Origin of the sequence: Colwellia sp. TT2012, from assembly GCF_001440345.1 — a bacterium.
Taxonomy (GTDB): domain Bacteria; phylum Pseudomonadota; class Gammaproteobacteria; order Enterobacterales; family Alteromonadaceae; genus Colwellia.
On sequence record NZ_LJYX01000006.1, the window covers coordinates 115,344 to 173,014 of the forward strand.

General features: G+C 38.1%; 54 protein-coding genes, 1 tRNA gene and 2 pseudogenes (2 of these 57 cut by a window edge). 34 read left to right on the forward strand and 23 right to left on the reverse strand.

Annotated features, from left to right (window positions below):
* The 5 genes from ASU03_RS02280 to ASU03_RS02300 all read right to left on the reverse strand — a co-directional run.
* Positions 1 to 489, reverse strand: the 5' portion of a protein-coding gene (locus ASU03_RS02280) for an AmpG family muropeptide MFS transporter (protein WP_057830280.1). 783 nt of this gene lie to the left of the window's left edge; the window shows 489 of its 1,272 coding nt (coding positions 1-489); its start codon is at positions 487 to 489; its stop codon lies beyond the left edge, outside the window.
* Between the two features lie 114 nt (positions 490 to 603).
* Positions 604 to 933 (reverse strand): hypothetical protein, encoded by a 330-nt coding sequence (locus ASU03_RS02285; protein WP_057830281.1) that lies wholly within the window; start codon positions 931 to 933, stop codon positions 604 to 606.
* Between the two features lie 241 nt (positions 934 to 1,174).
* Complete coding sequence (locus ASU03_RS02290; protein ID WP_442855126.1) at positions 1,175 to 1,765, reverse strand: peptidylprolyl isomerase; 591 nt, start codon at positions 1,763 to 1,765, stop codon at positions 1,175 to 1,177.
* A gap of 38 nt (positions 1,766 to 1,803) precedes the next feature.
* Positions 1,804 to 2,373, reverse strand: a complete 570-nt coding sequence (locus ASU03_RS02295) for a YajG family lipoprotein (RefSeq protein ID WP_057830283.1) — start codon at positions 2,371 to 2,373, stop codon at positions 1,804 to 1,806.
* A 17-nt stretch (positions 2,374 to 2,390) separates the two neighbouring features.
* Entirely contained in the window at positions 2,391 to 3,581 is a 1,191-nt protein-coding gene (locus ASU03_RS02300; protein ID WP_057830284.1) for a methyltransferase, read from the reverse strand.
* Between the two features lie 137 nt (positions 3,582 to 3,718).
* Here ASU03_RS02300 and ASU03_RS02305 point away from each other — a divergent pair, with 137 nt between their 5' ends.
* Both ASU03_RS02305 and fabV read left to right on the forward strand, forming a co-directional pair.
* Positions 3,719 to 4,033, forward strand: a complete 315-nt coding sequence (locus tag ASU03_RS02305; RefSeq protein WP_057830285.1) for a BolA family protein — start codon at positions 3,719 to 3,721, stop codon at positions 4,031 to 4,033.
* Positions 4,034 to 4,188: 155 nt separating this feature from the next.
* Entirely contained in the window at positions 4,189 to 5,379 is a 1,191-nt protein-coding gene (gene fabV / locus ASU03_RS02310) for an enoyl-ACP reductase FabV (protein WP_057830286.1), read from the forward strand.
* 143 nt (positions 5,380 to 5,522) lie between these two features.
* Here the strand turns inward: fabV and trhA are convergent, their stop codons facing one another.
* On the reverse strand, positions 5,523 to 6,182 hold the full coding sequence (gene trhA / locus ASU03_RS02315; RefSeq protein WP_057830287.1) for a PAQR family membrane homeostasis protein TrhA: 660 nt from the start codon (positions 6,180 to 6,182) through the stop codon (positions 5,523 to 5,525).
* A gap of 134 nt (positions 6,183 to 6,316) precedes the next feature.
* Entirely contained in the window at positions 6,317 to 6,535 is a 219-nt protein-coding gene (locus ASU03_RS02320) for an EF-hand domain-containing protein (RefSeq protein ID WP_057179659.1), read from the reverse strand.
* A gap of 346 nt (positions 6,536 to 6,881) precedes the next feature.
* On the opposite strand from ASU03_RS02320, the gene ASU03_RS02325 reads away from it, so the two are divergent.
* The 10 genes from ASU03_RS02325 to ribB all read left to right on the forward strand — a co-directional run bounded on the left by ASU03_RS02325 (position 6,882) and on the right by ribB (position 17,311).
* Positions 6,882 to 8,396 carry an alpha/beta hydrolase gene (locus tag ASU03_RS02325; RefSeq protein WP_057830288.1) on the forward strand — a complete coding sequence of 505 codons (1,515 nt, stop codon included), beginning with the start codon at positions 6,882 to 6,884 and terminating at the stop codon, positions 8,394 to 8,396.
* A gap of 2 nt (positions 8,397 to 8,398) precedes the next feature.
* Positions 8,399 to 9,145 carry an ABC transporter ATP-binding protein gene (locus ASU03_RS02330; protein ID WP_057830289.1) on the forward strand — a complete coding sequence of 249 codons (747 nt, stop codon included), beginning with the start codon at positions 8,399 to 8,401 and terminating at the stop codon, positions 9,143 to 9,145.
* The gene (locus tag ASU03_RS02335; RefSeq protein WP_057830290.1) at positions 9,145 to 10,320 is read left to right on the forward strand and encodes an ABC transporter permease; all 1,176 of its coding nucleotides are present in this window, start codon (positions 9,145 to 9,147) and stop codon (positions 10,318 to 10,320) included. The genes ASU03_RS02330 and ASU03_RS02335 overlap by 1 nt, the downstream gene beginning before the upstream one ends.
* Positions 10,321 to 10,380: 60 nt before the next feature.
* On the forward strand, positions 10,381 to 11,013 hold the full coding sequence (locus ASU03_RS02340) for an RNA polymerase sigma factor (protein WP_082627105.1): 633 nt from the start codon (positions 10,381 to 10,383) through the stop codon (positions 11,011 to 11,013).
* Positions 11,006 to 11,728 carry a hypothetical protein gene (locus ASU03_RS02345; RefSeq protein WP_057830291.1) on the forward strand — a complete coding sequence of 241 codons (723 nt, stop codon included), beginning with the start codon at positions 11,006 to 11,008 and terminating at the stop codon, positions 11,726 to 11,728. The genes ASU03_RS02340 and ASU03_RS02345 overlap by 8 nt, the downstream gene beginning before the upstream one ends.
* A 478-nt stretch (positions 11,729 to 12,206) precedes the next feature.
* On the forward strand, positions 12,207 to 13,466 hold the full coding sequence (gene glyA, locus ASU03_RS02350) for a serine hydroxymethyltransferase (protein ID WP_057830292.1): 1,260 nt from the start codon (positions 12,207 to 12,209) through the stop codon (positions 13,464 to 13,466).
* Between the two features lie 151 nt (positions 13,467 to 13,617).
* Positions 13,618 to 14,115, forward strand: coding sequence for a transcriptional regulator NrdR (gene nrdR, locus ASU03_RS02355; protein ID WP_057830293.1), 498 nt, complete (start codon positions 13,618 to 13,620; stop codon positions 14,113 to 14,115).
* Position 14,116: 1 nt separating this feature from the next.
* Positions 14,117 to 15,322 carry a bifunctional diaminohydroxyphosphoribosylaminopyrimidine deaminase/5-amino-6-(5-phosphoribosylamino)uracil reductase RibD gene (gene ribD, locus ASU03_RS02360; protein ID WP_057830294.1) on the forward strand — a complete coding sequence of 402 codons (1,206 nt, stop codon included), beginning with the start codon at positions 14,117 to 14,119 and terminating at the stop codon, positions 15,320 to 15,322.
* A gap of 35 nt (positions 15,323 to 15,357) precedes the next feature.
* A complete protein-coding gene (locus ASU03_RS02365; RefSeq protein WP_057830295.1) occupies positions 15,358 to 16,044 on the forward strand; it encodes a riboflavin synthase in 687 nt (228 codons plus the stop codon).
* A gap of 157 nt (positions 16,045 to 16,201) precedes the next feature.
* Positions 16,202 to 17,311, forward strand: coding sequence for a 3,4-dihydroxy-2-butanone-4-phosphate synthase (gene ribB / locus ASU03_RS02370; protein WP_057830296.1), 1,110 nt, complete (start codon positions 16,202 to 16,204; stop codon positions 17,309 to 17,311).
* 188 nt (positions 17,312 to 17,499) lie between these two features.
* On the opposite strand, the gene ASU03_RS02375 is transcribed toward ribB, so the two are convergent.
* Positions 17,500 to 18,000 (reverse strand): hypothetical protein, encoded by a 501-nt coding sequence (locus ASU03_RS02375; RefSeq protein ID WP_057830297.1) that lies wholly within the window; start codon positions 17,998 to 18,000, stop codon positions 17,500 to 17,502.
* On the reverse strand, positions 17,972 to 18,607 hold the full coding sequence (locus ASU03_RS02380) for a hypothetical protein (RefSeq protein WP_057830298.1): 636 nt from the start codon (positions 18,605 to 18,607) through the stop codon (positions 17,972 to 17,974). Before ASU03_RS02380 ends, ASU03_RS02375 begins: the two co-directional genes overlap by 29 nt.
* Positions 18,608 to 19,321: 714 nt before the next feature.
* Here ASU03_RS02380 and ASU03_RS02385 point away from each other — a divergent pair.
* Complete coding sequence (locus ASU03_RS02385) at positions 19,322 to 20,536, forward strand: hypothetical protein (protein WP_057830299.1); 1,215 nt, start codon at positions 19,322 to 19,324, stop codon at positions 20,534 to 20,536.
* A gap of 48 nt (positions 20,537 to 20,584) precedes the next feature.
* Positions 20,585 to 20,839, forward strand: coding sequence for a hypothetical protein (locus ASU03_RS02390; RefSeq protein ID WP_057830300.1), 255 nt, complete (start codon positions 20,585 to 20,587; stop codon positions 20,837 to 20,839).
* A 345-nt stretch (positions 20,840 to 21,184) separates the two neighbouring features.
* Here the strand turns inward: ASU03_RS02390 and ASU03_RS02395 are convergent, their stop codons facing one another.
* The 4 genes from ASU03_RS02395 to pepA all read right to left on the reverse strand — a co-directional run bounded on the left by ASU03_RS02395 (position 21,185) and on the right by pepA (position 27,004).
* On the reverse strand, positions 21,185 to 21,394 hold the full coding sequence (locus ASU03_RS02395; protein ID WP_011041587.1) for a cold-shock protein: 210 nt from the start codon (positions 21,392 to 21,394) through the stop codon (positions 21,185 to 21,187).
* A gap of 474 nt (positions 21,395 to 21,868) precedes the next feature.
* Positions 21,869 to 24,739 (reverse strand): valine--tRNA ligase, encoded by a 2,871-nt coding sequence (locus ASU03_RS02400; protein WP_057830301.1) that lies wholly within the window; start codon positions 24,737 to 24,739, stop codon positions 21,869 to 21,871.
* A gap of 179 nt (positions 24,740 to 24,918) precedes the next feature.
* A complete protein-coding gene (locus ASU03_RS02405; protein ID WP_057830302.1) occupies positions 24,919 to 25,401 on the reverse strand; it encodes a DNA polymerase III subunit chi in 483 nt (160 codons plus the stop codon).
* Positions 25,402 to 25,498: 97 nt separating this feature from the next.
* The gene (gene pepA / locus ASU03_RS02410; protein ID WP_057830303.1) at positions 25,499 to 27,004 is read right to left on the reverse strand and encodes a leucyl aminopeptidase; all 1,506 of its coding nucleotides are present in this window, start codon (positions 27,002 to 27,004) and stop codon (positions 25,499 to 25,501) included.
* Positions 27,005 to 27,232: 228 nt separating this feature from the next.
* Between pepA and lptF the strand changes: the two genes are divergently transcribed.
* Genes lptF through lptG form a run of 4 tightly spaced genes read left to right on the forward strand, consistent with a single transcriptional unit; the run spans position 27,233 to position 29,722 of the window.
* Positions 27,233 to 28,399, forward strand: a complete 1,167-nt coding sequence (gene lptF / locus ASU03_RS02415; RefSeq protein WP_057830304.1) for an LPS export ABC transporter permease LptF — start codon at positions 27,233 to 27,235, stop codon at positions 28,397 to 28,399.
* Positions 28,399 to 28,527 (forward strand): hypothetical protein, encoded by a 129-nt coding sequence (locus ASU03_RS21715; RefSeq protein WP_269432985.1) that lies wholly within the window; start codon positions 28,399 to 28,401, stop codon positions 28,525 to 28,527. Before lptF ends, ASU03_RS21715 begins: the two co-directional genes overlap by 1 nt.
* Positions 28,527 to 28,655, forward strand: coding sequence for a hypothetical protein (locus tag ASU03_RS21720; protein WP_269432986.1), 129 nt, complete (start codon positions 28,527 to 28,529; stop codon positions 28,653 to 28,655). The genes ASU03_RS21715 and ASU03_RS21720 overlap by 1 nt, the downstream gene beginning before the upstream one ends.
* A complete protein-coding gene (lptG, locus tag ASU03_RS02420) occupies positions 28,655 to 29,722 on the forward strand; it encodes an LPS export ABC transporter permease LptG (RefSeq protein WP_057830305.1) in 1,068 nt (355 codons plus the stop codon). The genes ASU03_RS21720 and lptG overlap by 1 nt, the downstream gene beginning before the upstream one ends.
* A gap of 120 nt (positions 29,723 to 29,842) precedes the next feature.
* On the opposite strand, the gene ASU03_RS02425 is transcribed toward lptG, so the two are convergent.
* Entirely contained in the window at positions 29,843 to 30,343 is a 501-nt protein-coding gene (locus ASU03_RS02425; RefSeq protein WP_057830306.1) for an RDD family protein, read from the reverse strand.
* Positions 30,344 to 30,739: 396 nt separating this feature from the next.
* Between ASU03_RS02425 and ASU03_RS02430 the strand changes: the two genes are divergently transcribed.
* Entirely contained in the window at positions 30,740 to 31,177 is a 438-nt protein-coding gene (locus ASU03_RS02430; RefSeq protein ID WP_057830307.1) for a hypothetical protein, read from the forward strand.
* A 123-nt stretch (positions 31,178 to 31,300) separates the two neighbouring features.
* On the opposite strand, the gene ASU03_RS02435 is transcribed toward ASU03_RS02430, so the two are convergent.
* Both ASU03_RS02435 and ASU03_RS02440 read right to left on the reverse strand, forming a co-directional pair.
* Positions 31,301 to 34,384: an efflux RND transporter permease subunit gene (locus ASU03_RS02435; RefSeq protein WP_057830308.1), complete on the reverse strand. Its 3,084-nt coding sequence runs from the start codon at positions 34,382 to 34,384 to the stop codon at positions 31,301 to 31,303.
* 20 nt (positions 34,385 to 34,404) lie between these two features.
* Positions 34,405 to 35,505 carry an efflux RND transporter periplasmic adaptor subunit gene (locus tag ASU03_RS02440; protein WP_057830309.1) on the reverse strand — a complete coding sequence of 367 codons (1,101 nt, stop codon included), beginning with the start codon at positions 35,503 to 35,505 and terminating at the stop codon, positions 34,405 to 34,407.
* A 201-nt stretch (positions 35,506 to 35,706) separates the two neighbouring features.
* Between ASU03_RS02440 and ASU03_RS02445 the strand changes: the two genes are divergently transcribed.
* The 4 genes from ASU03_RS02445 (at position 35,707) to ASU03_RS02460 (ending at position 38,460) form a co-directional block, all read left to right on the forward strand.
* The gene (locus ASU03_RS02445; protein WP_057830310.1) at positions 35,707 to 36,327 is read left to right on the forward strand and encodes a TetR/AcrR family transcriptional regulator; all 621 of its coding nucleotides are present in this window, start codon (positions 35,707 to 35,709) and stop codon (positions 36,325 to 36,327) included.
* Positions 36,328 to 36,344: 17 nt separating this feature from the next.
* Positions 36,345 to 37,469 (forward strand): DNA alkylation repair protein, encoded by a 1,125-nt coding sequence (locus tag ASU03_RS02450; RefSeq protein ID WP_057830311.1) that lies wholly within the window; start codon positions 36,345 to 36,347, stop codon positions 37,467 to 37,469.
* 555 nt (positions 37,470 to 38,024) lie between these two features.
* Positions 38,025 to 38,109: transfer RNA gene (locus tag ASU03_RS02455), tRNA-Leu, on the forward strand.
* Between the two features lie 72 nt (positions 38,110 to 38,181).
* On the forward strand, positions 38,182 to 38,460 hold the full coding sequence (locus tag ASU03_RS02460; protein ID WP_057830312.1) for a peptidylprolyl isomerase: 279 nt from the start codon (positions 38,182 to 38,184) through the stop codon (positions 38,458 to 38,460).
* A gap of 633 nt (positions 38,461 to 39,093) precedes the next feature.
* On the opposite strand, the gene ASU03_RS02465 is transcribed toward ASU03_RS02460, so the two are convergent.
* From ASU03_RS02465 to ASU03_RS02480, 4 genes are all read right to left on the reverse strand, one after another.
* Entirely contained in the window at positions 39,094 to 39,714 is a 621-nt protein-coding gene (locus tag ASU03_RS02465) for a hypothetical protein (protein WP_057830313.1), read from the reverse strand.
* A 28-nt stretch (positions 39,715 to 39,742) separates the two neighbouring features.
* Complete coding sequence (locus ASU03_RS02470; protein WP_057830314.1) at positions 39,743 to 40,963, reverse strand: hypothetical protein; 1,221 nt, start codon at positions 40,961 to 40,963, stop codon at positions 39,743 to 39,745.
* A gap of 2 nt (positions 40,964 to 40,965) precedes the next feature.
* Positions 40,966 to 41,262: a hypothetical protein gene (locus ASU03_RS02475; protein ID WP_157465792.1), complete on the reverse strand. Its 297-nt coding sequence runs from the start codon at positions 41,260 to 41,262 to the stop codon at positions 40,966 to 40,968.
* Positions 41,263 to 42,167: 905 nt separating this feature from the next.
* The gene (locus ASU03_RS02480; RefSeq protein ID WP_057830316.1) at positions 42,168 to 43,187 is read right to left on the reverse strand and encodes a TIGR04552 family protein; all 1,020 of its coding nucleotides are present in this window, start codon (positions 43,185 to 43,187) and stop codon (positions 42,168 to 42,170) included.
* Between the two features lie 881 nt (positions 43,188 to 44,068).
* Between ASU03_RS02480 and ASU03_RS02485 the strand changes: the two genes are divergently transcribed.
* From ASU03_RS02485 to ASU03_RS22035, 5 genes and pseudogenes are all read left to right on the forward strand, one after another.
* On the forward strand, positions 44,069 to 44,281 hold the full coding sequence (locus ASU03_RS02485; protein WP_057830317.1) for a hypothetical protein: 213 nt from the start codon (positions 44,069 to 44,071) through the stop codon (positions 44,279 to 44,281).
* A gap of 165 nt (positions 44,282 to 44,446) precedes the next feature.
* The gene (locus ASU03_RS02490; protein ID WP_057830318.1) at positions 44,447 to 45,271 is read left to right on the forward strand and encodes a hypothetical protein; all 825 of its coding nucleotides are present in this window, start codon (positions 44,447 to 44,449) and stop codon (positions 45,269 to 45,271) included.
* A gap of 2 nt (positions 45,272 to 45,273) precedes the next feature.
* On the forward strand, positions 45,274 to 45,816 hold the full coding sequence (locus ASU03_RS02495) for a hypothetical protein (RefSeq protein WP_057830319.1): 543 nt from the start codon (positions 45,274 to 45,276) through the stop codon (positions 45,814 to 45,816).
* Between the two features lie 594 nt (positions 45,817 to 46,410).
* Complete coding sequence (locus tag ASU03_RS02500) at positions 46,411 to 47,499, forward strand: hypothetical protein (protein WP_197411174.1); 1,089 nt, start codon at positions 46,411 to 46,413, stop codon at positions 47,497 to 47,499.
* A gap of 44 nt (positions 47,500 to 47,543) precedes the next feature.
* Positions 47,544 to 47,633: pseudogene (locus ASU03_RS22035) on the forward strand (DDE-type integrase/transposase/recombinase); the annotation flags it as partial.
* Between the two features lie 76 nt (positions 47,634 to 47,709).
* On the opposite strand, the gene ASU03_RS02505 reads toward ASU03_RS22035, so the two are convergent.
* A complete protein-coding gene (locus ASU03_RS02505; RefSeq protein WP_057830321.1) occupies positions 47,710 to 48,603 on the reverse strand; it encodes a LysR substrate-binding domain-containing protein in 894 nt (297 codons plus the stop codon).
* 147 nt (positions 48,604 to 48,750) lie between these two features.
* On the opposite strand from ASU03_RS02505, the gene ASU03_RS02510 reads away from it, so the two are divergent.
* The 3 genes and pseudogenes from ASU03_RS02510 to ASU03_RS02520 all read left to right on the forward strand — a co-directional run bounded on the left by ASU03_RS02510 (position 48,751) and on the right by ASU03_RS02520 (position 53,893).
* Positions 48,751 to 49,254 (forward strand): GNAT family N-acetyltransferase, encoded by a 504-nt coding sequence (locus tag ASU03_RS02510; protein WP_057830322.1) that lies wholly within the window; start codon positions 48,751 to 48,753, stop codon positions 49,252 to 49,254.
* A gap of 109 nt (positions 49,255 to 49,363) precedes the next feature.
* Positions 49,364 to 50,348 (forward strand): annotated as a pseudogene (locus ASU03_RS21355) (transposase).
* Between the two features lie 317 nt (positions 50,349 to 50,665).
* The gene (locus ASU03_RS02520; RefSeq protein ID WP_057830323.1) at positions 50,666 to 53,893 is read left to right on the forward strand and encodes a lantibiotic dehydratase; all 3,228 of its coding nucleotides are present in this window, start codon (positions 50,666 to 50,668) and stop codon (positions 53,891 to 53,893) included.
* Between the two features lie 5 nt (positions 53,894 to 53,898).
* Here ASU03_RS02520 and ASU03_RS02525 read toward each other — a convergent pair whose 3' ends face one another.
* Together ASU03_RS02525 and ASU03_RS20560 are read right to left on the reverse strand one after the other, a co-directional pair.
* Positions 53,899 to 56,079 (reverse strand): winged helix-turn-helix domain-containing protein, encoded by a 2,181-nt coding sequence (locus ASU03_RS02525; protein WP_057830324.1) that lies wholly within the window; start codon positions 56,077 to 56,079, stop codon positions 53,899 to 53,901.
* Positions 56,080 to 56,474: 395 nt separating this feature from the next.
* Complete coding sequence (locus tag ASU03_RS20560; RefSeq protein WP_157465793.1) at positions 56,475 to 56,627, reverse strand: hypothetical protein; 153 nt, start codon at positions 56,625 to 56,627, stop codon at positions 56,475 to 56,477.
* 52 nt (positions 56,628 to 56,679) lie between these two features.
* Here ASU03_RS20560 and ASU03_RS02530 point away from each other — a divergent pair, with 52 nt between their 5' ends.
* The 3 genes from ASU03_RS02530 to ASU03_RS02540 all read left to right on the forward strand — a co-directional run.
* A complete protein-coding gene (locus ASU03_RS02530) occupies positions 56,680 to 57,228 on the forward strand; it encodes a hypothetical protein (protein ID WP_157465794.1) in 549 nt (182 codons plus the stop codon).
* 66 nt (positions 57,229 to 57,294) lie between these two features.
* The gene (locus ASU03_RS02535; protein ID WP_057830326.1) at positions 57,295 to 57,636 is read left to right on the forward strand and encodes a hypothetical protein; all 342 of its coding nucleotides are present in this window, start codon (positions 57,295 to 57,297) and stop codon (positions 57,634 to 57,636) included.
* An 8-nt stretch (positions 57,637 to 57,644) separates the two neighbouring features.
* Positions 57,645 to 57,671: the 5' end (the start) of an HlyD family secretion protein gene (locus ASU03_RS02540; RefSeq protein WP_057830327.1), read on the forward strand. Its footprint extends 1,218 nt past the window's final position; the window shows 27 of its 1,245 coding nt (coding positions 1-27); its start codon is at positions 57,645 to 57,647; the stop codon falls past the right edge of the window.

Below are 57,671 nucleotides of genomic sequence, written 5' to 3' on the forward strand. Positions count from 1 at the left end.
TCCCGACAGTCGGTAGGCTTGTACATGAATGGAGTTGCCTAAGCCCAGTTCATTGTCGGGTAATAATTCTCGTCGATAGGCATCGAGCACTATATCTTGGCTAGCGCTAAAAAAGGCCACTGCTGCCGCTAAATAGGCAACAGACCATATATCCATTATCGGGTTAACGAAGCCAAAGCCGGCAATAGAGCCTAGCAGTAGTATTTGTGTGGTTAACATCCAGCTTCGGCGTCTACCAAGTATGCCGAGAGAGTAGCGGTCCATGAGTGGCGACCAGAGGAACTTCCACACATAAGGGATGCCAATAAGTGAAAATAGACCGATTTCAGCTAGGCTAACACCTTCATCACGTAGCCAGCCAGGTACCAGCTGATACAAAACAAACAGCGGTAAACCTGAACTAAAACCGGTAAAAATACAAATAAGCATACGCTTATTTAAAATGGCTTCTTTAAAAGAGCTGGTCTTTGCTGGAGAGGTCGTTGGCATTAACACGTAATTCAGGTGACAAAAGGTAATACTTTCAAGTCTATCAGAGGCTTGTCATTTGCAGAAGAGGCTGACGTTATTTGAGTGATTATTTAATGATTAGTTGTGCCTTAGTTAAGCGATGGGACGCCAACCGATACAGTCAATAGGGTAACTACCTGAGCCGTTGAAAAAATCCAAACAGGTATTCATTTCACTTTTGAAAAAAAGATCTTGGTTTAGTGCTTGCGCGCCATGTAAGCTAACTTCATGCATCAAGTGCCAAAATACCCGCTCTTTAGCGCTATACGGGGTTTCATCAACAACACTTAATAAGGTCCACTCTGACATGGTATCTAAAATAAAACGGTCTAACTCGGTATAATGAAGTTTTTGTTCGATGACTGCATCTACATAGGCATGTATTTCTAATATTTTTTGATCGATAAACTGCTCAATTATCATGACGTTCCCTTAAAGTACATACTACTTAGCACTACAAATGGCGATGTTTAGCTAGAATTATGTTTATCACCGACAATAAATTAGCGCCTTATTATTGATTCATTTTTTTTATTTTTATTTGTGATTTTTTATTGGCTATCTTATTTATCAGTGATAATTAGATTTTTGTCAAAAAATAGCGCTGTTTTATTTGTTACATTTTTGTAATAAAAATGCTTAGTTAAGATAAAATAAACCTGATCTAGTTATCCATGGGTAAAAGTGTTGCTTTGATTAACATGACTGGTTTTACCGGTACATCATTCCAAGCCATAGCTTCGTGGTAATCTGTCGGCACCTTAGCAATGGCTTCTAGTACTTCCTCACCTTCAATGATAGCGCCAAAAACAGCGTAGCCCCATTTTCTACCAGGGTCTAATGTGGTGTTATCTGCTAGGTTAAAAAAGAATTGACGATTGGCAGTATGAGGTCGGTTTTCTTTCGCCATGGCAATGGTACCCACTTCATTTTTTAAGCCATTTCCGGACTCATTAATAATGTTTTTACCTAACTTTTTGGCGGTAAACTCAGCGTCATAACCACCACCTTGCACAATAAAGTCATCAATGATACGGTGGAAAATGGTGTTGTTATATTCACCTTTTACGACATATTCTAAAAAATTATCCACGGTAATGGGAGCTTTAACTCTATCAAGTTCAACAATAATGACCCCCATAGAGGTTTGCAACTTTACTTTAGGGTATATGTTAGTTGGATCAACCGCATAGCTAAAAGCACTACTGATTAGCAAGGTGGTGATGATGATATATTGCCATAGTTTTTTCAAAATTACCTACCATTCATTGGTGGAAGCAACGTGGTACGCTGCTATAAAAAAGTTTTAATATCGTTACTGGATAAAATTTGTTTTAACAAGCTGCTTAAATGCTGATTAAACTCACGCTCTAACACCGCGATATCCGCATTAAGGGCACCTTCGCTATGGCCACGGGTTTTAAAGCGGCTGGTCAGGGTTTGTTTGCCATTGTCTATGCTAACCTTGATAATAATTTCACTTTGGGTGTTATAGCTAACCGTTTCCTGCTCAACACTGATAACCGCTTTTTCTATAGTGACCGTCATCTTGTTTTTTGCGCTATCGTTAAAAGCTAAGCCTTGTTGTTGCCACTGTTTAGCTAAAACAGCCTCAATAATATCTTCAAGACGTTGTTTCGATGAAAGAATTATTGCCGCTTCATCTTGCTCGAGTATTTGAATGATATGGGTGCTGGTACGCATATCTATAATCGTGAGTTGTGCTTGTTTATGAGATAGCTGGTTCGATGGCGAAAGATAAACTTTGGGTGAGACAATTAAATGAGTAGGCGCTGCACTACAGCCGACAATACCCATAAGTAATGATGCTAGGGCGATAGACTTTAATTTATTTAGGTTCATTATTTTCTCAAGTCTTTTTATTTTTTAATGGCTGAGTGCGTGACAAACTTATTATTACTGGCGATTAAGGTTTCATTACCAAAAAGACGCTGTAATTTAATATGATAAGCTAATTGTCTGTTACCAATAATTCGTAATTCTCCGCCTTTTTTGAGTACTCTGTGGCTATCTTTAAACATCTGCCAAGCAATATGATCTGTGGTGGCGGTATTTTGATGAAAAGGTGGATTACACAAAATCAAATCAACACTACCACCTTCTATATCGGTTAAAGAGTCGTTAAGGATAAACTCACAATTTTCAATCGATTCAGGTAGGTTAGTTTTTATATTTTGTTCAGCAGAAGCGATGGCCATGGTTGATTCATCAATAAATTGAACGTGCGCTTCAGGTTGGTTAGCCAATACGGTTAGACCAATCACGCCATTACCACAGCCTAAATCAATTACTTTGCTGTTAGCGGCAACTTGGGGTAAATTTTCAATAAAGTAGCGCGCGCCAATATCTAACTTTTCTCTGGCATAAACATTGGCATGATTACTAATGCTAAGTTCACGTGACGGCGAGTCATTGGTCGATTTATGCGTTATGGTCCATATCGTTGGAAAAGGAGAGTGATTGACTTGTTTATTGTTTATATGACAGTCAAACTGGCAAAATACTAAACGCGCTTTTTTTACCGCTAAAGAGGTCTTTGTGGTGCCTAAATATTTTTCAAATACTTTTAAGGTTGCGCTGTGTATTTCTTTAGCGCGATCGGCGGCGATAAAAATACAGTTATCGTTAACCGATTGCTTAATTTGAATAAGCTGTTCAATTAACATTGCTTTGCTTTTAGGGATTTTATATAAAATGACATCAATGTCATTAGGTAAGGCATCAAGCGAGTTTAGCTGGGTAATATTGCTATCGTCTAAGGAATTTTGCTCAATGTTGTAGCTTATTCCTTGGCTACTGATATAAGAGTCATTAATACAAACCACTTCAGCATTATCACTACCAGAATGGCAAAAATTCGTCGTCAATGCGCCAAAGGCATCATTAAAAATAGCAACCTTGGTATTAGCGTTAATTAAACCTTGTTCTTCAATATGGTTTATCAGGTATTCATCGGCTGAGTCCCATGCTTGTAAGCTACGGTTTACTTGCGCAGCAGGGAAACGGCTGAGGAATAAGTTTCTATCATTAACAATAAAGGGGCTGATCATAAAAATGGCTAAAATGGCAGGGAAAATTTGCCCGCTATTGTGGCATAATTGACAAGATATTGTTGGTCTATCCACTTAAATCGGCTAAAATATTTGCCACATTAGTACTTGATAAATTTACCTTCAGCGAGAGAATAATGACTGTAGCCGCTATTATTGAACAAAAACTACTTGATGCCTTTCAGCCATCACACCTAGATGTGATTAATGAAAGCAATAACCATAATGTACCACCGGGCAGTGAGTCACACTTTAAAGTAGTGATAGTTGCTAAAGCTTTTGAAAATGAACGTTTAATAAAACGCCACCGCTTAGTAAATGCTGTGCTCTCAGAGGAGTTAGCAGAAAAAATTCATGCGCTGGCATTACATACCTATACAGAAAAAGAATGGCAAGAGCAGTACGCTAACAATACGCCAAGCTCACCCAACTGCTTAGGTGGCGGAAAATAAACGAGAAAAACCGACTTCTGGTCGTACCTCTTTATGCTTAAGGCAGGGTACAATAACAACAATTTTTTGAAAGTCTCTTTCAAACCTTAGCTAGGATTTATGCAAAATGGCATCACTGTAGCTGAGTCAATAATATAAATAAAAAAGGTTTACTTATGGTTATCAAACCAAAAATTCGTGGTTTTATCTGTACTAATGCTCATCCAGTAGGCTGTGAAGCCCATGTAAATGAGCAAATTGCTTATGTTAAAGCGCAAACATCAGCGACTTCTGGTCCTAAAAATGTTTTAGTTATTGGTGCTTCTACTGGTTATGGTTTAGCTTCACGTATCACCGCTACTTTTGCTCATGATGCACAAACCTTAGGTATTTTCTTTGAAAAACCGCCGTCAGAAAGAAAAACGGCATCTGCTGGTTGGTATAACACAGTAGCCTTTCAAAAAGCAGCTGATGCAGCAGGCATTTACGCTAAAAATATTAATGGTGATGCTTTTTCTCATGAAATAAAAGCCAAAGCGATTGCAGCCATTAAAGCTGATATGGGTAAAGTTGATTTAGTGGTTTATTCATTAGCATCGCCACGGAGAACTGATCCAGATACAGGTGAAGTCTATATATCAACGTTAAAGCCAATAGGTCAAAGTGTTACCACTAAGAACCTAAATACCTCAAAGCGTACTATTGATGAAATCTCTGTTGAAGCAGCAAATGAGGCTGAAATTCAAGGTACTATCGATGTAATGGGCGGTGCTGATTGGGAATTATGGATGAACGCGCTTAACGATGCCGGTGTATTGGCACAAGGTGTTAAAACCGTCGCTTACACCTACATTGGTAAAGAGTTAACGTGGCCAATTTACGGTAAAGCGACTATTGGTAAAGCGAAAGAAGATTTAGACCGAGCCGCAACGGCAATTAATGCCGCAACCGCTGATTTAAACGGTAAAGCCCGCGTTACTTCATTAAACGCTGTGGTGACTCAAGCAAGCTCAGCTATTCCCATTATGCCGCTATATATTTCAGCTATGTTCAAAGTGATGAAAGCTGATGGTACATATGAAGGTTGTATCGAACAAATTTCAAACTTATTCAAAGAGAATATTTATAGTGACTCGCCTCGTTTGGATGAGCAAGGTCGTTTCCGTCAAAACTATAAAGAATTAGAAGACAGTGTTCAGCAACGTGTTACCGATATTTGGAACCGTGTTGAAACCGACACTCTTGATGAATTAACCGATTATGTTGCTTATCATCAAGAGTTCTTAAAGCTGTTTGGTTTTGGTATTTCCGGTGTTGATTATGACGCTGACGTGAATCAAGAAATAGCCATTAATAACTTAGTCTAGTTAAGTCTAGGTCAAAGTTAAGCGTCATTGTTATTGCCTCTGAGCATTAACCGCTAAACATTAAAAAGCCGCACTATTTATTACTAGTAATAAATAGTGCGGCTTTGTTGTTCTTTAAATTAGACTTTTAATTTTTTCTGGTATTAAACATACCAATAAATCATTAAAAAGTGACAAGTAGCGCCACCTAGAACAAATAGGTGCCAAATAGCATGAGTATAAGCCACTGTTTTTTTGACATAGAAAAATACGCCCAGACAATAAATCAGCCCACCTAATGCTAACAAACTTATAGCCTCTTCAGGCAGTGCTTTAACTAACTCCCCGAGAACACCTAACGAAATAAAGCCCATGGCTAAATAAGTGCACAAAGATACTTTCTTGTACTTATTGCCAAACTTTATTTTAAAAATAATCCCTGCAAGCGCAAATAGCCAAATCAATGCTAATAAGGTATAGCCAAGTGGTCCGGCTAAGGTGAGTGCAAACAGTGGCGTATAGGTACCAGCAATGAGTAAATAAATTGCGCAGTGATCCAGTAGTTTGAAGATACTTTTAGCGCGTTCATTGGTTAAACTATGGTAAAGGGTTGATGCTAAAAAGAGTAAAATACCACTGCTAGCAAAGACACTGAAGCTGATGATGCGGTTAATATCCCCTTGGCTATTTTTTAATAATAAAAACAGTGCTAAGCAACTGAGTATTAGGCCAAAGGCATGGCTGATGGCATTCAGAGCTTCTTCGCGACGGCTATAGGACGTTGGCTGGCAATTGTCTGTAGGACTGTTTTTCTGGAAAGACATAGTTAATCGCTGGAGTTAATTGAGTGTACGAGGGTACGCTCAATTACAAAGCAAAGGAAGGGCTTTGTTTAAAGAGTAAGTTTAAGGCTAAAGCTCGTTTAGCCATGCAGTGCAATCGCTATTTATAAATTTAGTTAAAGGGCTAACTCAATAACCATGTCTCTTAATTCATCTTTAGAGATAGAGTTACTGTGGTTTTTATCAAAGCGATTAAAGATGGTTTCACACATGCGAATACCTTTGTCTTGCAGTAATACATCAATGAGTTCAACAAACTCAGTTCGATTAATTACGCCATCTTTATCTTCATCAAACACTTCAAATAATTCATCTACCCACTGATTTAAGTCCATATGTAATCCTTAGCACCAATTTAAATAAGATATGACTAAACCATATCCCTTATTTAGGTGTTTGGGAATGGCTATTTAATATTTTTTACCCTTATGATGGATAAAGACGCAATTTATTTGCTTGTTGTCAACTTTAGGGGGGATTAGATCTGAAGTGGTCGGATTTGTTTACTGTCGCCTTTATTGATATAGCTAGCGATAAATACCCAATAGTGGTGTTTCGTATTAGTTATTCTTTATATTTTATCCTGATGTTATCTTTATTTTTGTGATTTTATTATATTTCTTGTAATAAAGTTGAAAAGGTAAAGACTAACTGTCCAATGCTTATTTAAGGAAAGATAAAATGAAAACGATGTGGAAAGTAACGTGGAGCAAAATTCTTGCCCTAGGTTTGTTGTCAATAACCTCTTCAACGTGGGCGAATGATTATAAATTAACATTAGAGAATTGCCATTTAGGCGAAATACGCTCACAAGTTAAATGTGGAAAATTACAAGTACCTGAAAATTACCAAAAACCGCAAGGCAGACAAATCTCAGTAAACTTTTCAATACTGCCAGCCATTAATAATAGTGAAGATAAAATACCGTTAATGTTTTTGGCGGGTGGTCCTGGACAAGGCGCGGTAGAATTATCAGCCAATGTCTTTAGAGATTTTAATGAAATTCGTAAATCACGCGATATTATTTTAGTTGACCAACGCGGTACGGGGGAGTCTAGCCCCTTACAGTGTCAAGATAATGTTGGCATTAACCCTTACACTAGCTTGGTTGAAGACTTTACTAACGAAGAAGTAAAAGATTGTTTAGCGCAGTTAACCGCAGACGACAAGCTTGACTTAGCACAATTTACCTCTGAAAACGCTGTTCGAGATTTTGATGCTGTGCGCGCGGCTTTGGGTCATGAAAAAATTAATATTTACGGCGGCTCTTACGGTACTCGTACAGCACTAGTGTATATGCGTTTGTTCCCTCAGTCGCTCAATAGTGTGGTACTAGACAGCGTTGCACCGGTAGAAGTGCCTATTGGTCTTTTTGGTCAAAGCACAGCGAGATCGTTCAAACTGTTATTAGACAATTGCCAAAAAGATAAAGCGTGCCAGCAAGCTTACCCAAACTTAGCGCAAGAATTTAAAAGTGTGGTTGCCAAGTTAGCGCAAAGCCCTGCTAACGTGACTATTAGCCATCCAAGGCTTGGTACGGCAACTGAATTTATTATTAACGACAGTAAGTTTATTTCAACTTTGCGACTGCAGCTGTACTCATTAATGGGTCGCTCACTGGTGCCCTTAATCATTCACCAAGCCAGTTTGGGCGATTTTAAACCGCTAGCAGGATTAATTGCGCAAACCGATACCGAAAAAGGTATGGGTATTTATATTGGTTTGCATCTAAATATAATTTGTAATGAAGACATGCCAAGAATGTCGGTGCAGATGCTTAAAGATGATGCTAATAATGATTTTTCTAAAGATCTTAGCAGTAAAATTATGCAAAATGCTTGTGCCGTGTGGCCAAGGTACCCGGTAAATGATGATTTTTATATGCCAGTAACGGCTAATATTCCCACGCTTATTTTATCAGGTGAATTAGACCCAGTTACCCCGCCAAGCAATGGTGAGAAATCAGCGGCAACCTTGCCCAATAGCCATCATATTGTCGCTAAAAATACTGCGCACATTGTGGCATCAACAAAATGTGCGGTTGGCATAGTTAATGAATTTTTAACCAGTTTAACGCCGAAGGCATTAGATGAAAGCTGTTTAAGTGAATTGCCCGACGAGTCATTTATGACCGGTTTAAATGGTAGCGTGATCAGTACGGTTGAAAAAAACATTGCTCAAGCAGTAAAGGAATAATCATGATTGAAGTAAAGAATTTACATAAAAGTTTTGTCTCAAAAAAGACTACCGTAAAAGCCTTAGACGGTTTATCTTTTACCGCTAAAGATGGTGAAATCACCGGCATACTCGGACCTAATGGCGCAGGTAAAACCACCTGTTTACGTACCTTGTATGGTTTGTTAAAACCTGATAAAGGCTCGGTATTAGTTGATGGTATTAATGTATTAGACGATCCGTTAACCGTGCGAAAAAGTTTGGGCATATTCCCAGATAAATTTGGTTTGTATGAGCGTTTAACTGCGTATGAGCAAGTAGATTATTTTGCCAGTATTCATGGTATGCACGGCGCAGCTAAACATCAGGCTATCGAGACTGTTTTTAAAGAATTAGAAATGACCGAACTAGCGCATCGAAAAACCACCGGTTTCTCACAAGGTCAACGTATGAAAGTTACTCTGGCACAAGCCTTGGTACATCAACCAAAAAACTTTGTCTTGGATGAGCCAACTAGAGGTTTGGATGTAATGAGTACCCGTATTTTACGTAATTACTTAGCCGCGCATAAAGAAAAAGGCCACTGTATTTTATTCTCATCACATGTGATGCAAGAAGTTGCCGCACTGTGTGATCGGGTGATTATCGTCGCTAACGGTAAGTTAGCCGCAGAAGGTACACCACAAGAGCTGTGTGATTTAGCCGGTGAAAAATTATTAGAAGATGCCTTTGTTAAACTTATAGGCTCAGATGAAGGAGTAGCAGCATAATGAATGCGAGCATAAGACAATTTAACGCCTTGTTAATTAAAGAATTAAAAGAAGCATATCGTGATAAACGTGCCTTGATGGTCGCATTAAGCATGGCCTTTTTTCTACCCGTGCTGATGGTAATAGTGGTTAACATTGTGATCACAAAGAGTGTTGACAATCCCGCGGTTTATGTTCAATTTACCGGTGCTGAATATGCCCCTAAGTTAATAAAGGCACTGCAAGACAAAAATATATTAGCGTTTGCGGACGTGCCGAGCGAGGATAAACGTCAATGGCAGCAGCAAAGCATTGAGCTGAAAATTCCTGAGTCTTATGCGCAAGATATGGCTGAGGGCAGACCGATTGATATTATATTACGTGCCGACTTTACCGAGCAATCGTTAGGTGTGCCGCTAAGACGTATTGATAACATCATTCAAAAACACTCCATGGCGATAGGTTATAAACGTTTATTAGTGCGCGGTATTGATACTAAATTATTACAGCCGATTGCGCTGCAAAAACAAGATACCGCTTTGCCTAGCTCTAATGCTATGATGATTTCTATGATGTTAGGTATTTCCCTTTTACTGCTCGCTTTTATGTCAGGTTTATCTATTGCTATTGACTCAAGTGCTGGTGAACGTGAGCGTAATATTTTAGAAATGTTACTTTGCCAACCGGTTAGTACCTTAAAAATAGTGTTAGCTAAAATGACCTGTGTTAGCTCGGTTAGTATTTTGTCTATCGCTATCATGCTCAGTTTGACTTCGTTTGCCATGAATTTTATTGATTTAAGTAAATTAGGTATGTCTTTTAATATTGATTTAACAACATTCTCTGTATTGATGTTATTGCTTATCCCAATATGTTTTTTAGCGGCAATTTTACAGCTGTTTTTTGCTTTTCAAGCAAAAAGTTTTAAAGAAGCGCAAGCAACGGTGAGCATGTTAATTGCGGTGCCAACCACTATTCCTTACGCAATGATGTTTATGGACAGTAAACCTGCTTGGTTGAGCTACGCACCGATCGCGGGGCATTCTTTATTAATGGAAGATATCTTTAAAGGTCTGCCCATTGACTGGTTCGCCTTTGCTGCCACGACGGCGCTTACACTAGCGCTTATCGCAGCACTGGTTGTGACTTTATCGATACGATTAAAATCTGAAAAAGTTGTTATGGCGCTAAGTTAGTATTGGTTTTGATGATTAAATGCAAGTAACTGAATAAGAGCTGAGCTAAAAGCAATTAATATGTTAAATTCTAGTAAATTAATATTATCTAAAGCTCAATTCTCTTCCGTTACAGTTGAGGGGATTGAATACAAGGAAAGTAGTTTGGAATGCTCTTATGCAGAGGTTAAATATGTAGATAATCAAGCTGTATTTACCGAGTGGATGACGGAGCATGAAAAGCTGCTTCGTCATATTATTACCGGTTTTGAAGCAAAACCGGCTATACAAGATGAACTTTTTCAAGAGATCGCCTTAAACATTTGGCGCGCCTTGCCTAAGTTTCGTCAAGACGCTGCGGTTAAAACCTTTGTCGCGCGTATCGCTCATAATGTTTTAGCTACCCATGTTGCTAAAGCGGTGAAAACAGTTAAAACCTCGGATATAGAACGTTGTGCTGAAGTTGAAAATATAGCAACAACACAGAAAACGCCTTATCAATCACTTAACCAGAGTCAGCGACAACAAAAATTAGCTAATGCAATTCGTCAGTTAAAACTTGAGCAACAACAAGTGATAACCCTGGCTTTAGAAGGTATGAGTTATCAAGAAATAGCGGATATTTTAGTGATAACTACCAATTTAGTGGGTGTGAGGTTACAACGTGCTAAAACATTATTAGCACAGCTGTTGGAGGGATCAGAACGTGGATAAATCAATATTGGATAATGAAGATACATCATCGGTAGAGCCCAACAAGCTAGAAACTCATGGAGTTATTGTTAAAACAAACCAGATTGATGTACTTTCATTACCTAGCCAAAAAAATGTACCTCGTTCAGAAAAAGATAAAAAATCTCCACCAGAAGATGAGCCAGCATTAGATGAAAACTGGCTGTTACTTGCTCGAGACTGGCAAAGTCAGCCTTATGAAAAAGCAGATATTAAAGCGCTGTTAAAACAAACTAAAAATCGCACCTGGCTAGCAAAGTCTTTGTTGGTAATTGACATTATCGCTACTGTCGGGCTTATTATTACGCTATTGGTTGGTTGCTATCAAGGTGATTGGGGTACGGCGACTATGGCCTACCTAGCGTTTGGCAGTATTACCTCAGTGGTCTTTGTTTATTATGAGATAAAAATACGCTTGCGTATGTGGCAGCACTGTTGTGACAGCCCCGATAAAGCGGTAGCTAATGCTATTGCTGGGGTCGAGTCTTCCATTAAATATATAAAACTAATCAAACTGTCGTGTTGGTTGTTCCTACCTGCAGTCAATTGGTATATTTATGTCATGGTTAAAGAATCAGAGAAGTCACCTTGGCCACCTTTTATCTTTATCAATATTTTTGTAGCTATTATGTGGTTGATTAGCCACTGGTTTGATAAAAAACGCCATAAAGAATTAAGCCAGCTTGGTTTGGTGTAGCTATAATAACTCGATTTTTAAGCTAGCTAGCACGCATTAACAAGTGCGAACTAGTATATAAATCTTATCAATAAAACGGCCCTATCGTGCAATATAACGTCGGGCCGTTTTTAATTAAGCCGGGTAATATTCTTCGTGCTAGTGATTTAATATTTGCACTTTGCTTGTATTTTCCGTTTATTGTTCGGGATTGATGTTCGATTGTTGTTTTATATTCGTTGTAACTTGGTTTTTTATTGGTTATAGTTTATTTGCTTGCCTTGGTGAAAACTTTTATTGCGCTTTTAAGTGCTATAACTTAACATTTCACGCTATAAAACAGCGTAAAATGGACTAAAGTAAGGGCGTTTTGCCGTGTACATAGAGGCAAAAATCAGGCAAAATACTGCCACTAATTTTTGTGTGTTCTAATCAACTTATTAAAAAGTTATTAGGGCATAGTTTGCAGCCTTGGGCTGAAATACTTAAGGAATAAAACATGTTTACTCGTGATATGAATATTGCTGATTTTGATCCAGAGCTTTATCAAGCTATGGATAACGAAGTTACTCGTCAAGAAGATCACATTGAATTAATCGCTTCTGAAAACTACTGTAGCCCACGTGTACTAGAAGCTCAGGGTTCGCAACTTACTAATAAATACGCTGAAGGCTACCCGGGTAAACGTTATTACGGTGGTTGTGAGTATGTTGATGTTGTTGAGCAATTAGCCATTGACCGCGCAAAAGAATTATTTGGCGCTACTTATGCTAACGTGCAACCTCACGCGGGTTCACAAGCCAACGCGGCTGTTTTTCAAGCTTTAGTTACCCCAGGCGGAAAAATATTAGGTATGAGCTTGGCTCATGGTGGTCACTTAACTCATGGTTCACACGTAAACTTCTCGGGTAAGTCATATGAAGCTTTCCAATATGGTCTTCACCCAGAAACGGGTGATATCGATTACGAAGAATTAGAGCGTTTAGCTGAAAAACATAAACCAGAAATGATCATTGGTGGTTTCTCTGCTTTCTCTGGCATTGTTGATTGGGCGCGTATGCGTAAAATCGCTGATAAAGTGGATGCTATCTTCTTCGTTGATATGGCTCATGTTGCCGGCCTAGTGGCGGCAGGTCTTTACCCTAACCCTGTTCCACATGCCCATGTTGTTACGACTACTACCCATAAAACCTTAGCGGGCCCACGTGGCGGTTTAATTGTTTCTGCTTGTGATGATGAAGCTATTTATAAAAAATTAAACAGTGCGGTATTCCCTGGTGGCCAAGGTGGCCCATTAATGCACATCATTGCTGCGAAAGCCGTAGCGTTTAAAGAAGCATTATTACCAGAGTTTAAAGTGTATCAACAAGCTGTTTTAGATAATGCTAAAGCTATGGTAGCGGTATTACAAGAACGTGGTTACAAAGTGGTTTCTAACAGTACTGAAAATCACTTATTGTTACTTGATTTAATCGAAAAAGATATTACCGGTAAAGATGCTGATGCTGCTTTAGGTAAAGCACACATCACAGTAAACAAAAACTCGGTACCAAACGATACTCGTTCTCCGTTTGTTACTTCGGGTTTACGTTTAGGTACGCCAGCGATTACACGTCGTGGTTTTGGTCTCACTGAAACTAAAGCGTTAACGACTTGGATTTGTGACATTCTTGATGATATCAATAATGAAGACGTTATCACCCGTGTTCAGGGTCAAGTTAAAGAGTTATGTGGTCGTTTCCCTGTTTACCAAAAATAGCTACTCGGGATAACTAAGTTAATAACAAACTACCGTCATTGCCGAAGTATTTTATCGGCTAGGCAGTTTATTTAGCTTAATAGTTTTTTTTATATTAAAATGGTCGCCTTGAGCGGCCATTTTTTTGTCCGTAAACTTCTGTAGGTAACCTATGTATTGTCCATTTTGTTCAGCTGTTGACACTAAAGTTATTGATTCACGCTTAGTTTCTGGCGGCCATCAAGTACGCCGTCGCCGAGAATGCTTAGCCTGTCATGAACGGTATACCACTTTTGAAAATGCAGAGTTAGTTATGCCACGCATAATTAAACGTGATGGCAGCAGAGAGCCTTTTAATGAAGATAAGATGCGCAGTGGTTTAAGTCGCGCGTTAGAAAAACGTCCGGTAAGCACGGAGAAAATAGAGCTGGCGATTAATAAGTTAAAATCGCAAATGCGTGCTACCGGTGAACGAGAAATTAGCAGTGAAATGTTGGGTGATTTAATCATGGCACAGCTTAAAGAATTAGATAAAGTTGCTTATTTACGTTTTGCCTCGGTGTATTTATCTTTTGAGGATATCAGTGAATTTGCCGATGAAATAACACGCTTAGGTAAAGAAAAAAACGGCAAGACACAAAAAACTAAACAAGTTAAAGTGGTTAAATAATATGAATGCTAGTGTGGCTGATAGTCCTTTTACTGTGCAAGATCACCTTTACATGTCTCAGGCACTAGCGTTAGCTAAAAAAGGTCACTTTACTACCTCGCCCAACCCTAGAGTTGGCTGTGTATTAGTGAGTTATCAAGCAGGCAAAGGCACAGTTATTGGCGCAGGTTATCATCAAAAAGCAGGGCAGGGCCATGCCGAAGTTCACGCTTTAGCTGAGGCTAAAATAAATAATGCCGACTTAATTAAGGGTGCTACAGCTTATGTAACCTTGGAGCCATGCAGTCACTTTGGTCGCACGCCGCCATGCGCACAAGCCTTAATTGATGCCGGTGTCGGGCGAGTTATTGCTGCCATGGTTGATCCTGACCCACGGGTCTCGGGCAATGGTTTAGCCATGTTAGAAAAAGCCGGTATCAAGACACAATCAGGTTTGTTAGCACAAAGTGCAAGAGCGCTGAATGTTGGCTTTATTTATCTGATGGAAAATAAGCGTCCTTATGTACGCTGTAAATTAGCGGCAAGTCTTGATGGCAAAACCGCCATGGCCAGTGGCGAAAGTCAATGGATAACGTCAAGTGCCGCTCGCCAAGATGTGCAACGTTTAAGGGCGCAGAGTTGCGCTATTATTAGCGGTGCCGATTCCATCATTTTTGATAACGCTAAAATGACGGTACGTTGGTCTGAGTTAGGTGAATTAAAAAATAGCTATGCAAAAGAAATGCTGAGACAACCATTACGTGTTGTTATCGACAGTCAAAATAGGCTAACGCCGGATCTTGCTTTATTCGAACATGACTCGCCAATTTTAATTATTCATGCAGAAATTGAAAATAAATTGGCAACAAATCTTGAAAACTTACCAAAATGGCCTCATTTCGTAGAACAAGTGCAATTACCTGTGGTGAAAAACGCACAGGGAAAATTTAAAATAGATTTACCCGCTTTGTTAACACTACTAGCAAAGCGAGGACTCAATGATATTTTAATTGAGTCAGGCGCACAGTTAAGTGGTGCCTTTATTGAGCAAGATTTAGTTAATGAACTTATTCTTTATCAAGCGCCTAAATTAATGGGCGGTGATGGTAAAAACTTAGTGGTTATGCCTGGCATAACCAGACTAAGCCAAGCTAAAGCATTAACCATTAGTGATATTCGACTGGTCGGTGGCGATATTCGCATCACTAGCCAACTAACTAACACCTAATAAATAAACAAACAAAAAATTAAATAGAGAAGTCTATGTTTACAGGAATTATCGAAGCGATTGGTGTTATAAAAACCATCAATGTTAATGCCCAAGGTGCTCGTTTAGTTATCGCTACCCATGATTTGGATATGAGTGATGTTAAACTGGGTGACTCCATCGCAACTAATGGTATTTGTCTTACTGTGGTTGAGGTTAATAACAGCAAAGGAAAGGGGAGTTATAGCGCCGATGTTTCTAATGAAACCCTACAGCGCACTGGTTTTGTCAACTATCAAGTGGGTAGTAAAGTAAACTTAGAAAAAGCTATGTTAGCAAGCACACGTTTTGGCGGCCATATGGTTTCGGGACATGTGGATGGTGTTAGTGAAATATTAGCGATTAATAACAATGGCAACAGTATTGAATATTGGTTAAGCATGCCAGATGATTTAGCACATTATATTGCTGAAAAAGGTTCAGTAACTATTGATGGTACTAGCTTAACGGTAAATGCGTTGGCTGAGGATTGCTCACCAGGGAAGTTTCGACTGACCATAGTGCCGCACACAGTAAAAGAAACCATCTTTGGGGACTATCAAGTGGGTACTAAGGTGAACATTGAAGTGGATTTAATTGCCCGTTACCTAGAACGCTTACTCACTAAAAGTGAGCAAAATGAACAAGCGCCACGGTCAAATGTTAGTGAAGCTATGTTATTAAAAGCGGGCTTTATTAAATAGCCACGATTTAAAATAAAGCTAAGCAACTAATTAAAGTGAACAACTTAAGCTAAACAAAGAAATGATGAGTGCATATAATTGATGAACTCACTAAAATATAACAAATACGCACAGTAAAATGGCGCTAACAATATAGCTAGCCATCAAAGAGGCCGAAATGAAATTAAATACCCCACAAGAAATCATCGCAGACATCGCCCTAGGTAAAATGGTTATATTAATGGATGATGAAGATAGGGAAAATGAAGGTGACTTCATTATGGCCGCGGAACAAGTGACCTCTGCAGCGATTAACTTTATGGCAACCCATGGGCGTGGTTTAATTTGTATGCCAATGAGCCGTGAAAAATGTGAAGCATTAAAAATACCCTTGATGGTAGATAAAAATGATGCACAATTTAGCACCAACTTTACCGTGTCAATTGAAGCCGCAACGGGGGTAACTACGGGTATCTCAGCCGCTGATCGCGCCACGACGGTACTTGCTGCGGCCATTAAAGGCTCGACACATCTTGATATCGTACAACCAGGTCATATTTTTCCCTTAATTGCAAAAGATGGCGGCGTATTAAATCGTGCCGGTCATACTGAAGCGGGTGTTGATCTAGCTCGCATGGCGGGTTTTGAACCTGCTGCTGTTATTGTCGAAATTTTAAATGAAGATGGCACCATGGCACGTCGTCCTGATTTGGAAATTATCGCACAAAAACATGATATTAAAATGGGCACTATAGCTGATTTAATTGAATTTAGAAATGCCACTGAAACGACTATCGAGCGTATCTCGCAGTGTAAATTACCGACGGCTTTTGGTGAATTTGATTTAACCGTATTTAAAGACACCATCGACGGTCAAGCACATTTTGCTTTAACCAAGGGTGAAATTAAGGCAGATGAGCCGACACTTGTACGTGTGCATTTAGAAAATACTTTCCGTGACTTACTCTTTAGCCAGCGTGAAAGTGTGGCTACTTGGCCAATGGCAAGCGCTTTGGAAAAAATCGCTAAAGAAGGTGGTGTACTGGTCTTACTAGGTAAACATGAATCACCAACTGAGTTAATTAACTTAGTTGAAAAATATGCCCAAATTGATGCTGGTGAAGTGGTAAAAGAAATTAACCGTCATGTTGGCTCACGTAACGTTGGTGTTGGTTCACAAATACTGGCTAACTTAGGTGTAAGTAAAATGCGCTTATTAAGTTCACAAACCAAGTACCACTCACTGTCAGGCTTTGGCTTAGAAGTCGTTGAGTATATTGCAGAGTAAATGTTTTCGGTGTTTTATTCGTTGCTGTAGTTATTCACAAGGCTGAATTCAGCTATGATGAACAAGATTCGGTATCAAAAAAACACGGAATGACGGCTTCTTCAGTTACCTAGACTATTGATAAATCAAACGCTACTTCGGTAGCGTTTTTTTGTTTTACTATAAACAGCTACTCGAAAAAAATCACGCTAAAAGGTGTAATTAACACCAAGGCCTAAGGTAAACTGCATAGCTTTATCTAAGTCAAGTTCATCTGTTGCAAGTACAATATCAAGCCAGTTGTTACTGTATCGTAGCTCGGGTGATAAATGTTCTAAATCTAGCATTAACATCAGTGAACTCGCTGCAAATTCGAGTTCAACACCAGCATAATAAAAGTTAACCTCTCCTTGGCGTTTATAACGAACAATATAGCGGCTAGCAATAGATTCAGTCGATATATGCTCTGCTTGATAATGGGCAAATAAGTTAGTATTTTCTGGCAGATCGAATTGATAATCTTTAGAGCCTGCGACTCCTCTATATAAAGGTAAGTAAGACTTGCCGCCTAAACTATTAATAAAAGTGCCATCGGTATCCACCGTGCCTTCACGATAGCCTAATTTTTTCATGTTAAATTGTGAATATAAATCTTTTATATCAAGGGTAAATGCTAGGTCATTATTGACTTGCCAATGGAAAAAAATCAACTGTTACGCCATAACCATCGATGTCCCAGCTATCATTATTTCCACGTTTTAAAAATTTTTTATCACTGTAAAGCTCTCTTAGCTGAGCTGTGCTGGTAAGCACTTCCGACAAGGCTAATTCAAAACTATCATCTTCGTCTTGGATAACTAAGAAAGCACCATTATGTGCGATTAGATCAGCAGCAACTTCAGCAAGCTTACTTGATAACACGCCTGAGTCATCAGTTTCTCCAGCGAATAATGCTGACATGATGCCAGCATCGATTAAACCATACCTTAACTCTGTCGCATTGTCTTTTGCAGCTACTTCGTTAGCATCATTGGTGATTGTTGGTTCTAATTGAGTTATATCTCCGTCAATACCAAAGGTGCTGGCAATTAGTGCTGATTTCTCGGTTACTGTATCAGCAGTAACACCGTCATCGCTTGCTTCGATTAATACTGAGACTAGATGGGTTAAAGCGGAAATATTAACTTTAACTTCGCCATCACTGTTACTATCAACTATAGAAATAGCAGCTAATTTGAAGTCAGCATCAACAGCCGTTAAAGTAATTTCCTTGCCTAAAGCTGTATCACCACAGCCTGCAGGAGCATCACAAGTCATCGTGGTTGGGTTGTCAGGATCAGTACTTGGAGATAATTCGATTTTAATTGGACCATCATAATCTAATACGGTAAAGGTATAGTTACCTTCCCGTTAGTGCTTATATTAGCCTCTTTAATTTCTGTCTCTGATAAGGCTATGGGGCTACCATCAACAAATTTGTACACTGTTACAATAGCATTGGTTAAGACACCCTTAATGGCTCTACCATTAAGGGTGGTTTCAATTATTACAGGTTCAGGTATAACAACCGTTTCAGTTATTGGACCAGAGCTATCTGAGCAAGCGCCAAGAGCAGAAGCAAGTGTAGGCGTTTATTAAAGTTCACAGGATATCCTTATGAGGTAAATAGCTCTAGCTCCAAGATCGTTAATAATAGAGAAAAACTATGTTTGTTGTGTAGATAATTTACACAGACTGCAAATTAATTACATTCGTTAATAAAATGTAATTAATTTGTTGGTTGGTGTGTTTTTAGTTCAGATTTGGTGGTTAAATATACATATCTACTGGTTAGCTGTAATTAAAATTAAAGTTCAAACTTAATATAAAATCAAATAAAATTTTATATTTTTAATTTCATATAGGTCGTTTATATAGCTACAATCGAGAAAGTTTTATCCGCTAGCCTTTGTAGCACTTACAATATAGGCTTAATATTTTTTTACCATCATGGCTTTACCATCATAGCTTTGCCATAAAAAGAGGAGTCTTATGAGACTTTTGACCGTGTTTTTATTTTCACTATCGACCGCTAGTCTAAGTGCAGTAGCGCTAGCATCTGTTGATGATCATTCAGATAGTAGCAATAAAATTGCCTTAACCATTGAAGAGCAGCGTGTAGAACAAGCGCAGCAAGCAATGCCTATGTTAAAAGGTTTTTTTGACTGGACTGATTTTAAGGGCAACTGGTCACAGGTTACCCTTTTTACTGTTGGTCAACGCTTGATGAACCAACTTGGTGATGAGCTTTGGCAATACAGCAAGGTTCAAGCTCAACGTGGCAAGCTAGTAGATGACAGGCCTTTATACTGGACCAGGTTATCAATTATTTCTTTTATTAAATCTACGGAAAATAATTTTACTCAAGCCGAGCTGAAGAGCTTATTAGCCGTATTTGAAAAGGCTTCTCGTGGCCGTAGTGATTTAGCTTATAGCAAGGCTACGGATAAGCGCATTTTATTAACCGGCTTCGATCCTTTTTTTCTTGATAGAAATATTCAACAGTCTAATCCATCGGGTTTAGCCGCTTTGTTACTTGATGGCACCGTTATCGAATATCAGGGCATAATAGCTGGGGTTAAACAAACAATCACCGCAGAAATTAATACCGCCATGGTATCGGTGCGTTATGGTGATTTTGATCAAGGAGAAATTGAAAGTCTACTCGCGCCTTTTTATGCTCTTAACAGTGTTGACCTGATTACTACCATCTCAATGGGGCGTAGTGATTTTGATTTAGAGCACTTTCCAGGGCTAAGACGCAGCGCAACCGCACCTGATAATGTCAATGTTTATACGGGCGCTAATAAAACTAATCCCTTAGTACCAAGCTTGCTTAAAATGCCACTAAGGGGTGATGAATTTGTCTTGTTTAGTCTGCCTTATCAAGCCATGATGAAAGCTAAAGGCGAGTATAAAATTAATGATAATCGTGGTGTAACAATACTTGAATCAGGTAAAGCGAAAGATATTAACGCCAATAGCTTAAGCGAACTTAGCGATAAAGTGTCAGTGCAAGGCGGCGGTGGTGGCTACCTTTCTAATGAAATTTCTTATCGTAGTATTGTGCTGCGTAATAAGCTGGACTCAACTATTCCCACCGGCCATATCCATACCCCGCGTATAAGTGATTTTGATGGTAAAACAAATCAAGCTATTATTGAACAAATTAATGCTATGTTAGTGCAAGCTTTAAGCGAAATTTAGGCGCTGCTTTTAGGTGTAATTACATAGAAATAGTCGAAAATACCATAAATGGTTAATGTTATTTATTGGTCTGCTTCTGGGACTTATATGGTGTTAATGGATATTGATTATATTCATAGTGATTCATTCGTTGCAGTAAAAAAACAAAGCTTAAAGCCAGAGCAAGTTCAATATAGCTTTCAGCAGTTATTGGCAGAGCATGCTCAGGCCAAAAATATCGAACTTGGTTTGATGTTAAAGCAAGCGGTGTACCGTTTTAGCCTTAATAAAGAAAAAGTGACCATCTCTGCTAAAGATGGTTAGCAACTTTCACCGATCAATGAGAGCCTAGCCACTGAAATTGCCAAGCAAAGCTATGCTAATAAAAACGCAGTGATCAGTTTGCTAACGAGTTCCAGAAGGGCGAGTTTAAAAGGATTACATGCGACGTTATTGATTTTGGACAAGGACGCTACACGGATGTAGCGTCTAAGAGAATGCCGGAGCTATTCTCTGCCTCTATGCCTTTTAATTCTCGCTAAGCGATCAGCTAATTAGTCCGATTGGTATAAGTAGAGAGGGAAGGCAGAAATAAAGTGACAGACACAAAAAAACGAAGGATGAGTTAAACTCATGCTTCGTTTTTTTAGATTAGCTTATAAGTTAAACTTATACAGCTAGTACGTTTTCTGCTTCAGGGCCTTTTTGACCTTGTTTAACAGTAAAAGTAACTGCTTGACCGTCAGCTAGAGTACGGAAACCGTCTCCAGAGATAGCGCTGAAGTGAACAAACACGTCAGGACCATTTTCTTGCTCTATAAAACCGAAACCTTTAGTTTCGTTGAAAAATTTAACTTTACCAGTAACTGTATCAGACATACTAACATTTTCCCGTAGTCATAAAATAATAATGTGGCTCTACGCCAAAATGGCTAGAAACCGTTTTTACCCGAGTAAATGCCCTCTACCAAAAAGTACAGGAAGAGGAAGGAAACAAACCAATATTCGACACAATCATTGTTTCAAACAATAGTTTGCATTGTTTAAATCCGTCTGTGTAGAATATTCAAGTATATCAGTACACTTAAGTGCATCAGATAGAAAACCTACAACAAAAGTCAGTATAAACCTTCATCTGCAACGCAAGAACTCAACGCAAAAGTAGTCTAGCATAGTTATTTTTAATATGCTTTATAAAAAATTGGATTAGTTCAACATTTCTTAGTTTTAAATGAGTGTCGCTATCAAAGCTAGCGGAAATACAGTGATAAAAGACATTAGCAGGGGGGAAATAAAAAAGTGACAACTCGTTAGACCAGTTGTCACTTTTTTAAACTTGAGCACTGTTATAAATTAGAGTGCGGCTATTTTCTCTTTTTGTTCAAGCATTTTGGCAAGAGCCGATTCAGCTTCGGCCAATTTCGTTTTTTCTTTTTCAATAACGGCTGCGGGTGCTTTACCAACAAAGTTCTCATTACTAAGCTTACCACGGGTTCTTGCCGCATCTTTTTCAAGCTTATCCATGGCTTTATCTAAACGAGCTAGCTCAGCTTCTTTATCGATTAAACCTGCCATTGGTATAAGTACCGTTAGCTCACCGACAACCGCGGATGCTGACGCAGGACCTTGTTCGTTGTCAGCTAATAGAGTAATACTGTCAAGTTTGGCGAGTGTTAATAAAAATTGCTCGTTGCTGCTTAAACGACGTTGATCCTCTTCGCTAACGTTTTTAAGTAATACCGGTAATGCTTTACTGGGTGATATATCCATTTCGCCACGGATATTTCGAATGGCAACAATAAATTGTTTTACCCACTCTAAGTCATCAATAGCTTGTTGATCGCACTTACTCTCATCAAACTGAGGGAATGCTTGAATCATAATAGAATCACCAACCTTGGCAAAGTCGCTTAATGGCTGCACACGCTGCCAAATAGTTTCCGTGATAAAGGGCATAATGGGGTGCATTAAGCGTAATAAGCTTTCCAATATATTGACTAAGGTATGACGAGTACCACGTTGCTGTGCTTCATTACCTTTGAATAATACCGGCTTGGTTAACTCTAAATACCAGTCACAAAATTGATTCCAAGTGAATTCGTAAAGCGCTTGTGAAGCTAAGTCAAAGCGGAATGAGTCAAAGGCTTCATGAACAGTTTTAACCGTTTGCTCAAATTGGCCGATGATCCAACGATCAGCCAGTGATAATTCCATTGCACCGGCAGCTTCATTCGCTGAAGCTTGGCCGCAATCAAACTCTTCAGTATTCATTAAGACATAACGACTAGCATTCCATAATTTATTGGTAAAGTTACGGTAACCTTCAAGGCGCTTCATATCCCAGCTAATGTCACGGCCAGTGGTGGCAACTGAGGTTAAAGTGAAACGTAAGGCATCAGTACCGTGTGCTTCAATACCGTTTGGATATTCTTTCTTCGTTAGTTTTTCAATTTTAGCGGCCAGTTTAGGCTGCATCATATTGCCGGTACGTTTTTTCAATAGGTCTTCAAGGGATATGCCATCAATCATATCCAAAGGATCAACCACATTGCCTTTAGATTTACTCATCTTATCGCCATTTTCATCGCGAATAAGGCCGGTCATATAGATTTTTTTAAATGGAATTTGCGCTTTACCGTTTTCATCTTTGTTAAAGTGCATGGTCATCATGATCATACGGGCAACCCAGAAGAAAATAATGTCAAAACCGGTTACTAACACATCGGTTGGGTGGAAAGTTTTTAAGTCTTCAGTCTCTTTTGGCCAACCTAGGGTTGAGAAGGTCCACAGTGCAGATGAGAACCAAGTATCAAGTACATCCTCATCTTGGCGTAGTTTCATGTCGTCGCTAATGGGGTTATTAGCACGTACTTCTGCTTCAGTACGACCAACATACACTTTACCGTTTTCGTCATACCAAGCTGGGATTCGATGTCCCCACCACAGTTGGCGTGAAATACACCAATCTTGAATGTTGTTCATCCACGCGAAATACATGTTTTCGTATTGTTTTGGTACAAATTCAATTTGACCATCTTTCACGGCATCAATGGCAGGACCTGCTAGCTTTTCTACACGCACATACCATTGGTCTGTTAATAATGGCTCAATAATAACACCAGAGCGATCGCCGTAAGGGGCAACTAAATCATGATCTTTAACTTCAACCAATAAACCGAGTTCATCAAATTTAGCAACAATGGCTTTACGGGCAACAAAGCGGTCCATACCGGCAAATTCGCTGGGTAATTCAGTGCTGTAAACATCAGAAATTTCGCCTTTGGTATCATATACTTCAGCGTTGGCTAAAATAGCGGCATTTTTATCTAGAATATTGATTTGTGGTAGCGCATGACGTTTGCCGACTTCATTATCGTTAAAGTCATGAGCGGGAGTGATTTTCACACAACCTGTGCCCTTGTCCATATCGGCATGGTCATCACCAACAATGGGAATTAAGCGATTCACTAAAGGCAACAATATTTTTTTACCAATAAGATCTTTATAACGTGGATCTTTAGGGTTAACAGCAACGCCAGTATCACCTAACATGGTTTCTGGACGGGTAGTGGCAACTACTAAGTAATCAAGGCCTTCGGCAGTTTTTTCGCCATCAGCTAAAGGATAACGTAAGTGCCACATGTGACCCTTTTTATCTTTGTTTTCTACTTCTAAATCTGAAATAGCGGTATGTAATTTAGGATCCCAGTTAACTAAACGTTTACCACGATAAATTAAATCATCTTCGAATAAACGCACAAATACTTCTTGTACCGCTTCCGACATACCCTCGTCCATGGTAAAACGTTCACGGCTCCAATCAATGGAGTTTCCTAAGCGACGCATTTGTTTACTTATGGTGCCACCCGATTCTTCTTTCCACTGCCAAATTTTATCGATAAAACCTTCACGACCATAATCATGGCGAGTTTTGCCTTCTTCGGCGGCAATTTTACGTTCAACTACCATTTGTGTCGCTATACCGGCATGGTCGCAACCTGTTTGCCATAAGGTGTTTTTACCTTGCATACGTTGGTAGCGAATAAGGGTATCCATGATGGTTTGCTGAAAAGCATGACCCATATGTAAGCTACCCGTCACATTGGGTGGCGGAATCGCAATGCTGTAACTGTCACCTTCACCGGTAGGGCTAAAGTAACCTTGCTCTTCCCAGCTAGTATAAAGGGACTGTTCAATGTCGGTCGGGTTAAAGGTTTTTTCCATCATAGTTTCCGCTAATAGGTTTAAGTGTTGTTCGTTGTTTTGCTGTCGTACTCTTTATCCGTAAAAGCTTATCAGTTAAGCTCAACAAGGCAAAATTGCAGCAAAGTAAAATTCATTGTTTAAGGTGTTTTTTTAGCTTTCGTGTTTTTCTTGGTGTTTATCTTTGTGCAAGATAGCCGCTACTTAGTGGCTTCGCTTGAGACATTGGCTGGCACGGTTACCGCTTGGTTATCTACTTGAAAACCCCATTGTCGGCAAGTTTTAAAGCGTTCTCTCGCTTGTTGCTTAAGTGTTTCATCGCTAGGCACAAAATCAACGATAAATTGAAATTGATTAGCAAAGTTAGGCACAGTATTGGTCAAGTTAATAAGCACAGAGCGACGCCCTTGCGGTGCTTGAAAACCTATTTCAACAGCTGCGCCTTGTTTTGGACCTTCACCAACGAGGTTATGCGGTACAAAACTGTCGCTATCAAATGCCCACAGCATTTCATCAATTTGTTCAGCATGTTGCTGGTCTTGTGTATAGATATAGACCCGCTGCTTTTGCCGATAAAAATAGCTGGCTTGCAAACAGGCATGATAGGGCGCAGAACGAGACTCTTGGTCCGAGTCGTCTGTTACCTCATCTTTAAGTAGATAAAACATTACTTGGGTTTGCATGTCATTAGCCTAAGTTAATTTGTAGTAGTGGCTTTAACCGCGATTAAGCTCATACTTGTGTATGAGCGTAAAATCGGGAATAAATTACCTCCTACAATTACTCGCCTTGTTCTTGACCGGCACGGTTAAGCAAAAATTGCGTTAACATGCTTACTGGGCGACCTGTTGCACCTTTGTTTTTACCACTGCGCCATGCGGTGCCAGCAATATCTAGATGTGCCCAGTTATATTTTTTAGTGAATTTTGATAAGAAACAAGCGGCGGTAATGGCGCCAGCCTCTTTGCCACCTAGATTGGTAAAGTCAGCAAATGGGCTATCAAGTTGATCTTGATAATCATCCCATAACGGCATGCGCCATGCTCGGTCGCCACTTTGCTCTGAAGCATTTAAAAGCTCATGGGCAAGCGGGTTATGACTAGTGAATAAGGCAGTGGCGTGTGCACCAAGTGCAACAACACAAGCACCGGTTAACGTGGCCACATCAATTACCGCATCGGGATCAAAACGCTCAACATAGGTCAGCGCGTCACATAATACTAAGCGGCCTTCGGCGTCGGTATTCAATACTTCAACTGTTTGACCCGACATAGTGGTTAATATATCACCAGGTCGGTAAGCGTTACTGCTTGGCATGTTTTCACAGCCGGCTAAAATGCCGATAACATTGATTGGTAGGTTAAGCTCGGCTAATGCATGCATAGCACCCAATACACTGGCAGCCCCACCCATATCATATTTCATTTCATCCATGCCAAGGCCTGGTTTTAATGAAATACCGCCACTGTCAAAGGTTAAACCTTTACCGATTAAAACTAATGGCTTCGAGTCATCATTTGCGCCATCATATTTAATAATACTCATCAATGATTCATTAAACGAACCACGACCAACGGCAAGGTATGAGCCCATACCAAGTTCTTCCATTTCTTTTTCGTCAACAATGGTGGTGGTTATCTTGTCATAATCAGTATCAAGAATCTTCGCTTGCTCAGCAAGATAAGCTGGATTACAAATATTTGGCGGCATGTTAGCAACATTTTTACAGGTAGTAATACCTTCAGCAATGGCTAATGCATGGGTAACGGCACGCTCACCAATAGGCAGTTCACGGCGAGTTGGTACATTAAAAACAATTTTACGTAAAGGACGACGTGGCTCGGCAATGCGAGTTTTTAAACTATCAAAGCTGTATAAGGCATCTTGTGCCGCTTCTACTGCTTGACGTACTTTCCAGTAAATATCACGGCCTTTAACATGTAACTCGGATAGGAAACATACCGCTTCCATAGAACCTGTTTCATTTAAGGTATTAATTGTTTTGGTAATTATTTGACGATATTGACGTTCATCAAGCTCGCGTTCCTTACCACAGCCGACTAATAATACCCGTTCACTTAAGATATTAGGCACATGATGTAATAATAACATCTGTCCTGCTTTACCTTCTAAATCACCCTTACGTAAAAGGTTGCTAATGTAGCCTTCACTTATTTCATCAAGCTGCTCTGCGGTACCGCTAAGTCTGCGTGGCTCAAAAACACCAACAACAATACAAGCGCTACGTTGTTTTTCGGGACTGCCGCTTTTTACACTGAACTCCATGACTTTTCCTTTTACAATTTTATAGGGTAATTATTTAGCTTAACTTGCTAAAATAAGTAAAAAATAGCACTCTTGTCTATTCAATTGATATCGCTAAGGGCTATAATTATAGTAGCACTCATCAATATTAGTTACTCACTGACTATATAGTTTACTTATGAAAACGACAAGTTTACTCAATATTTGCCAATATGTCAGAAAAAAACTAAGTTTTTACGGGATCTTTTTGTGATCATTTTTCGTTATTTATTAAAAGAAGTCGCCAAAACACAATTAGCAGTATTTTTTGTGTTAATGACTATTTTTATCAGTCAAAAATTTGTCCGTGTGCTCGGTGATGCATCAGAAGGCAGTATACCAGGGCAACTAGTAATGACTTTTATCGTTTTGAAAATCCCCGACCTTGCCGGTTTTATTCTGCCACTAAGTTTATTCCTAGGGGTGTTACTTGCTTATGGCCGGATTTATGCGGACAGTGAAATGACAGTGTTACACGCCTGTGGTGTCAGCGAGTGGTATGTCGTTCGAGTGACGTTAGTACTGGCAGTTATTACCGCCATTGTTACCGGTATTTTTACTTTATACCTTGCGCCCCTGGCCTCTGAATATCAATATCAAGTAAAAGAAAAACTTACCGCCGACTCTGGCTTAAGTGCTCTAGTTTCAGGACGTTTTCAGCAAACGGGTAATCAAGATGCCGTGGTATTTATTCATGATAAAGACCGGGAGACTAATAGCTTTCATAAAGTTTTTGTCGCCCAGTTACCCAAGGGTGAGAATATTGGCGCCAGTATTATCAATTCAAGTTTGGTGTATGCTAAAACAGGACGAGTTTTTGAAGATGAATCTGGCTCTCAACAGCTAGTACTAGGTGATGGTATTCGTTATCACCGAGATGTTGATAGCGGTGAATTTCAGTCAGTGGCCTTCGACAAATACTATATTCAGATTAAAGATCAAGAAGTTGAACGTCAACATCGTAAGTTAAGTGCGCTAACCACGCTGGAGTTGTATAACAATGATAACCCAGAGTTAGAGTCAGCCTACCGCGCTACTATTCAATGGCGAATATCTTTTCCTTTAATTTGTATTATTCTCATTTTTATTGCCGTACCGTTAAGTGTGGTCAACCCTAGACAGGGTAAATTTGGTAAATTGCTACCCGCCTTAATGTTGTTTTTAGGATATTTATTATTGTTAACGTCAATGCGCTCAGCCATAGAAAAAAATGCTATCCCTAGTGTTATCGGTTTATGGCCAGTACATATTAGTGCCTTATTTATCGGTATAATGCTGTTAATGAAGGACCGTAGTAGTGGGCGAATTATCAAAGCAAAATTACCCAGTTTTAAACGTAAAGCTAGAAGTAAAATCGGTGAAGGTAAGGGTAATTAATGCGTATTCTTGATTTATATATTGGACGTTTTACTCATAATAGCGCTGCTACTACTTTTACTCCCTTAGCCGTATTTATTAGCGTTAGTGGCATCATTAAATTTGTCGAACAAGGTAAGGGTAATTAATGCGTATTCTTGCTTTATATATTGGACGTTTTACTCATAATAGTGCTGCTAATACTTTTACTACCTTAGCCGTATTTATTAGCGTTAGTGGCATCATTAAATTTGTTGAACAAGGTAAGGGTAATTAATGCGTATTCTTGATTTATATATTGGACGCATCATAGCTTCTACTACTTTTACTACCTTAGCCGTATTTATTAGCGTCAGTGGCATCATTAAATTTGTCGAACAAATGCGTGCTATCGGGCGTGGTGATTACGATTTAGCCCACGCCGCCCTATACGTACTTTACATGGTACCACGTGATGTGGAAGTGTTTTTCCCTATGTCAGCGCTTATTGGCGGCTTAATTGGCATAGGCATGTTAGCCAGTAATAGTGAATTGGTGGTGATGCAAGCAGCAGGTTTATCAAAGTTAGATATTATTAAGTCAGTAATGAAAACCGCTATTTTATTGATTATTGTTAGTATGGCTATTGGGGAGTGGTTAGCGCCCAGTGGAGAAGCTAAAGCGCGTGAAATTCGCGCACAAGCTATTTCTGGCGGTAGTTTAATATCAGCTAAAAATGGTGTCTGGGCAAAAGACGGTGATTACTTTGTCAATATAGGTGAAGTACAGGATAAAGGTCGATTAAAAAACATTCAAATATATGGCTTTAATGATCAATTAAGAATTGATAGTTGGATTGCGGCTAAAAGTGCCATTTATCAAAATGATGCTTGGCTGCTCTCGGATGTTGAGGAGTTTTTGTTACTTGAAGATGAAATTATTACTAAGAACTACAGTCAAAAAGTTTGGAAATCGTCGTTAACACCGAAAAAGCTAGGGGTGGTGACCGTTACTCCCGAGTCACTTTCTTTACGAGGTTTGATTGATTATTTAGATTATTTAGAGGCTAATGAACAAGACACTAGCCGCTATGAACTCGCTTTTTGGCGAAAACTAATGCAACCATTGACGGTAGCGGTAATGCTACTCGTGGCACTATCTTTTATTTTTGGACCCTTACGTGAAGTTTCTATGGGGGCGCGCATTATGATGGGGGTCTTTACCGGCATTCTATTTTTTATTAGTAATGAAGTTTTGGGCTCGATGAGTTTGGTCTATCAACTTCCGCCAATACTGGGGGCAACGATGCCGAGTTTGCTCTTCATTAGCGCTGCTTGGTACTTTATCAGTAAGAAACCCAGCTAACAGCTCAGCGCTTAATTTTTCGCCATTAACCGGTTAATTAATTAGGGTTAATAGCGAAAATGTCGATAAAGATAACTACCTTAGGCTATGTTAGATTAAAGGAAAGGCCCCGCTAAGCGGTTATAAACGACCTCGATTAGCTTCTAGCGATAACACCACAACTTCTGTGTTAGTTAATCTATCTTGTAAGCTGAGTTTGTTTTTTCTATCAAAAGCAACCAAAATAGTACCTAAACCGAATAACGTTGGTACTAGTCGTTTAATGCCGGTGTTTATACTTAATAGTGAACCATCAAGGTTTTGTACGCGTAAACGCCATGCTCTCATCCCTAATGTTTGGCCACTCTTACTCCAGAAATAGACAAAGAAAAAACTGACCCAAGCCATTTTCCATAATTCATTAGGCCACTTTAACCAAGCCGTATTGGCTATGGTATCGGAAAAATGTTGTTGGCCTTGCATATCAAATAAGCCAAAGTAATGCCCAATAAACATTAATAAAAAACTCAAGGCTCCAGCCGCCATATAAACAGCAAAAGCGATAAGAAAGTCATAGACCCATGAGCCGAAGCGACGTCTAAAGCCAGCGCGAGGAAAAACTACAGGTGTGGTATCAGTCATTGAACCTTCTATATATTAAGTTATTGAAAATTTAAACAGCGGAAAATATTTTTTGCAGTTTAACAAAATTTATCTTAATTGAGTATCCCTATGAGCTAGGGTAGGGAAGTATTCAACCCGCTAGGTTTTATCTGTGGTGTCATAGCGTTAAACTTAAAGGAGTAAGTACTGGCCTAGTTAATTAATGAGTAATAAAAGCAACTAAGCTCGGATAATTTATAAATATAATGTTACTAATTGGTTGTCTTATGCGTTTTAGTTATATACGACTTTGCTCACATTGATGTCGGCCGCTACTTGATTAGTATATAATCTGCGCAAACTATAGCTGTTGCCATGTAGCGACAGATACAAACATACAATCATAGAAAGTAGCTATCAAATAAAAGGGCTAGCATGAGTAGTAAATTTTTATCTGGAAGTGCATTTATTGTTGCCGTACTTGTAACCGTGCCAACATTAGCCGAAAAAATCGGCGTTACCCTAGCAGATGCTGACACTCTAAGCCGTATGGCCGTTGGCGGAGACATTGTTATAGATGGCAATGTTAGCAAAATTGATAATGCTAGCCTCAATGTTGCTAAGGCTGTCCAAGAGCAACCTACTCGTGCCGGGGAATTAGTTTCCCTAGGTAAAGTGATGAATAGTGGCGCAGAAATCAACTCTGCGGTAAATGGTCAAGTTGCAGCTCAGCTCAGTCAAGTAAAGAAGACGCAACTACTTACACCCATTAGTATCTGGTTATTTGTTTTAGCTATGACCTTAGTTTATGTCAATAGAAAAACGCTCTTCCCAAAACAGCTTACAATGTTGAAAAAGCCTGCTAAAAGGTAAGTTTTAGATAGCGAACGACTTCATTAAAAAGCCACTTTTTTTGTCAGGTATTCCTGGTCAAAGAAAGTGGCTTTTTTGTTGGTATAGTCTCTTGCTTGCTAATTCCTTAGCAAGCAAGGCGATTTAGGCTGAAATTGGCTGAGTCGCCTTAATTTTATAAAAGCCACAATACAGTGCTGGTACTACCGCTAAGGTTAAAATGGTACCTATGCCTAAGCCAAACGCAATCACATTTGCCATACCGTAAAACAAGGGATCTTTACCGATAATTAACGGCAATAACCCCATAACAGTAGTGATAGTGGTCATTGCTATGGGGCGTAATCTAGTTAAACAGGCATCAACCACAGCCTGATAGTCAGACTTACCTGCCGCGGTTTCTATTTGAATTCTATCAATCAATACTATGGCGTTATTAATAATGATACCGGCTAGGCTGTACAGCCCTAGGGTAACCATAAAGCCAAAGGGTGCCTGCATCAGAAATAAGCCTAATACTGCACCAATAAACGCTAATGGAATGGTAAGGGTGATCACTGCTGCTTGTCTAAAAGAATTAAATTGTGCCACTAGTAACATCAAAACAAGTCCTAATACTATCGGCATACTTGCCCCTAAGGCCTTTTGAGCCTCTCGAGAGTCTTTAATTACCCCATCATATTCAATAATATGGTTAACCGGTAAGTCGAGTTTTAGCGCTTGAATTCTAGCATCGATTAGCGATTTTAAGTCTTCTGCTGCCATCTCTGTATTTCGAGCTTGAATACTCACGGTTCTAAATAAATCTTCATGTTGAATAATAGAAAATTGATTATTGGGCGCCAGTTCAGCCACTTGAAATAACGGTATACTTTTTCCTGTTTTTTCAGAATAGATGGTGAGGGTCCTTAACCGGTCTAAGTTTTCTCGTTCAGCTTGCTCGGCTCTGAGGATCACGGGAATAATTTCATCACCTTCACGGTACTCAGTGATTTGTGTACCGGAAAAATAGGTTTCCAGTGCTTGCGCTATTTCAGATGAAGTGAGTCCGGATCGTTTTGCTCTGTGTTGATCTATTTTCACATCAATTTTAACAATCAGGTTTTCCCAGTCGGTTCTGATATCTATGGTGTTTGGTGTGTCATGGAGTACATCCATGATCTGTTGGGCTTTTCTATAGATGACATTTTTGTCTGGGCCCTTTACCTGAATCTTAATGGTATTGGAATCTGATGGCCCTAAAAACATCTTACTTACCCGAGCCGATACATTAGGGAAGTCATGCTCTATATCACGGCCTAACATGAGAACCTTAGCGGAAATATCGGTTTCATCTTTTACATTGAGTACAATAAAACCTTTATTTTGCGCAGGGTCTTCCGGCGCTAATGACATCACGAAACGTGGACCACTAAAACCAACATAACCAGAGTAGCTGTCGATAAAGGCAAAACGTGTTTTGTTATCTAACCATGAGAATATCTCTTTCATCTGGCGGTTAGTTTCTTTTGAAGACGTGCCATTAGGTAAGTCGATATTGATAATAATTTGTGTACGATCAGAGTCGGGGAAAAACTGCTTTGAAACCGAGCCCATGGCTATTATAGAAATAACAAATAACATCAGCATAGCGCTGATAAACAGTGCTTTATGTCTTAATAACCAATGTAAAAACATTTCGTAATAGCGATAAAACTTTCCGGCACTAGCATCTTTATTGTTGGCCAGTAAAGCCTTACCATCAGATTTTTTTGGCGGTTTAATGAAAAAATAACATAATAATGGCGTGACACATAAGGCTAATATCCAGCTGGTTAATAAGGTAATTAAGATCACCAAAGAAATAGAGCGGGTATATTCACCAGCAACATGCTCAGCCAGCATTAGGGGTAAGAAAAATAAAATAGTGGTGATAGATGAACTCAGTAGGGGAATTGCTAATTCTTGACTGCCTTGTAACATAGCATCATAACGGGCAATGCCTTTTTCGATACGACGCTTAAAATCTTCTGCGATAACAATGCCGTTGTCTACCAATAAACCTAAGGAAATAATTAAAGTCGCTAAGCTCATACGCTCTAATTTCATATCGGCAAATTGCATTATGGTGAGTGTAGTAAGCATAACAAAGGGCACAATAGCGCCAACAATAAGTCCTACTCGCAGTCCTAAAAATAAAATAACCACCACCAATACAATCGCCAGTGTTTGCAATACATTAACCGATACACCTCTAATGGTTTTCTCTACCTGCTTGGCTTGGTAAGTGGCAACATTGATGGTATATCCTACCGGTAAGGTGCTGGCTACTTCATCCGATTTTTTCATCATTCGCGGGGCAAATTCTAATAAGTTAAATTCGGGTAACTTTGAAATCGCAAAAAATATTGCCGGTTGGCCATTAAAGTAGGCAAGTTTATCAGGCGGATCAATATAGTCTCTGCGCAGGGTGACAATATCTTTTAGCGCGATAAAATTCTCGCTATTAGGGATGTTGATATAGGTATTGCCAATATCTACTATGCTATCAAAGTTACCGGAAGGCTCTACGATAAAACTGATGGATCCCGTGTCTATTTGCCCGCCTGAGCTAATAATATTTTGATTTTTCAGCTCCATTATTAACGCCTTGGGCGAGATGCCCAGTTGTGCTAACTTGGCATTAGACACTTCTAGGAAAATTCGCTCTTCTTGGCGGCCAAGAATTTCAATTTTTTTGGTGCCTGGCACGCCGTATAAACTATCACGTATATGTTGGGCAATATCATACATTTCACCCATGCCAAAACCGTCGGCGGTTAAGGCTAGAGTGATCACCGAGACATCACCAAATTCATCATTAACATGAGGAATATGTGTTCCTGAGGGCATTCTTTGATAGGCTGCCGTGGTTTTATTACGTACGTTTTGCCATATATCGTCAAGGTTAAAATAACGGTCATAAACTTTGACATGAATAATGGATAAACCTATGGTGGAGGTTGATTTAATTTCCTCAACTTCAGGGATTTTTCGTAGCTCTTCTTCCAGTTTTTTGGTGATAAGTTGTTCAATTCTGTCAGGAGACATACCGGGGAAAGAGGTACTGATAATAGCTTCACGTATGGTGATAGTGGGATCTTCTTGCGCAGGCAAGGTGAAGTAGGCAAACACACCATTAACTAACATAACACCAAGCAGTAAAAAAACACTTTTACGATACTTAAAGGCGATTTTGGTTAAATTCATTATTATTCCTTAGGCTCGGCTTAGTTAAATCGCTTAGTTTTAGCGTCTAGCAAGCTAACTTGTTGGCCATCTCTAAGGAAGGCAACTCCGGCTGTGGCGATTATGTCGCCCGACTGTAACCCAGCAGATATATACACTTGGTTGTTTAAGATGTTTTCTATTATTATTTCTCTGCGATGAACTACTTTTTCCTCGGCGTTATAGACAAAGACAAAAGTCTTTTGCTCTAGTCCGGCGCTAATGGCGGTAAGTGGTATCTTGATAGAAGGCCCTTTATGTCCTGTTCTGCCGATACCCTCAAAAATAAACTCTACTTCAGCGGTCATGCCAGCGCGTAATAATGGGTTATCACCTTGTAATACAACGGTGACTGGAAAGGCGTTGGCTGACTCTGCTCTAGTACCTATTTCGGTGATACGACCCTTCATTTTTATATTGGGCAATACCGGGAATTTTATCGGTAAAATGGCGTTTTGGGTTAATTCCTGAATTAAGGTTTCGGGCACCATAACCTGAATTTCTAGGCCATGTTTACCTTCAATTTCAAAGACCGATTGGCCGGAGGTAATCTGCTGAGACGGCTCAAATAATCGTCGCGTAATAATGCCATCATAGGGAGCACGTAAAATGCTGTCTTGCAGATTTTTATTGGCAATATCTAATTGTGCCTGTGCAACAGCAACGGCACTATTATTGGCATCATAACTTGCTTTAGCATTATCAAAACCTGATTGTGAAACAACGCCCTGTTTTAGTAAGGTTTGATAACGAGCATAAGTATTTTTAGCATCGGCTAAGCTCACTTTTGACTGTTGGTATTTTGCCGTAGCGGATTGCAGCTCTAGGTTAAAACTACGTTTATGTAAATATGCTAATGGTTGATCTTTACTAACATGTGCACCCAAGTTAACGTTAATTTGCTCAATTTTACCGCTAACTTCAAAGCTAAGTTTAGTGGCTTCAACGGGAGCAACAATACCGGATAATACCCGTATTTGTTCAAGTGTGGAAAGACTTACTTGTGTCCATTTAATGGGGCGAATGGCCGTTTCAATTTGCTTAGTTTGTTCATTACACCCTAGGAGAAATAGGGCGATAAAAAGTAGCGATATGGTGCGCATGGTTGTTCCTTCATTCACTTTTGGCTTGATAGAATTATAGGCAAAAGTATATTGTTCAAAGTATTATCAAAAGTATTGTTGTAACCCAGTAGGTTAGCATAAGAATGCCAGCATACTTACAAATGGTACTGCTCAGTACCGAAATAGTTTGGTACTATGTAGTACCAATGTCAACCCTATTTAATGTTTACGGTAAAAATAATGGCAAAACCTGTTAGCGAAGAAAATGAAACTTTAAGTGCTCGAGGCCTGTTAATACGGGACGCGGCTGAGCAGTTGTTTTTCCAACACGGTTTTGATGAAACCTCTCTAGAAATGATCATCAATGAAACCGGAGGTTCGCGTCGTTCTATTTATAATGAATTTGGTAATAAGCAAGGATTATTACTCGCGGTTGTTAATAGGCAAGTATACAAACAAGCCCATACATTAAGCGATATTCACCGTGAATTGTCAGCCAAAGCTGCGCTTAATGATGTGTGTTTTCGCTTTGCCCAAGGCATGTTATCACCAACAATGATGTCGCTATTTCGCTTAGTGGTACAACAGGTGGTTAAATTTCCAGAGTTGGGTGAGGTCATTAATCAAAGAGGGCGGATAACAGGGATTTTACCTTTAGCCGATTACTTGTACTGGTTAACTGAGCAGCAAGTATTAACCATAGAGGATTGTCATTTTTCTGCGCAAATGTTGATAGAAATGACCAAAGGGCCATTACATACCCAGGCCTTATTGTTACCAAACACAGTAATCACCGATGATGAAATAAGACAACAAGTGCATAGCGCAGTGGATATTTTTTTCAAGGCACATAAAATATAAAAGAGTATTAGAGGACCATGGCGGCACAAAGGTTAATGAAAGACGGCTTAAATACCGCCTCGGCACAGCGAATTGCTCAGGCAATAAATCAGGTTTATCCTGAATTTAATGTGGAGCAATTTATAGCGCAAATTGACTCGGGCTTAGCTGCCCTAGAATTAAAGCAGCGGGTAAACCATTTTATTGCTGTATTAGCCAAGCACTTGCCGCAAGACTTTATCGCCTGCCATAAAATTTTAACTCAACTTAAACCCCATTGGGATCACGGCGACCCTGATGATGCCCTACGTTCATTTGCCGCTTGGCCAGTAACCGACTTTGTCGCCAAATATGGCCTAGACTTTCCCGAGCTGGCATTTGACTGTTTACATTATCTAACCAGCTTATTTTCGGCTGAATTTGCCATAAGGCCGCTGATTGAAAAGTACCCTGATTTATCGGCTAAATATTTACGCCAGTGGGTAACAGATGATGATTACCATGTTAGGCGCTTAACCTCTGAAGGAACACGACCTCGTTTACCTTGGGGTATAAGGTTACAGCGTTTTTGTCAGGATCCCAGCCCCAATTTATGGTTATTAGAGCAATTAAAAGATGATGACAGTGAATATGTGCGCCGATCGGTCGCCAACCACTTAAACGACATTGCCAAAGATAACCCTGATATTGTTATTGATATGTGCAAACGTTGGCAACAAGACGCCTCCACTAAGACCCAATGGGTAATTAAACACGCTTGTCGCAGCTTAATTAAATCAGGCAACCCCGAGGTATTTCCATTGCTTGGCTTTACTGAGTTTCCTAACGTTATTCTAGAAAAGTTTTCTCTAATAAATACAGAGCTAACACTGGGTGATGTTTTATCTTTTAGTGTGCAGTTAACTTCAAGCTCAAACAGTACGCAAAAACTGGCCATTGATTTTGTTATTTACCATATGAAAGCGAATGGTAAATTATCAGCCAAAGTATTTAAATTGAAAGAAGTCACACTAAATAGCAAAGAGAGCATTAGCTTAACTAAACAACACACCATTAAAGCCATCACTACACGCAAGTATTATTCGGGTGCTCATAAAATTGCCATTCAGGTCAATGGTCGAGAAGAAGTCATAAAAGACTTTAAACTTACTGTTCCTGACTAGTTATGGCCGGACAATGGCTAGTAACATCAGCATTGATGTTATGCCAGACAAATTGTGCAATTACTTTCATGTTAGGGCCCAACCTCATGAATTGCTGAGCTGTTGCTCTAAGTAAATGTCTAAATAGCATAAATAAACAACAGTCAGTGATAATGCTGAGAAAACTAGTTGCTTACTGAACTCATTTTCGTATAATGCCAGCCTCTTTAGCCGTAATGTTAAAGTTACTGTGTCACCGGAGTTATAGAATGGGTAGATACGGAGGGAATTCAAAATCCTTTGCTTGCAAGCATCAATTTTGAAGTTATAGAAAAGAAATGCCAGCGTGATGAAATTGGTATACATGGGGGATTCAAAAGTGAACGTGTCTACACGTAAGGTATTGAATTACTGATGAAATACTACTTATTGAGCCTTGCAAAGATTTGCAAAGAATACTGACAGTAATTAGTCATTGTTTAGTAAGATAGTTAGAAGAAAATAGTTTACAAAGAAATCAGTTTTCAAAGTGAAAAATGACTTCTTTGCAAATTGCAAAAATTGCTACAGTCCTTTGCCGCAGTGGTGGAATTGGTAGACACGCCGGATTCAAAATCCGGTTTCGAAAGAAGTGACGGTTCAAGTCCGTCTTGCGGTACCATATATAGAAAGCCCTGATTCGAAAGAGTCGGGGCTTTTTTATGTCCAAAAGATAAAGTTAAAAGGTTTTTACATGGCAGCTACAGCGTACGCACTTCACATATTGGTCAAGCACAAAGAAATTGCAGAAGATATTATTGAGCAGTTAGGTAAAGGAGCTAAGTTTCAAACGTTAGCTAAAAAATATTCGTCATGTCCTTCTGGTAAAAAGGGCGGTGATTTAGGTGAGTTTAAACGAGGTCAAATGGTACCTCAGTTTGATAAAATAGCATTTAAGGGCGCAATATTAGAGCCTCATCTCGTTAAAACTAAATTTGGTTGGCATGTAATTAAAGTGCTTTACCGGACTTAATTTACAATGAATGTTTTTTAAATGCACGTCTGATTAAACATCCGATTTCTAAAGAAGTGACAGTTCAAGTCCGTCTTGCGGTACCATTATTATAAAGCCCCGTTCTCGATTGAACGGGATTTTTTTTGTTTTAAATTTAGTGTAATGCTACCGATCTAGTTATTCCCCTACTCATATCATGATGGCGTGCCATAGTTATTTATTACTATTTTTGGCAATTGGTAATGACTTCTTGGTGCGCTTAGGGGAAGTTAGCTATCGGTTGTTCGTTAGGTCAACTGATAGCCAAAAGCTGACATTAGCTTTTGAGTTACTAAAGGCAACTCAGAGCCTAAAGCGGCCGTTAGCTTTGAGTGTGGGTTTGCCCCTTCAGTCTGAACAACTGCCGTTAGTGAAACAAATTAGCCCCCTGATAAGACCATATCGTTGACCTATTTTTCATCCCTTACGAGTAAAGCTCACTGCTCACACAATAAAGCCCCTGCATTACTGTAGAGGCTTTTATTGAATTAGTGAGCTGACCGATAAGCTAGCTCAAACATAAAACATAAACACCTGTTTTTACAGTGATTTATCTGTGGACATTAAACCACACGACTAAAATACAGGAGGTGAAATTAACTATGTCATCCTCTAAATTTTAGCGAAATGGACTTCACCACATACTGAGTCTATTTGTTCTAACAACTTTATTTCTATCAATTGACCAATAACAGTTAAAGAACGATTATAACCCCAACCTAACATTTTTTGAACCCAAGAGAGGTTGTAAATTTCTTGAGGTTGACTCGATAATGCAGTCATTAATTGATTAATACTATCATCATCTTTGATAAAGGTTATTTTGGGGATGAAAAATTTAGACTGACTATTTTGTTCTGTACAAATTATCTCATTACGGTCTAGCTGGACAATCGATATTGATGGAAAAACAGAATCGACAATAGAATAAATTACACTGTCGGCTCGACCTGTTAATACCAAATATTTATACATAATGTCATTTACAGCTTCGTACTCACCACAGGTAAGCGAATCAGCTGGCGAATTTATGATGACATGTAATGAATCACACTTTATGTTTTTAACAATTTTATATAACCCTTGATAGCAGAATGGGTTTTCTTGAATATTATTTATTTCGGTGACCGTATTATTTGAATAGAGATTTTTTATGTCATCAATTTTTGAAAATAAAGTGTCGCTCTGAAGGAGGTCTGCAATATCCAATTCAGATGCTTTTTCACTTTTCATTATTTCTCCCTGTTTTTTCATGAGGTATCTACTTAAATACGTTACAGCTAAATATTTCAAGCTTGTCGTGTAATTTAATAAGTAAATCATTTTTCTGTATACGAGTTTCAAAATAAGCCTTTAAAGCATCTGTCGCAGTATTGACGTCAGTCCTCTGTAGATCAGTTAAACTATCAATTGCAGCGTACCTATCACCATAAAAGTTGAAGATGTCTTCTGTATAAGTTATATGATTGTTGTCAATCTGGAGAGGTTTATTAGGGTTATTTTCACCATAATGATTAACTTTTAGTTTTTCCTGCCGTTTTCTATCACTAAGCACAAGATAACCAATAATACTTAACTGATACTTACAGTTAAGATTTCTTTCTAGTTGTTCCCCTTGCATAGAGAATCGTGAGATTAAAATATTTTTCAGTAGATGTTGAATATGTTTTTTATCTGATGAACTTAAATCGTATTTTTTTTCAAGCACCTCAAACCTTCTTGAGGTTTTACTTTCGTCACATAGATCTATTAGACCATTAATCTCAGGCCAATTTAGCCAATCTAATTTACTATTCTGTTTTGCTGTTTCGATTTTTCCCCCACATTGCGCTTTTGCTCTATTTAATAAGCTTGTTTTTAATACTGTTTCAAATACACTATCTACTGTATAAGGATCAAAGTTATCCGTTGTGAAAACTTTATCGATATAAGTTTCCGCATATTTAATCGCGGTTGTTATACCCGCGTTCATAATGGTGGTTTGGTTAGAAAAGTCATTATACTTTTGTTGATGTTTATTAACACAATCAATGAGAAAACTCTCAATTTCCATCAAACTAATTCCATAAGCACAAAGTTCTAATGAAATGCAATTATCTTCAAGTACGAATAAGGAACTAGTGTCTCCTTGAATAAAGGAAGTAGTTTTTTTCCAAAAATTTAATACCGTAACAACCCTGATTTCCTCCTCTTTAAGAATCCCTTTATAAGGTTCATAGTTTCCTAAAGAGTGTGGGTTTAAAGTATCTTTTTTTTCTATGTATTGTATCCAGTTTTTAAATTGATTCGATGCTATAAATATAAGCATAAGTAAACTGCGTTCATTCTCTGTTGCTTTATACGTTTCAGCTACTTGGGTTCCCAAAATAGATATCAACTTATTACGAAGTCTATTTATCTGCACGTCTGTTTTTAATTCACTAAAAATAGCATTTCTTAAAGCAACATCTGATGTGAGCGGTGCACTAGAACAATCTGGCATGATCAAAACTCCATTACAGTTGAGGGTACAACTTGGGGTACAACTTTATTTAATTTAGAACGAACTCTTGTTGCCCTACCATTTCCTGAAGCAATAGAATGGCTAGTTTCAATTTCAACCCCCGCTCTTATCGCAACTTCGCTCATAGGCATTTGAGGATTAATTGCCTTGATGTCTTTCATATACGCCTGTATGATCGCTTCGTCTGAATGCTGATTATGCATAGATGCAAAGTGGTACATATCTTTACCCGCTGTAAATACTATATTTGCCATTTTTATCTGATTTATTTTAGTCATTTTCGAGTTCCAATGTTTTATGATTTTAGGATTCGATAGTAAAGCAATCATTATCTGTTGGATATTACACTTCCTTATTTGGCTTCCCTGTATCTGTAGTGGTTAAGGAATATTAGCGAGTTTACATACGCTTTGCGCCTTTTCAGATATACAAATAGCTAATGTAACTTTTAAGTATAATCAAAACTTACGTTAATAAAACTGATTTATGTTGTCATTTTTAGGTCTACTTTTCGGTTAACTTTATAGCTACCTCTGACATCTAAGACCTTAAATTTACAGTGACTGGACTTCCCAGATTTCACTGACAGATTTCAATTCATAAAAGTACTCTAAGGGCTTTTGAGTAGAAAATTTAGCCTTTGCAATCTAGTCTGTTGGTCTTCTTAGCAAGCATAGGTCATTAATGTTCACTAAACCTTAACGTCCGCTTTGTCGGATCACTTGTCGTTAGGTAAGCCAAAGCTAACGTCCGGTTTCGTATCAAAGTTGTCGTTATGTCGGATGATTTTAATAGGTGTATTAGGTCGGCTTTGTGGCTAGTGACTTTAGAAAAATGAACACTGGTAGGTTTTCCCTCACCAACAGCTAACGTCAAAAAAGTGCGCAGACCGGAAGTTAAGATTTGAAATTATGAACGTTTTTTTAGGTCAGCTATATGCGAGTTAGTTGACCTAACTAGGTCGATAGGTAACTTTAAAAATTAAGGGAAAGCAGACGTTACCGAAATTGGTTTATGACTTTTTTCATGGTAACACTGAGTAAATACAGCTATAGAGCTATAACATCATCTACGTCCCTTCAGGGCGTGAAGCTGCCAGTCGAATTTCGTTTCTGGTCGCTAGCTTTTGCCACTTTACGGACATAAGGTGTGAACTGTAACAAAACACTTTGGATTAGCTTTTTTACAAAAAAGGTAAGACTCGGTTTCGAACAGCTTCCCGCTGTCTTTTTTTATATTCACTATGAGAAGCTAAACCTTCTCTAGTTTTGATAAAACTATAATGATCCATCATTTGTATTTCGAAAGGAAAATAAAAACAAAACTTTTTACCATCGGGTTGCTTTATTTTAATTCGTTGGCGACAAGTTATTTGAATGGAATGATATGAAGCTTCACTGAATTGATTTTGTACTGGAGCCTTATTAAAAGAAGGATATTCCATAGACTGCATTTCTTTGCGAATTTCATCAATAGACATTTTACGATCAAAACACTGATTTACCCAATTAAGATCAATCAAGGTATTTCGAGAACGGGAGGGTTTTACATTTGCATAAGTGATAATATGCTTTTCCCGTAAATAAGCGAAAACATCCAGTACATCTGAACGATATTTTGTGATAAAGCGGATACCTATCCAGTCAAAAATATCGGCTGCAACATTTTCAGTTTTATGCAATAATTTCATTGCAACAGAACGTCTTGATTTTACTGCTCTTAATTTAACATCAACCAATTTTATTTTACCGAAAAAACAGGCATCTTTCTGGCGAACAATATGATTTTCAAATCGACTAAAAATTTGTTCGCGAATAGCGTCATGATAGATATCATTAAGGTGAGAATAGCTATGAGTCAATGTATGAATTACACGTAATAACGCTGCACTCCAAGGCATTAGTGTTTTATCACCATCCCCTGAGGCATTAAGTAAATACCAAGAAATATCTTTTACATCCATTATAGCCTGAGGAATAAATTCATTCTCTTGCAATAATTCATCTTGAATGAGTTCAAGTGCTTCTATTCTAAGTTCTTCTAATTCTTTAACGTCCATTGGGTCATTAAGGTCAAAGCCATAGCATGACAAATATTCCAAGGCCTCTTGTTTAGAATGAATATGAATACGTTTTGCATCAATAAAAGAGCGACCTTCTAATGCGCATCTAACAGATGTACTTCGCCAAGGGTTATTGTTCATTGATTGGTTTAAAATCCATTTGAATAAAGAATATTATTTGAATAATAGTTAATTTTTAGCTAAGTGAAGGTGTAAAACATGAAAATTATGAATGTTTGTCAATTCGACTGTAGGCTCGAATTGACAAGAAATGGGCTATTACTATGAGGATTCATTAACATTAACTGTATGAATCATTAGAACATAGATGGCAAAAACTACACATTCAATGTCTTCAATGCGAACTTTGAAGTCATGCTAATACAATTACGCGAACGACAGCAATGGTGGCTTAGTACGTACTCTGTTAGTAATATTAACAAACTCATCAAACATAAAAGTGTAAAGTAACCAGACAGCTACCCAATTATAACACCTCAAGACACCACCATATCACTTGAATACGAGTAAGGTGCTGCAAGGTAAACATCAGAATAACCTAGGTAACTCTTAAGACTATATCTAGCAGGTAGGCTTCATACGTAACACGGGGAATACCTACGTATTACTAATGATAAAATACTGCTACAACAAGTAAGTAATCTTAGGTCTTACTCAGGATCCACAGGTGATCCATACGCCCATGATTATCCCTATGCCACCCAATGACCTTACTGCTTATAGTTATGATCATCATTGATCACACAGGGGCTCTGAGAGCACATAGAATACACAGGGTTATGTGGTAGGTTGCTACTTAAATTTATAAGCTGAGGTTGCCTAACGTTAACTTTGCCACCCCCCTGTCCCTTCGCGCCCACATGCTATTCAATAAGCTGTTGAATGAGTGACTTGAATCTACCTCGGTTTAACTAAACATTGACCAGTAGCATTGACCACGCTAAGGTATTTACTTCGTTTAACCAACGTAAACATACAGGATACAGACGATTTAAAGGCTTATGCCTGCTCCTACCATGTACCACTTATTAATGCCCAATGAGCGTCCTGGCAGTTTTACTAAAAGCCGTTTAGATCATGACCAAGAGTTACTAGGTTTTAGCTGGCAAATTACCCCCTCTCAAACCAAGGCACAGCAGAATACACAACAAGGTCTTAATTCTGTTAGTGATGGCTATTTATTTGATACTACTAGTATTAAAGCAATTTACTAATGCTGGGCATGATCAAGATATAACGCTTGATGGCAAAACTTATCAGTTAGATTGGTCTAACGATAAAAACGGCGCTATGGCGATTATCGAATACATGAAAACGTTATAATTAACCGTGTAGTAATAACCCTAAATTTGGCCGTTAAAATTAGCAGGAACTAAGTAATGAGCGTAGATTTAAATTTAACTAAAAAAATATTAGTAGTACATGGTGTCCAAACAGGCACTGATGCTGACCAAACGCAAAACGTAGATCTTAACGCTAGTTTAAGTAAGTTTTTAGTCGGTATAGATTACAGCACCGACATCTTTACCTATGAAGATATAAATGACCAAGCACAAGCCATTTATAAACGAATAGTCTCTGCGCTGTCAGGTAACCCAATTACCGGCATGGTAGCATCAGTGGCAATCGACTTAGCGGGAGATGTATTAATTGCCTTAAGAGAAGGCAGTGTTTACGATGAAATTATTGGTAAATTACGCGCTAAAATAATGGCTAGCTTTGAAAAAGGAGAGCCACTGTTTATTGTTGCTCATAGCCTAGGCACTATTTATGCGTTTGATGCCGTTAATCAAATTATGAAAGATCGTGACTTATTCCTTTATAACCGCAAAAACACTTGGCCAATACAAGGGTTAGTAACACTTGGTTCGCCAATATCGCTTGATCTGTTTGAACGCGACTTCAGTAAAATGGCTAGCTTAATCCCCGAAGGAGAAGAAGTTGACGACGACAACACGCAATTATTTCCATGGCAAAATTATTGGGACCCAACCGATCCGGTAGTATCGGGTAGTGTTGCTGGCCTGCCATGGAGCGAACAGTCTTTTAAGAAGCGTTTCGCTGATGAAAAAACCTACCCACTAGGTTGGGATGTTATGCCGCGATCTGTTATTACCGGCAAGGCTCATATAAGCGCACATATGGCTTACTGGGACGATGCGTTTGTACTGGGTGGTATTGCTCAAATGTTAAGAAGGGGATAATAATGAAAAACACATCAAGGATAAAATATATCGTGGTTGCAGGGTTAATTTTCTTAACGGCAGCTTGTTCAAATCAAACATTTAAAGGGCAAGGTCAATATGTAGACGCCTCTGGCGTAAGTCGCGCTATTGTTTTGCAATATACAGCACAGGTTTATCATATTCCCTTTTTAAATGCAGATGTAGACTATGGTTCAATATCATTAAGAGCTGAATGTTTAACCAGCTCGTTACTTGATAGTAAAATAGACCCTGAACTTGGGCTGGTTTTTACCGAAAGTACGCAAAATTTCACTTGGGTTGGTAAGCAAGACAAAATTAAAATAGGCCACCACCTTGTTTGCGCTAAGTTAGAAAATAGCCAGGCAATATTTACCGCTAAAGCCGGTGATAGCTTGGTTTTACAAACCTTTTGTAAGGCTAAAAATAGCGCTGTACCCATATTACCAGCCAACCCTAAAGGTTATACTTTAGTTATATCCGCAGAGGATGAAGAAGTTTCATCAGCACCTATTTCAGCTGATAGCACTTGTCCGACGATATAGGCTTTATAGGTACTGTTACGTTATCGAGCAAGGCCAAATTTATGAGATAATCTGAGTATGAAAAGTAGAGGACAACTCGGTAACACTTTGCTTTCTCGATGAAGTCCTTATCACTATCTATGGCGTGCCGTGGATCAAGATGGCGATGAAATTGATATCCTGTACAGATGCGCCGAAATAAAAGGGCAGCAAAGTGAGAACTGATGCCTAGCATCGAACAGTCCACTCAGTAGTCTGAAATTAATCGATGCGAACTATCCCATCAACCGACATGGCAGCAAGAAAAACCAATGAGGCGGTTCAAGTTTCAAGGCTCAGCTGTTTTTCTCTTGTCATGGTGTTGTTCATTGAAAACCAATAATCACAGGACGTTACGTGAACAATCATTTACTGAGTAGGCAAGGGTGCGTGCTGTCTGAAATTCAGCGTAACTTGTTGAAAATTAGCTTTTATCATTCTAATTTGATAAGTTGACCATGCCCTACAATCTATCCAGCCCTTCAATATAAATGAGAACTGAACATGGAAAATCAGAATAATAAAGTGCTTAAGACTAACGTGAATCCGTCAAGATATCGCGGGTATTGGTCTACTATGACCATTATCTCTCTATTTCTAGTCCTTTTGATTGGTTTGATGTGGCTTAAGGTGGACGGTGACTATCTGCCCAATACAAACCAGTTAGTTTCAGAGTCGGCTGCGCGCGCCGATTTATTCTTAAAATTGAAGCAGGCGGATCTTTATCATCAGGAATCCTATCTGGAAGTGCCCACTGGGGTTTATCTACAATCTCTGAGTTTTGTCTCCGCCAATGATGTGTATATTAATGGTTTTATCTGGCAGACTTACCCAAGTACTCAGAATATCGACAAGCTCGGTGTGTACTTTCCAGAAGAAGTCTACGGAACAACAGTGCCCGAGTTAAGATATACCGAAGTACATGATGGCAATACTACCTACGGTTGGTATTTTGAAGTGACCGTAAGACAACCTTTTGATTATTCTAAATACCCGCTGGACCATAAAACGGTTTGGTTACGTATTCTTTCTACCGATTTTTCTGGAAAAACTTTATTGATACCAGACTTAAGCAGTTATCCATCCACAAGTCCTGGAGTTTCTTTTGGACTTGATGATCAGATATTGCTTGGCAATTGGGAGATTAACGAAACTTTTTTCGACTATAAGATGAATGCCTACCAGACTAATTTTGGTTTTATGGAAAGAACCTCTGGTGTTGTACCTGAGTTACACTTTAACGTCGTGTTAAAACGCAAATTCGTTAATGCCTTTGTCGTTCAACTGATCCCGCTGCTTACAGTGGCAGTGTTACTGTTTGCCATTTTGCTGAGCCTGACTAAGGACAGAGATAGATTAACAATAAGTGGATTCTCACAAATGGCCGTGATCGGTTCAGTTTCCGCTTTGTTTTTTGTGGTCGTGATATCCCACGTTAACATACGTACTAAATTTCCTTCTCAGGGCATAGTGTATATCGAATATTTTTATTTAGTGATGTACGTTATTATGATGTTGATGGTAGTGAGTAGTTTTGTTTATCACAAGGATGATAGATGGTACAGCCAATTCTTCCGTCATGACTCATTATTACCAAAACTAATTTACTGGCCTCTGACCCTATTTTCGATGGTGATTATTAGTTATTTTGTTTTATTATATTGAAAATTGTCATGAACAACCATGGACAGATCGCAAATGATTAGTGTTTGAAGGAAGTATTTATCAAGTTCAATGGTGTTCTTCACTATCTATGGCGTGCCATGAACAAAAATGGAGATGAACTTGATATTTTGGTGCACTTGCATATTGAATTCGCCCATGAATTCGGGAGTCCCGCTGTTTTAGTGGACACCTTTTATTGTTAGATTATGTCTAACCTTGAGTTTTACTATCACTACTGATTTGTAACTGCAACCATTCAACAAAGGATTGTACGGCATTAGCAATATGACTGCCTTGACGATAATGCACATGATATTGTCCCCAGGGCAGTTGATATTGCCATTGAGGAAATGCTACTAGCTTTCCTTGTTTAATTAAATCTTCAGCCAAAAAGCGGTTACTTAATGCAATGCCTTGTCCATTCAATGCTGCTTTAGTGGCTAATAAGGCTAAGCCAAAATGCTCTACAGTGTTGATTGCCGGAGGTCTAAGTTGTTGCCTTTGCATCCATAGTTGCCAATCTTCGCCATTTTCAGATGAATATAAAGGTAAAGTTAAAATAGAGGAACTCTCATTAGAGTTGATTTTAGAACTAAGAGATGGTGCGCATACTGGAAACCAATATTCATCCCTTAATTTAGTGGATACAAAATTATCGGGTGTTGGCCATGTACCTATAACAATATCAAACTCCTGCGGGTCAAAACTTGCAGCCATAGATTCCATGGTTAGATAGCATGAGATATCGGGAAAAGACTTCTTAAACGATGAGATCCTTGGAGCAAGCCATTCGGTGGCAATTGAGGTCTGGGCTATTATTCTTAAATTCGTTTCCGGCTCTTTAAGAATATGATTACAGACTGTTTCTATCCGCTGCAAACTGTCTTTTACCACTGAATTTAAAGTGTCGCCTTCTTGAGTTAGGGATATTCGTTTGCCTTGACGTATTAAAAGTTTCTTATTAAAAAAATCTTCTAATAATTTAACTTGGTGACTGACGGCACTTTGCGTGACACAAAGTTCTTGTGCAGCTTTACTAAAGCTCAAATGACGAGCCGTGGTTGAAAAATACTGAATAGCCTTTAGAGGGGGAGATTTATTCATGGTCTGATTAATATGTTATTAGCTTATCTAATCTTTACGTTAGTTTATATCACTTTACCTCATGTATTGTATAGGACAATAATCGAACTTGTTCCATTTTATTTTGCTGTTTCAGAACACCGCAATAAAGTTTAAACGAGGTATATCATGATTGTTTGTGAAACTAACAGGTTACGTATAAGACATTTTTTGAAGGAAGATAGCGAGTTTGTAATTCTCCTTTTGAATGAACCTTCTTTTATCGCCAATATAATAGATAAGGAAGTACGAACTATCGAGGATGCAATGAAGTATTTGCTCTATGGTCCAATGACAAGTTACAAGGAATTTGGTTTCGGCTTGAATCTAGTGGAATTAAAGGCAACAGGAGAATCTATCGGAATGTGCGGTCTGATTAAAAGAGCAACGTTAGCAGATGTCGATTTAGGTTATGCCTTTCTAAAGCAGCATTGGTCTATGGGTTATGCCGAAGAGTCTGCTGTGGCTGTTCTCAAAAGTGCTAATCATGACTTCGGATTAAATAGAGTGATAGCTATTACTAAAGTCGATAATCTTAGGTCCTCTGGTTTATTAAAGAAACTAGGTTTTGGATTCGAAGGCATGATTGAAATGTACGGCTGCAATAATAAATTATTTGGTCTTGATTTTTAGGGATATAGCTTAAATATAGCTAAATATAGCAGACACCCACTTAAATGGAAATAATGAGTAGCATCAATTGTGCTCAAATAACCACCAATGAATATCTTTGAGAGTTATTATGGCGACGGCAAGAAAACAGAAAATAAGCTTAGTTGATACACCTTATTATCATTGTGTTTCTCGTTGTGTTCGCCGGGCGTATCTTTGTGGTGAAGATAAACTCACCGGACAAAGTTATGAGCATAGAAGTGCTTGGGTCGCCGATAAATTACAGGCATTAAGTGACGTGTTTTCGATTGATGTTTGTGCGTATGCCCTGTTTAGGTGAGAGGGAGTAATCACACCCATTTGGTATTATTTATTGATGAGCAGCAAGCTAAGTCATGGTCAATGCATGAAGTGATAAGCCGTTGGCATCAGTTATTTAAAGGAACCTTGCTAACGCAACAATATTTACGGGGTGAGCCACTCATTGACACCTTACAACAGGTTGTCGAACAAACTACCAAGGTTTATCGTCAGCGATTGATGGATATCAGTTGGTTTATGCGTATTTTAAATGAAACTATCGCTAAACAAGCCAATCGAGAAGATAAGTGTACCGGCAGGTTTTGGGAAGGGCGTTTTAAATCTCAAGCCTTGCTTGATGAAGCCGCGTTAATAGCCTGTATGGCTTATGTCGATTTAAATCCCATTAGAGCTAAGGGAGTAAAACCCCAGAAACATCCAAGTACACTAGTATTCAACGACGAATAAAAGCGGCGATTAAGGGGGAACAAGCCCCACAACTACTGCCATTTATCGGTAACCCAAGAAAGAACATGCCTACAGGTTTACCGTTTGCATTAAATGACTATATCCAATTGCTTGATTTAACCGGCCGTTGTATTCGAGCCGATAAACGCGGTTATATAGACAAAGTCCAACCTGAAATATTAAGCCGCTTAGGCATTAGTACCCAAAACTGGTTAGTATTAACCACCCAGTTTAGACAATGTTTCCATGGCGCAGTGGGTAGGGCGCAAGCATTTACGGATTTTTGTGAACATCAGCACTTAAAGAAACGAGCAACGGTGTCAATTTGCCAAAAGTTGCTTGCTTAATAATCCGTAAGACCACGTGCTAAATGCATTACCTATATCGAGCTAATTGTCTACAGTACGATACAGGGCACAAAAATTTAGCTGTTTTTGGCTGAATTAGTTATTCTACAGCCTCAACGCCTCGTTAAGTGGTGAAAAGTAGTTGGCTATGATGTGGGTTAACATCGAATGAGTCAGAGAGTGAAGATACTAGGTTAATAATAAACTCATGACCAAGATTAGTTGATCCCTTTTATCAATCTTATTCGTTAGATTATATTATGTAGATATATGTGTCATTATTAGCTTTTATGTAAGTAGCTTTTTGTAGGGACACAATGTTAAAAAAAAATATAAAGCATCAAGATTTTTTTGTTATTAGAACTCCAAGACTACCAGTCAATAAATTATTATCTTTAGGTACTAACTTAACTGAGACTAAAGCATCAGTAGAATATTGGCTTACGCAGCCTGAATTCATTGAAGCGGTATACTTAGCTAGCCCCTCTTTACATGAAAGAATTGTTCAATCAAAGGCTAATAAAAAACAAAATAAGAAAGTCGATAAAAAATCAGAAGCTAAATTCCACCAGGCTATAGTTAAATATATTATTCGGATGTCTGCAAGACCAACCCCCTTTGGACTGTTTTCTGGTATACACAAGGGAAATATTACACTTGAAACAAATTTAAAAAGCAATGACCCATCACAGGACAGTCGGAAAACACGTTTAGATATTTTTTATTTGACGGCTATTAAAGAGTTCTTTACACAAAGCAATGTCCGCTCACCATTGCTTAAATATCATCCAAATCAGACTCATTATTATGTTGGCAAACAATGTCGTTATATAGAAGCTTACCAGTCAAATAAATCACAGCACTACAGATTAAGTGCTATTGAAATAGACAAGTATTCTTCTTTTCTGCTTCAAAAATCTCGTGATGGTAAAAGTTTTTATGAGCTAGTTAATCTTTTTATGTTGGAGTATTCGCAAGCACAGAAAGACGATGTGGTTGAATACTTACAGGACTTGATTGATGAAAGAGGGCTAATAGCAAGCGTAAGTATGCCAATCACAGGGATTTCTCCGCATAAAGCCTTAATTCAGTCTTTAATAAAATTAGGTGAAGTCGACGTAGTAGATAATTTAGAAACAGCAGTGTATCAATTAGAACAACTTGATCACAATAGGCAAAATGAACCAGACAGTTATAAAAAAATAATATCTCACTTATCTAAAGTACCTGTTCAAATTCAAGAAAATAAACTATTTCAAACCGACGTTTATAGGTCATTTAGTCAATGTGATTTGGCTGAAAGCCAAGTTTCAAGTTTATTAAATAAATTAATGTTACTCAATGCTTTAGGTCATAGTAAACCAAGCTATTTTAATGATTTCATCCGAAAGTTTAATCATCGTTTTGAAGGCCAGCTTGTTCCGATGATGAGCTTGTTGGACGAAGAATCTGGTATTAGTTTTTCAAATGAAACAGGCTACGAAGCACCATTAATTGCAGGCTTAGAATTAATTACCAATAACGTAGATAGTGTTACTATTAACCCTCCTTCTGTATTAGATTGTGTAATTACACAGGCTATTACTTTACCTGAAAATAGATCAAGTTCAGTTATTAATCTTAGTTCAAAATCATTGAAAAAACATCTCAAGCAGTCTTCGGTTAAAAATGATCTACCGGTATCTTTTGCGGCCGTAATTTCTTTATATGAAATGAAATCAGAAAAAGACAACATGAAAGAGGAATTGCTAATAAAGTTTAATGGTTGTTACGGGCCTTCTGCAGCAAATTTACTAGGCCGGTTCTGTCATTTGGATGATTCATTAAATAATAGTGTAATTGATCACCTCGCCAAGGAATCTGATCATAGTCAAGATGTGATTTTTGCGGAAATTGTCCACATGCCAGAAGGGCGACTTGGCAATGTTATTGCCCGACCGCATTTACGGAAATATGAAATAGTGTTTTTAGCTGATAGTTGTTTGACAAGTGAGTACCAACTATCTTTAAGTGACTTATATGTTTGTGTTGAAGGTGAACAAGTCAAGCTGTGGTCTAAACGCTTAGGTAAGCGAGTTATACCTAGACTATCCAGTGCTCATAATACACATTTAAATAGTTTAAGTGCTTATAAGTTTTTAAGTTTATTACAATATCAAGAAGGAATACCTCCTTCGTTTAGTATGCCAGCCAGCCAGGAACAGGCAAGTTTTGTACCTCGCATTATGTTAGATAATTTGATTTTATCAGAAAAAACTTGGAGATTACCCAGAGAGGACCTTGCACAAATTACAGCGAATGGGAAATTTAATACTTCAGCATTAATTGCGCTAAAATTAAAATATCAATTAGATGATTATATATCACTGGCTACAGGTGATAATGTATTACATTTGAATTTAAATAACCCTATGATGTTAGATATTTTGTTACAAGAGACAAAGGGTCAATTACTGGTAGAGCTAAAAGAGTCACTCGTTTGTCAATATTCAACACCCGTTAAGTCCAGCGAAAATGAGAGTTATGCTAATGAGTTAATCATACCTTATCTAAACTATGGCGCGAAAGTTCAAGAAGGTATCGTTAATGTATATAAAAATGATATTACTACAAAAAATGTTAAACGCCGTTTTTCTCCTGGATCCGAGTGGCTTAGTTTAAAGATTTACTCTGGGCATGCCACTTTAGATGCTTTATTGGCAGAAAAAATTATACCGTTCGTTGAGGATAACTCTAAGTTATTTAAAAAGTGGTTTTTTATTCGTTATAGTGATCCTGATTGGCACTTGAGGATTCGGTTTTATGGTAAGGCAGAGGATTTATGTAGTTATTTATTACCAAACCTAAATAAACTGTTCGAACCTTTGATCGCTAGTGGAGAACTTCATAAGTTTGAACTGTTTACTTATGATAGAGAGATCGAACGGTACGGAGGACCAGATACTATTGACCTAGTTGAAGAATTATTCGCTGCTGATAGCAATTTAGTCATTCAATCAATTATATTTCAAAATAGGTACGGTAGCGAAGATATTCGTTGGCGTATTACACTCTTAATGATGGATACCTTACTTAACAGTTTTGGTTTTACGGGAGAGCTAAAGTTAAGCTTAATTACGGAACTACGAAACGGCTTTGGAAAAGAATTTAATGAATCAGGCGTACTACGCAAACAGTTAGGGCTTAAATATAAGTTAATTGAAAGAACACTTAAATCGGACTTTTCAATAGCATGGGTTGCAGGGGAAATAAATAAGAGTTCAGTAAACAGTACTCAACAGATAGAAAGCTTTGATGAAGAAACATTAGGATTACTAGAGTTACTTAAAGATTGGCAGCGAGACGTATATCCAGTAATTAAAAAGCTCAATGAATCGATTAGCCGTAAAGGAGAGTTGCAAAGTTTAAGCATCAGTTCTTTAGTTAGTTCCGTGCTTCATATGCATATTAACCGAATGTTTAAAGCCTATGGACGGGAACATGAGCTAATCATGTATGATTTTTTAAGGCGTTATTACTTTTCACTGAAAATGAGAGAAGAATAAAAGAGTTACTCTTTAAGCTTCATATCTAGCAGATAGTTATCTTTAAACTTTACGTACATTATATATAGAATTGAGGTGGTTGAGCTATTGCTAAGCGTTAGTCCTACTACAACCTTATCTCTTGAAATAGGCAATAACTCCTCTTTGCCAATATTGATGGTTGGTCTTTTATGGATATAATCTGTATATCGATTTTTAATGTAGTAAATGTAATCTTTATCTGCAGTCCATACAATTTCAGATATATTTTCTAGCTGTAATAACATCTTAGAATCACCCGTATCTAAATTTTTCCGAATCAGTTGAAATTTAGCATTGAAAAAAAGAAGGGTGCTTTTTTCTATTAATAAAGATGAGTCTGTTTGTACGTTTGTTAATTTGATCAATTTTTCTGTTTGTAAATTATAAAACCAAGCATAGGTTTTTATAACTTGTGCATAGGTCAGTAGGATATTGTCATTTAAGGGCCAGGAAGCATCTTTTATTGTGCCAGCTAAATTAATTTTTCGTTCTAATTTAAACTCGTTAATACTATAAATAAAGAGTTCTTTTGCTGTTGTTAAAAGTAATTTACTATCATCAGGTGATACAGCTAAACTTGTTATGTTACTGATTTTTATATCCAATAGTTTTTTTCTAATACCATTCTTATAAAGCCAGAGGGATTTTTTGACGTTACCTAAGATAAAAATACTAGCGGAGGATAAATTAAAAGGCGCTATAAAGTCCTCGAACTCATTACTATTGAAGTGTTCAGTTAACACATTTGTACTAACTTTATCTATATTGAAATCTTGATTTTCAGTCGCTAAAATAAAGCGGTCTTCACTCAATATATCTATTCTAAACCGTCTTCCTAAAGGGTATTCAGACTTCACTTGTTGAGCTTTTACTTGTAGGTTTTTTAAATTAAACTCTACTAAAGTACTATTCTTTTGATTGAACCATAAAAGTTTCGAATCAGATGCACTCCAAGTAAGGTAGCTGATTTTGTAATCAACGTTATAAATTTTATTTTTTTTACTCCCATCTTTATTTGCAATAAATATATCAGTCCCCGAAGGTTGCTCTCTTAAGAAGGCAACCTTATCCATGCTATCAGATAACGTTACGAAATAATCACCACGCTCCTCACTATTTGGAGAGCTGATCTGAAATTCTTTTCCTGTAGATAGATCTCTGCTAACAATAGCGGACAAGTCAGCAATACCACGATATTTGTATTTTGTATAAATTAATCTATTATCGATATCTGATAAATCGGCACTAATTATTTCATCAGCGTTACAGTCAAATAATTTCTTGTGCGCAGCATGACTTATACTTTCAGATAAATTCACTAGCCATATTTCACACTTTTCCCCGTTATTGGGTTGTATAATTTGATATACAAGAGACTGTTTTTCTGACCATGCTATAGGAAAAATCAGATCTGTAATCGTTATAATTTTATACACCTTTAATGTATTCATATCCTTAATGTGTAGTGCAAAATAATTGCTATTTGACGCTTTAAAACTATAGGCAAGATATTTATTATCTTTAGACATTTTAGGAGCATCTATTGCCCCTTTTTCCCAGGAAAGAATTTCTTCATAAAATTCTAGTGCTGGAACCTCTGATGAATGAGCAGGCACTGGATTTATGGGGGCAGAGGCTAGGAAATTATATGAACCCGCAATTAACACGATTAACATGATAAAGAATAATAGAAAGTAACTAGGTTTCTTTGTGTTAGGGGCTAAATATTTAGAGATAAAGCCTACTTCAATTGTTTCATGAACTACATTTTTCTTCGGAGCAGATTCTAGTTGAACGGTAGGCTTTGGTTGATAGTAAATTAACTCAATAGGTAATATAAAACTATAACCAGTTCTATAATGCGTTTTAACAACGTGGCCTATTTGTTTATCCGATTTTAATGCTTTGCGTAACTCTGACATAGCTCTATTAATTGCATTATCGTCAACATAATTTTGCTTCCAAACATTATCAACTAATTCTTGGCGAGTTATGATGCGCTCATTGTTTAAAATAAAGTACAAAAGTATATTAAAAACTAGTGGCTCAAGACTTCGCTTTGTTGTCCCGTCATCAATTATTTGCTCTTTAGGTAATAGGGTCCAATAGCCAAATTTTACAGCTTCTATTTTTTTTAAAAAGCTAACTTCCGTTTCATTTAACATTTTTACTACTACTTTAGAGTGAAATATAAACCATGCACTTTTAGATATCATACCTTAATTGGTCGATGTCAATGCCAGAGCTGAATTCATGAGGATATCAAAGTTAAATGATAATATTATACATTTAGTAACATATCAATATATTGTGGTAAGTGAATACTTAATTTATTTGAGGGTAAAACAACTATTGACCAAACCTTATGAAATGTGATGCTCTATTTATTTGTTTTGTTCATCAACGGGTTAGTTGTTTTTTTTTGGGTAATCTATAACGAATCATAAGTATCAAATAAAACTAAATTTGTTATTGTTGAGGGGTCAACAACAAGGTGTGATTTTATGCAATGGATACGATTAAACTTACTTCACTTAGCTTTGAAAGTATCTGTAATTACTTACACATCATTACGAAAATAAATAGGAAAAATCATCATGATCAAATTAAAATTAAACAAGAAAAAACTAAAAAACTTATCTTTAGATTCAAGAGTTATCCCGAGTAATATCACTTCAAAGGTCTCGGGAGCATCAAATGCAAATACCATCATTGTTGGACCTACAGCCTCTACTCGAACAACTCCTAAATAGATACGAGTTCATATGCGCTATTCTTTGTTTTTTATGGTACTTATCCCATTTTATTTGACTTCAAAGGAAGTCGATATTCGCTTAGCTGAACCTGCATCAACGGTAATTATTGCAAGACAGTCAGGTGTAATAATTTTAGTGCCTCATAAAAAAGGAGATAATGTAACCCATAATAGTGTCCTATTGTCGATTAAAAATGATACTGGTACCACGGATGTTATTTCAATGTCTAATGGCATTATTAAGCAATATGGTGAATTGATTAAACTAGATTCACTGATAAATTTAGGTGACTTTATTGTTGAAATACAAGAGAGTCAATTAAAGGGAATTCTATCTGTGAAAAATGGACTTTTAGATGTAAAACCTTTTTTAAACGGAGTAACTTATTGCTGTATGAAAGTCGGTACCATGGCGCTGGATATTAAAATTAATAACCAGCGTAAGACTAAGGATATGACAACATATTTCTTTTCAATAGTTACGAAAGAAACACTTTTATTAGAGTTGATTAATAACGGTAGCATTCGAAATATGCATATTTCCTTTAAACAGGAATAAGGTGAGGTGTAGGAATACAAACATTCAATCGGTTGGTAATTTAGTGTATATTTTTTAGGAAAAACTATGACAATAAATGAATATTTTAAGACTTATTATAAAATAATAAGCACGGGAAACTTAGACGAATTGAATGACTATTTTCATACAAACTCACCATTTTTAGGTGGGATTAAGCAGCAATATGAAGCAATTCGAAAACAACTTGATTTTAATATTACTCTTGAATCAATCGAGCTGGTCTCAAAGCTCGATGATTTACTGGTAATCCGCGACCGTATACTTTTTGAAGGGCAAAAAGGAGACGAGGTGAAAAGAAATTTTAGCGGTAATCTTCATGTCATGATTAAAGAAAATGACAGCTGGAAGTTACAGTCTACAACATGTCTCTCTGTCGAACAGGCTTGAGGTGATTTATGACTGATTTATTTAGAAAAGAAGCT

Excerpts from the sequence above, each read along its gene's own strand:
- ASU03_RS02340 (WP_082627105.1), top strand. The coding sequence starts at position 10,381 with ATGTTAAATTCTAGTAAATTAATATTATCTAAAGCTCAATTCTCTTCC.
- ASU03_RS02425 (WP_057830306.1), bottom strand. The coding sequence starts at position 30,343 with ATGACTGATACCACACCTGTAGTTTTTCCTCGCGCTGGCTTTAGACGT.
- ASU03_RS02460 (WP_057830312.1), top strand. The coding sequence starts at position 38,182 with ATGGCAGCTACAGCGTACGCACTTCACATATTGGTCAAGCACAAAGAA.
- ASU03_RS02365 (WP_057830295.1), top strand. The coding sequence starts at position 15,358 with ATGTTTACAGGAATTATCGAAGCGATTGGTGTTATAAAAACCATCAAT.
- ASU03_RS02480 (WP_057830316.1), bottom strand. The coding sequence starts at position 43,187 with ATGAACAATAACCCTTGGCGAAGTACATCTGTTAGATGCGCATTAGAA.
- fabV (WP_057830286.1), top strand. The coding sequence starts at position 4,189 with ATGGTTATCAAACCAAAAATTCGTGGTTTTATCTGTACTAATGCTCAT.
- ASU03_RS02400 (WP_057830301.1), bottom strand. The coding sequence starts at position 24,739 with ATGGAAAAAACCTTTAACCCGACCGACATTGAACAGTCCCTTTATACT.
- ASU03_RS02510 (WP_057830322.1), top strand. The coding sequence starts at position 48,751 with ATGATTGTTTGTGAAACTAACAGGTTACGTATAAGACATTTTTTGAAG.
- ASU03_RS02465 (WP_057830313.1), bottom strand. The coding sequence starts at position 39,714 with ATGAAAAGTGAAAAAGCATCTGAATTGGATATTGCAGACCTCCTTCAG.
- ribB (WP_057830296.1), top strand. The coding sequence starts at position 16,202 with ATGAAATTAAATACCCCACAAGAAATCATCGCAGACATCGCCCTAGGT.
- ASU03_RS02485 (WP_057830317.1), top strand. The coding sequence starts at position 44,069 with ATGCCTGCTCCTACCATGTACCACTTATTAATGCCCAATGAGCGTCCT.
- ASU03_RS21715 (WP_269432985.1), top strand. The coding sequence starts at position 28,399 with ATGCGTATTCTTGATTTATATATTGGACGTTTTACTCATAATAGCGCT.
- ASU03_RS02285 (WP_057830281.1), bottom strand. The coding sequence starts at position 933 with ATGATAATTGAGCAGTTTATCGATCAAAAAATATTAGAAATACATGCC.
- ASU03_RS02495 (WP_057830319.1), top strand. The coding sequence starts at position 45,274 with ATGAAAAACACATCAAGGATAAAATATATCGTGGTTGCAGGGTTAATT.
- ASU03_RS02395 (WP_011041587.1), bottom strand. The coding sequence starts at position 21,394 with ATGTCTGATACAGTTACTGGTAAAGTTAAATTTTTCAACGAAACTAAA.
- nrdR (WP_057830293.1), top strand. The coding sequence starts at position 13,618 with ATGTATTGTCCATTTTGTTCAGCTGTTGACACTAAAGTTATTGATTCA.
- lptG (WP_057830305.1), top strand. The coding sequence starts at position 28,655 with ATGCGTATTCTTGATTTATATATTGGACGCATCATAGCTTCTACTACT.
- ASU03_RS02335 (WP_057830290.1), top strand. The coding sequence starts at position 9,145 with ATGAATGCGAGCATAAGACAATTTAACGCCTTGTTAATTAAAGAATTA.
- ASU03_RS02535 (WP_057830326.1), top strand. The coding sequence starts at position 57,295 with ATGACAATAAATGAATATTTTAAGACTTATTATAAAATAATAAGCACG.
- ASU03_RS02430 (WP_057830307.1), top strand. The coding sequence starts at position 30,740 with ATGAGTAGTAAATTTTTATCTGGAAGTGCATTTATTGTTGCCGTACTT.
- ASU03_RS20560 (WP_157465793.1), bottom strand. The coding sequence starts at position 56,627 with ATGATGGTATTTGCATTTGATGCTCCCGAGACCTTTGAAGTGATATTA.
- glyA (WP_057830292.1), top strand. The coding sequence starts at position 12,207 with ATGTTTACTCGTGATATGAATATTGCTGATTTTGATCCAGAGCTTTAT.
- ASU03_RS02505 (WP_057830321.1), bottom strand. The coding sequence starts at position 48,603 with ATGAATAAATCTCCCCCTCTAAAGGCTATTCAGTATTTTTCAACCACG.
- ASU03_RS02490 (WP_057830318.1), top strand. The coding sequence starts at position 44,447 with ATGAGCGTAGATTTAAATTTAACTAAAAAAATATTAGTAGTACATGGT.
- ASU03_RS02330 (WP_057830289.1), top strand. The coding sequence starts at position 8,399 with ATGATTGAAGTAAAGAATTTACATAAAAGTTTTGTCTCAAAAAAGACT.
- ASU03_RS02475 (WP_157465792.1), bottom strand. The coding sequence starts at position 41,262 with ATGACTAAAATAAATCAGATAAAAATGGCAAATATAGTATTTACAGCG.
- ASU03_RS02300 (WP_057830284.1), bottom strand. The coding sequence starts at position 3,581 with ATGATCAGCCCCTTTATTGTTAATGATAGAAACTTATTCCTCAGCCGT.
- ASU03_RS02530 (WP_157465794.1), top strand. The coding sequence starts at position 56,680 with ATGCGCTATTCTTTGTTTTTTATGGTACTTATCCCATTTTATTTGACT.
- ASU03_RS02390 (WP_057830300.1), top strand. The coding sequence starts at position 20,585 with ATGGTTAATGTTATTTATTGGTCTGCTTCTGGGACTTATATGGTGTTA.
- trhA (WP_057830287.1), bottom strand. The coding sequence starts at position 6,182 with ATGTCTTTCCAGAAAAACAGTCCTACAGACAATTGCCAGCCAACGTCC.
- ASU03_RS21720 (WP_269432986.1), top strand. The coding sequence starts at position 28,527 with ATGCGTATTCTTGCTTTATATATTGGACGTTTTACTCATAATAGTGCT.
- ASU03_RS02385 (WP_057830299.1), top strand. The coding sequence starts at position 19,322 with ATGAGACTTTTGACCGTGTTTTTATTTTCACTATCGACCGCTAGTCTA.
- ASU03_RS02500 (WP_197411174.1), top strand. The coding sequence starts at position 46,411 with ATGACCATTATCTCTCTATTTCTAGTCCTTTTGATTGGTTTGATGTGG.
- ASU03_RS02405 (WP_057830302.1), bottom strand. The coding sequence starts at position 25,401 with ATGCAAACCCAAGTAATGTTTTATCTACTTAAAGATGAGGTAACAGAC.
- ribD (WP_057830294.1), top strand. The coding sequence starts at position 14,117 with ATGAATGCTAGTGTGGCTGATAGTCCTTTTACTGTGCAAGATCACCTT.
- ASU03_RS02320 (WP_057179659.1), bottom strand. The coding sequence starts at position 6,535 with ATGGACTTAAATCAGTGGGTAGATGAATTATTTGAAGTGTTTGATGAA.
- ASU03_RS02450 (WP_057830311.1), top strand. The coding sequence starts at position 36,345 with ATGGCGGCACAAAGGTTAATGAAAGACGGCTTAAATACCGCCTCGGCA.
- ASU03_RS02440 (WP_057830309.1), bottom strand. The coding sequence starts at position 35,505 with ATGCGCACCATATCGCTACTTTTTATCGCCCTATTTCTCCTAGGGTGT.
- ASU03_RS02295 (WP_057830283.1), bottom strand. The coding sequence starts at position 2,373 with ATGAACCTAAATAAATTAAAGTCTATCGCCCTAGCATCATTACTTATG.
- ASU03_RS02435 (WP_057830308.1), bottom strand. The coding sequence starts at position 34,384 with ATGAATTTAACCAAAATCGCCTTTAAGTATCGTAAAAGTGTTTTTTTA.
- ASU03_RS02305 (WP_057830285.1), top strand. The coding sequence starts at position 3,719 with ATGACTGTAGCCGCTATTATTGAACAAAAACTACTTGATGCCTTTCAG.
- ASU03_RS02325 (WP_057830288.1), top strand. The coding sequence starts at position 6,882 with ATGAAAACGATGTGGAAAGTAACGTGGAGCAAAATTCTTGCCCTAGGT.
- pepA (WP_057830303.1), bottom strand. The coding sequence starts at position 27,004 with ATGGAGTTCAGTGTAAAAAGCGGCAGTCCCGAAAAACAACGTAGCGCT.
- ASU03_RS02470 (WP_057830314.1), bottom strand. The coding sequence starts at position 40,963 with ATGCCAGATTGTTCTAGTGCACCGCTCACATCAGATGTTGCTTTAAGA.
- ASU03_RS02445 (WP_057830310.1), top strand. The coding sequence starts at position 35,707 with ATGGCAAAACCTGTTAGCGAAGAAAATGAAACTTTAAGTGCTCGAGGC.
- ASU03_RS02520 (WP_057830323.1), top strand. The coding sequence starts at position 50,666 with ATGTTAAAAAAAAATATAAAGCATCAAGATTTTTTTGTTATTAGAACT.
- ASU03_RS02380 (WP_057830298.1), bottom strand. The coding sequence starts at position 18,607 with ATGACTTGTGATGCTCCTGCAGGCTGTGGTGATACAGCTTTAGGCAAG.
- ASU03_RS02525 (WP_057830324.1), bottom strand. The coding sequence starts at position 56,079 with ATGTTAAATGAAACGGAAGTTAGCTTTTTAAAAAAAATAGAAGCTGTA.